50 protein-coding genes (2 of these 50 cut by a window edge) are annotated in these 57,671 nt (G+C 49.9%); 22 read left to right on the top strand and 28 right to left on the bottom strand.

Annotated features, from left to right (window positions below):
- Together ACXAG2_RS17840 and ACXAG2_RS17835 are read left to right on the top strand one after the other, a co-directional pair.
- Positions 1-1,599, top strand: the 3' portion of a protein-coding gene (locus tag ACXAG2_RS17840) for a lytic transglycosylase (protein WP_474869205.1). 81 nt of this gene lie to the left of the window's left edge; only the last 1,599 of its 1,680 coding nucleotides appear in the window; its start codon lies off the left edge, out of view; its stop codon occupies positions 1,597-1,599.
- 6 nt (positions 1,600-1,605) lie between these two features.
- Positions 1,606-2,658, top strand: a complete 1,053-nt coding sequence (locus tag ACXAG2_RS17835; protein WP_474869203.1) for an ion transporter — start codon at positions 1,606-1,608, stop codon at positions 2,656-2,658.
- Positions 2,659-2,706: 48 nt separating this feature from the next.
- Here ACXAG2_RS17835 and cysS read toward each other — a convergent pair whose 3' ends face one another.
- The gene (cysS, locus tag ACXAG2_RS17830) at positions 2,707-4,086 is read right to left on the bottom strand and encodes a cysteine--tRNA ligase (protein ID WP_474869201.1); all 1,380 of its coding nucleotides are present in this window, start codon (positions 4,084-4,086) and stop codon (positions 2,707-2,709) included.
- Between the two features lie 172 nt (positions 4,087-4,258).
- Here cysS and ACXAG2_RS17825 point away from each other — a divergent pair, with 172 nt between their 5' ends.
- A complete protein-coding gene (locus tag ACXAG2_RS17825; RefSeq protein WP_119501800.1) occupies positions 4,259-4,753 on the top strand; it encodes a peptidylprolyl isomerase in 495 nt (164 codons plus the stop codon).
- 76 nt (positions 4,754-4,829) lie between these two features.
- Positions 4,830-5,561 (top strand): UDP-2,3-diacylglucosamine diphosphatase, encoded by a 732-nt coding sequence (lpxH, locus tag ACXAG2_RS17820; RefSeq protein WP_474869199.1) that lies wholly within the window; start codon positions 4,830-4,832, stop codon positions 5,559-5,561.
- Between the two features lie 492 nt (positions 5,562-6,053).
- Here lpxH and ACXAG2_RS17815 read toward each other — a convergent pair whose 3' ends face one another.
- The 3 genes from ACXAG2_RS17815 to ACXAG2_RS17805 form a co-directional block, all read right to left on the bottom strand.
- Positions 6,054-6,275: a hypothetical protein gene (locus ACXAG2_RS17815; protein WP_474869197.1), complete on the bottom strand. Its 222-nt coding sequence runs from the start codon at positions 6,273-6,275 to the stop codon at positions 6,054-6,056.
- A gap of 129 nt (positions 6,276-6,404) precedes the next feature.
- Positions 6,405-7,802, bottom strand: coding sequence for a S8 family peptidase (locus tag ACXAG2_RS17810; RefSeq protein ID WP_474869195.1), 1,398 nt, complete (start codon positions 7,800-7,802; stop codon positions 6,405-6,407).
- A 650-nt stretch (positions 7,803-8,452) separates the two neighbouring features.
- Entirely contained in the window at positions 8,453-9,823 is a 1,371-nt protein-coding gene (locus tag ACXAG2_RS17805; RefSeq protein WP_474869193.1) for a hypothetical protein, read from the bottom strand.
- Between the two features lie 406 nt (positions 9,824-10,229).
- On the opposite strand from ACXAG2_RS17805, the gene ACXAG2_RS17800 reads away from it, so the two are divergent.
- The 10 genes from ACXAG2_RS17800 (at position 10,230) to ACXAG2_RS17755 (ending at position 22,796) form a co-directional block, all read left to right on the top strand.
- On the top strand, positions 10,230-10,712 hold the full coding sequence (locus ACXAG2_RS17800) for a hypothetical protein (protein WP_474869190.1): 483 nt from the start codon (positions 10,230-10,232) through the stop codon (positions 10,710-10,712).
- A 311-nt stretch (positions 10,713-11,023) separates the two neighbouring features.
- The gene (locus ACXAG2_RS17795; RefSeq protein WP_474869187.1) at positions 11,024-12,607 is read left to right on the top strand and encodes an alkaline phosphatase; all 1,584 of its coding nucleotides are present in this window, start codon (positions 11,024-11,026) and stop codon (positions 12,605-12,607) included.
- A gap of 12 nt (positions 12,608-12,619) precedes the next feature.
- The gene (locus ACXAG2_RS17790) at positions 12,620-14,524 is read left to right on the top strand and encodes an alkaline phosphatase (protein ID WP_474869184.1); all 1,905 of its coding nucleotides are present in this window, start codon (positions 12,620-12,622) and stop codon (positions 14,522-14,524) included.
- Positions 14,525-14,584: 60 nt separating this feature from the next.
- Complete coding sequence (locus ACXAG2_RS17785) at positions 14,585-15,343, top strand: hypothetical protein (RefSeq protein WP_474869181.1); 759 nt, start codon at positions 14,585-14,587, stop codon at positions 15,341-15,343.
- A gap of 80 nt (positions 15,344-15,423) precedes the next feature.
- Entirely contained in the window at positions 15,424-16,053 is a 630-nt protein-coding gene (locus ACXAG2_RS17780) for an OB-fold-containig protein (protein WP_119501810.1), read from the top strand.
- A gap of 27 nt (positions 16,054-16,080) precedes the next feature.
- Positions 16,081-17,832 carry a flotillin family protein gene (locus ACXAG2_RS17775; RefSeq protein ID WP_474869178.1) on the top strand — a complete coding sequence of 584 codons (1,752 nt, stop codon included), beginning with the start codon at positions 16,081-16,083 and terminating at the stop codon, positions 17,830-17,832.
- Positions 17,833-18,063: 231 nt separating this feature from the next.
- Positions 18,064-19,290 carry a sensor histidine kinase gene (locus ACXAG2_RS17770; RefSeq protein WP_474869176.1) on the top strand — a complete coding sequence of 409 codons (1,227 nt, stop codon included), beginning with the start codon at positions 18,064-18,066 and terminating at the stop codon, positions 19,288-19,290.
- Positions 19,271-19,906 (top strand): response regulator, encoded by a 636-nt coding sequence (locus ACXAG2_RS17765; protein ID WP_474846620.1) that lies wholly within the window; start codon positions 19,271-19,273, stop codon positions 19,904-19,906. The genes ACXAG2_RS17770 and ACXAG2_RS17765 overlap by 20 nt, the downstream gene beginning before the upstream one ends.
- 351 nt (positions 19,907-20,257) lie before the next feature.
- Positions 20,258-22,105 carry a methanol/ethanol family PQQ-dependent dehydrogenase gene (locus ACXAG2_RS17760; protein ID WP_474846622.1) on the top strand — a complete coding sequence of 616 codons (1,848 nt, stop codon included), beginning with the start codon at positions 20,258-20,260 and terminating at the stop codon, positions 22,103-22,105.
- A gap of 43 nt (positions 22,106-22,148) precedes the next feature.
- Positions 22,149-22,796, top strand: a complete 648-nt coding sequence (locus tag ACXAG2_RS17755) for a pentapeptide repeat-containing protein (RefSeq protein WP_474852795.1) — start codon at positions 22,149-22,151, stop codon at positions 22,794-22,796.
- A 38-nt stretch (positions 22,797-22,834) separates the two neighbouring features.
- Here ACXAG2_RS17755 and miaE read toward each other — a convergent pair whose 3' ends face one another.
- Both miaE and ACXAG2_RS17745 read right to left on the bottom strand, forming a co-directional pair.
- Positions 22,835-23,587 carry a tRNA isopentenyl-2-thiomethyl-A-37 hydroxylase MiaE gene (gene miaE, locus ACXAG2_RS17750; protein WP_474869173.1) on the bottom strand — a complete coding sequence of 251 codons (753 nt, stop codon included), beginning with the start codon at positions 23,585-23,587 and terminating at the stop codon, positions 22,835-22,837.
- Between the two features lie 107 nt (positions 23,588-23,694).
- Positions 23,695-24,264, bottom strand: a complete 570-nt coding sequence (locus ACXAG2_RS17745) for a histidine phosphatase family protein (RefSeq protein WP_474846634.1) — start codon at positions 24,262-24,264, stop codon at positions 23,695-23,697.
- A gap of 149 nt (positions 24,265-24,413) precedes the next feature.
- On the opposite strand from ACXAG2_RS17745, the gene ACXAG2_RS17740 reads away from it, so the two are divergent.
- Positions 24,414-25,091 carry a 2'-5' RNA ligase family protein gene (locus ACXAG2_RS17740; RefSeq protein ID WP_474869170.1) on the top strand — a complete coding sequence of 226 codons (678 nt, stop codon included), beginning with the start codon at positions 24,414-24,416 and terminating at the stop codon, positions 25,089-25,091.
- A 250-nt stretch (positions 25,092-25,341) separates the two neighbouring features.
- The gene (locus ACXAG2_RS17735) at positions 25,342-25,941 is read left to right on the top strand and encodes a Yip1 family protein (RefSeq protein WP_119501819.1); all 600 of its coding nucleotides are present in this window, start codon (positions 25,342-25,344) and stop codon (positions 25,939-25,941) included.
- A gap of 78 nt (positions 25,942-26,019) precedes the next feature.
- Here the strand turns inward: ACXAG2_RS17735 and purF are convergent, their stop codons facing one another.
- The 11 genes from purF to fabB form a co-directional block, all read right to left on the bottom strand.
- On the bottom strand, positions 26,020-27,543 hold the full coding sequence (purF, locus tag ACXAG2_RS17730) for an amidophosphoribosyltransferase (RefSeq protein ID WP_474846638.1): 1,524 nt from the start codon (positions 27,541-27,543) through the stop codon (positions 26,020-26,022).
- Between the two features lie 14 nt (positions 27,544-27,557).
- Complete coding sequence (locus tag ACXAG2_RS17725) at positions 27,558-28,046, bottom strand: CvpA family protein (RefSeq protein ID WP_474869167.1); 489 nt, start codon at positions 28,044-28,046, stop codon at positions 27,558-27,560.
- A 165-nt stretch (positions 28,047-28,211) separates the two neighbouring features.
- Complete coding sequence (locus ACXAG2_RS17720) at positions 28,212-28,793, bottom strand: SPOR domain-containing protein (protein WP_474869164.1); 582 nt, start codon at positions 28,791-28,793, stop codon at positions 28,212-28,214.
- Positions 28,794-28,802: 9 nt separating this feature from the next.
- Entirely contained in the window at positions 28,803-30,086 is a 1,284-nt protein-coding gene (gene folC, locus ACXAG2_RS17715) for a bifunctional tetrahydrofolate synthase/dihydrofolate synthase (protein WP_474869162.1), read from the bottom strand.
- A complete protein-coding gene (gene accD / locus ACXAG2_RS17710) occupies positions 30,087-30,932 on the bottom strand; it encodes an acetyl-CoA carboxylase, carboxyltransferase subunit beta (protein ID WP_417507931.1) in 846 nt (281 codons plus the stop codon).
- A gap of 165 nt (positions 30,933-31,097) precedes the next feature.
- Entirely contained in the window at positions 31,098-31,889 is a 792-nt protein-coding gene (gene truA / locus ACXAG2_RS17705; protein WP_119501825.1) for a tRNA pseudouridine(38-40) synthase TruA, read from the bottom strand.
- 77 nt (positions 31,890-31,966) lie between these two features.
- Positions 31,967-36,013 carry a FimV/HubP family polar landmark protein gene (locus tag ACXAG2_RS17700; protein WP_474869160.1) on the bottom strand — a complete coding sequence of 1,349 codons (4,047 nt, stop codon included), beginning with the start codon at positions 36,011-36,013 and terminating at the stop codon, positions 31,967-31,969.
- Between the two features lie 17 nt (positions 36,014-36,030).
- Complete coding sequence (locus tag ACXAG2_RS17695; RefSeq protein WP_161599157.1) at positions 36,031-36,189, bottom strand: hypothetical protein; 159 nt, start codon at positions 36,187-36,189, stop codon at positions 36,031-36,033.
- A 205-nt stretch (positions 36,190-36,394) separates the two neighbouring features.
- Complete coding sequence (locus ACXAG2_RS17690; RefSeq protein WP_474869158.1) at positions 36,395-37,411, bottom strand: aspartate-semialdehyde dehydrogenase; 1,017 nt, start codon at positions 37,409-37,411, stop codon at positions 36,395-36,397.
- A 32-nt stretch (positions 37,412-37,443) separates the two neighbouring features.
- Positions 37,444-38,595 carry a 4-phosphoerythronate dehydrogenase gene (locus ACXAG2_RS17685; protein ID WP_474869156.1) on the bottom strand — a complete coding sequence of 384 codons (1,152 nt, stop codon included), beginning with the start codon at positions 38,593-38,595 and terminating at the stop codon, positions 37,444-37,446.
- A gap of 137 nt (positions 38,596-38,732) precedes the next feature.
- Positions 38,733-39,947, bottom strand: a complete 1,215-nt coding sequence (gene fabB / locus ACXAG2_RS17680) for a beta-ketoacyl-ACP synthase I (protein ID WP_119501829.1) — start codon at positions 39,945-39,947, stop codon at positions 38,733-38,735.
- A 270-nt stretch (positions 39,948-40,217) separates the two neighbouring features.
- Here fabB and mnmC point away from each other — a divergent pair, with 270 nt between their 5' ends.
- Complete coding sequence (gene mnmC, locus ACXAG2_RS17675) at positions 40,218-42,206, top strand: bifunctional tRNA (5-methylaminomethyl-2-thiouridine)(34)-methyltransferase MnmC2/FAD-dependent 5-carboxymethylaminomethyl-2-thiouridine(34) oxidoreductase MnmC1 (protein WP_474869153.1); 1,989 nt, start codon at positions 40,218-40,220, stop codon at positions 42,204-42,206.
- Positions 42,207-42,368: 162 nt separating this feature from the next.
- On the opposite strand, the gene ACXAG2_RS17670 is transcribed toward mnmC, so the two are convergent.
- The 6 genes from ACXAG2_RS17670 to ACXAG2_RS17645 form a co-directional block, all read right to left on the bottom strand.
- Positions 42,369-43,241 (bottom strand): FlgO family outer membrane protein, encoded by an 873-nt coding sequence (locus tag ACXAG2_RS17670; protein WP_474869150.1) that lies wholly within the window; start codon positions 43,239-43,241, stop codon positions 42,369-42,371.
- A gap of 4 nt (positions 43,242-43,245) precedes the next feature.
- Positions 43,246-43,998, bottom strand: a complete 753-nt coding sequence (locus ACXAG2_RS17665) for a FlgO family outer membrane protein (RefSeq protein WP_474869147.1) — start codon at positions 43,996-43,998, stop codon at positions 43,246-43,248.
- The gene (locus tag ACXAG2_RS17660) at positions 43,998-44,621 is read right to left on the bottom strand and encodes a FlgO family outer membrane protein (protein WP_119501833.1); all 624 of its coding nucleotides are present in this window, start codon (positions 44,619-44,621) and stop codon (positions 43,998-44,000) included. The genes ACXAG2_RS17665 and ACXAG2_RS17660 overlap by 1 nt, the downstream gene beginning before the upstream one ends.
- Before the next feature lie 190 nt (positions 44,622-44,811).
- Positions 44,812-45,111 carry a YfcL family protein gene (locus ACXAG2_RS17655; RefSeq protein WP_349587696.1) on the bottom strand — a complete coding sequence of 100 codons (300 nt, stop codon included), beginning with the start codon at positions 45,109-45,111 and terminating at the stop codon, positions 44,812-44,814.
- A 9-nt stretch (positions 45,112-45,120) separates the two neighbouring features.
- Complete coding sequence (locus ACXAG2_RS17650; RefSeq protein ID WP_474869145.1) at positions 45,121-46,248, bottom strand: ATP-NAD kinase family protein; 1,128 nt, start codon at positions 46,246-46,248, stop codon at positions 45,121-45,123.
- Complete coding sequence (locus tag ACXAG2_RS17645) at positions 46,245-46,811, bottom strand: elongation factor P hydroxylase (protein WP_474869230.1); 567 nt, start codon at positions 46,809-46,811, stop codon at positions 46,245-46,247. Before ACXAG2_RS17645 ends, ACXAG2_RS17650 begins: the two co-directional genes overlap by 4 nt.
- A gap of 141 nt (positions 46,812-46,952) precedes the next feature.
- On the opposite strand from ACXAG2_RS17645, the gene ACXAG2_RS17640 reads away from it, so the two are divergent.
- Genes ACXAG2_RS17640 through ACXAG2_RS17630 form a run of 3 tightly spaced genes read left to right on the top strand, consistent with a single transcriptional unit; the run spans position 46,953 to position 49,208 of the window.
- Entirely contained in the window at positions 46,953-47,663 is a 711-nt protein-coding gene (locus ACXAG2_RS17640) for a DUF8198 family protein (protein ID WP_474846463.1), read from the top strand.
- Positions 47,647-48,105 carry an acyl-CoA thioesterase gene (locus tag ACXAG2_RS17635; protein ID WP_474846465.1) on the top strand — a complete coding sequence of 153 codons (459 nt, stop codon included), beginning with the start codon at positions 47,647-47,649 and terminating at the stop codon, positions 48,103-48,105. Before ACXAG2_RS17640 ends, ACXAG2_RS17635 begins: the two co-directional genes overlap by 17 nt.
- The gene (locus ACXAG2_RS17630; RefSeq protein WP_474869142.1) at positions 48,102-49,208 is read left to right on the top strand and encodes a retropepsin-like aspartic protease family protein; all 1,107 of its coding nucleotides are present in this window, start codon (positions 48,102-48,104) and stop codon (positions 49,206-49,208) included. The genes ACXAG2_RS17635 and ACXAG2_RS17630 overlap by 4 nt, the downstream gene beginning before the upstream one ends.
- Positions 49,209-49,248: 40 nt before the next feature.
- Here the strand turns inward: ACXAG2_RS17630 and ACXAG2_RS17625 are convergent, their stop codons facing one another.
- The gene (locus tag ACXAG2_RS17625; RefSeq protein ID WP_474869140.1) at positions 49,249-51,273 is read right to left on the bottom strand and encodes an oxidoreductase; all 2,025 of its coding nucleotides are present in this window, start codon (positions 51,271-51,273) and stop codon (positions 49,249-49,251) included.
- 143 nt (positions 51,274-51,416) lie between these two features.
- Between ACXAG2_RS17625 and ACXAG2_RS17620 the strand changes: the two genes are divergently transcribed.
- The gene (locus ACXAG2_RS17620) at positions 51,417-52,025 is read left to right on the top strand and encodes a TetR/AcrR family transcriptional regulator (RefSeq protein ID WP_474869138.1); all 609 of its coding nucleotides are present in this window, start codon (positions 51,417-51,419) and stop codon (positions 52,023-52,025) included.
- Positions 52,026-52,065: 40 nt separating this feature from the next.
- Here the strand turns inward: ACXAG2_RS17620 and ACXAG2_RS17615 are convergent, their stop codons facing one another.
- Entirely contained in the window at positions 52,066-53,682 is a 1,617-nt protein-coding gene (locus ACXAG2_RS17615; protein ID WP_474869136.1) for a GMC family oxidoreductase, read from the bottom strand.
- Positions 53,683-53,795: 113 nt separating this feature from the next.
- Between ACXAG2_RS17615 and ACXAG2_RS17610 the strand changes: the two genes are divergently transcribed.
- Complete coding sequence (locus ACXAG2_RS17610; RefSeq protein WP_474846475.1) at positions 53,796-54,524, top strand: DUF4403 family protein; 729 nt, start codon at positions 53,796-53,798, stop codon at positions 54,522-54,524.
- A 19-nt stretch (positions 54,525-54,543) separates the two neighbouring features.
- Here ACXAG2_RS17610 and ACXAG2_RS17605 read toward each other — a convergent pair whose 3' ends face one another.
- The 3 genes in view from ACXAG2_RS17605 to ACXAG2_RS17595 are tightly spaced (at most 2 nt apart) and all read right to left on the bottom strand, a layout consistent with a single transcriptional unit that may run on beyond the window.
- Positions 54,544-55,980 carry a wax ester/triacylglycerol synthase domain-containing protein gene (locus ACXAG2_RS17605; protein ID WP_474869134.1) on the bottom strand — a complete coding sequence of 479 codons (1,437 nt, stop codon included), beginning with the start codon at positions 55,978-55,980 and terminating at the stop codon, positions 54,544-54,546.
- Positions 55,980-56,645 carry a TetR/AcrR family transcriptional regulator gene (locus ACXAG2_RS17600; protein WP_474869131.1) on the bottom strand — a complete coding sequence of 222 codons (666 nt, stop codon included), beginning with the start codon at positions 56,643-56,645 and terminating at the stop codon, positions 55,980-55,982. The genes ACXAG2_RS17605 and ACXAG2_RS17600 overlap by 1 nt, the downstream gene beginning before the upstream one ends.
- Positions 56,646-56,647: 2 nt before the next feature.
- A protein-coding gene (locus ACXAG2_RS17595; protein WP_474852758.1) for a DUF445 domain-containing protein crosses the window boundary here: on the bottom strand, positions 56,648-57,671 show its 3' portion. The gene runs 185 nt beyond the window's last position; the window shows 1,024 of its 1,209 coding nt (coding positions 186-1,209); the start codon falls outside the window, past its right edge; it ends in the stop codon at positions 56,648-56,650.

The raw sequence follows: 57,671 nt of genomic DNA, 5'->3' as shown, positions 1-57,671 counted from the left end.
ATTGCCAGTGAGCAACCGCCTGAGTATACCGAACCTCAGGGCTCAGACACCTGTGAAGTAGGTCAGACGACCATTGACGACGAGCAGGACTGTCAAATCGCCAAAGAAGGTGTTATCGAAGTTGTGCATCCTGTTGAAGATGTGGACGAGGCGCTGGATGAAGCGGTTGAACCGGAAGAACCTGAAGACGTTGTCATTGATGATGTGTGGACCCGCGCGGCTGCACAGATGGCCTTTGAGATCCCCGATGACAAGCGGGTGACCAGCCAGCGTAACTGGTATCTGAAGCACCCTGAATACATGGCACGGGTGGTTAACCGTGCACGTCCTTTCCTGTACTACATCACTGAAGAAATTGAAAAGCGGGACATGCCGCTGGAAATCGCACTGCTTCCTGTCGTGGAAAGTGCTTTTGACCCCTTCGCATACAGCCATGGCCGTGCTGCCGGTATGTGGCAGTTTATTCCGGGCACAGCGAAACGTTTCGGGATCCGCCAGACCTGGTGGTACGACGGCCGCCGGGATGTGGTAGCATCCACACAGGGCGCGCTGGATTACCTTACCTACCTGAATAACATGTTCGACGGCAACTGGTTACATGCCCTTGCGGCGTATAACAGCGGTGAAGGCCGCGTACTCAGAGCCATCAAACAAAACCGTAAAGCCGGTAAACCTACAGATTTCTGGTCGCTGGATTTACCCCGCGAGACACGCGCCTACGTACCGAAACTTCTCGCTCTTGCTGACATTCTTAAAAACAAAGAGCAGTACGGCTTTGCCTGGCCTGCTGTTGATAATGTTGAAGTGGTAAAACTGGTGGATATCGGCTCACAGGTAGATTTGGCGTTTGCTGCCGATCTTGCCGATATGGAACTGGAAGACTTGCATGCCCTGAATCCCGGCTTTAACCGCTGGGCAACCGATCCTGACGGCCCTCATCAGTTGTTGCTTCCGGTTGAGAAAGCAGAACAATTTACTACAGAACTGGCGTCCGTTGACCGTCATGACCGCCTGAACTGGGTGCGTCATAAAGTGAAAAGCGGAGACAGCCTGCTGCGTCTGGCAAAGAAGTATCATACGACAGCTGACATCATCAGAAGGGTCAACAGTCTGTCGGGTAACATGATCCGCGCCGGTGACTATGTCATGGTACCGGTTGCTTTAAAAGAACTGGATTCTTATTCTTTGTCACAGGATCAGCGTCTGGCTTCGTTGCAGAACAAGCCCCGTTCGTCTATGAAAGTGACACATAAAGTCACCTCCGGCGATACCCTGTGGGATTTAGCCGTTAAATACAAAGTCAGCACCCGTGACCTGGCGAAGTGGAATGGTATGGCGCCGGCAGATCCGCTGATGCCCGGTAAAACCCTGGTGATCTGGCAAGGTGGCGATGCGCCGGAGAAGTCCTCCGCTTCCATCATCCGCTCTCTGACTTACACAGTTAAACCGGGAGACAGTCTTTCCCGTATAGCCAGTAAGTTCAATGTTAAAATCTCAGACATCACCAACTGGAATAATTTGAGCAAAAACCGCTATTTGCAGCCCGGTCAAAAACTCAAATTACACGTGGATGTGACGAGACTGAAAAATGTAGGATAAGCCACCATGCTGAGAATTAACTGGGACAACTTACGGAAAAGTCATGAAACGCCCTGGTTAATTCTTGATTTGGTTATGTTGGGTTTATTGCTGGTAAACCTGGCCTGGCTGCTCTTCGATGCCCTCTACGGCACTGCCGTCATCCACCAGCAACTGGAAATTCTGCTGCCGGGATTTACCGGCACCTACGACCCCATCCATAAAAATTTCATTCTTGTCGACCTGGTATTCATTGCCATTTTCTTTGTTGAGTTCTGCTTTCGCTGGGTTGTGTCAGTGGTGCGGAAAGAGCATTTGCGCTGGTACTTTTTCCCCTTTCTGCACTGGTACGATATTATCGGTCTGATCCCTCTCGGGGCAACCCGCATTTTCCGTTTCCTGCGTATCTTTTCGATTTTGCACCGGCTGCATAAATTCGACATCATCGACTTAAACCGCACCGCTATTTTTCGTTTCTTCCGCTTTTATTACGATGTTTTTGTGGAAGAGCTGTCTGACCGCATTGTCGTTAAAGTGCTCAGCGATGTACAAAAAGACATTTCTGCAGGGTCACCACTGGTTGACGATATCACCCGTCAGGTGCTCGCCCCCCGCCGCCCTGTTCTGACTGAATGGGTTGCCGGTGTACTGAATCATTTCGGTCAGTCCATCAGTGACGGCCATTATGGTGAAGCGATCCGCGAACACGTCAGACGGTCGGTAGGCAAAGCGGTGAAAAGTAACGAGCAGGTATCGACTCTGCACTATATTCCGGTGGTGGGAAAAACCATTGAAAGCACACTGGAGTCGGCTGTTACCGACATCGTGACCGCATCCATTATTAACTTACTTTCTGACATCGACGCCCACAAGATTGATCATTTTGTAGAAGCCGGTTTACACGATTACACACCGGTCACAGATGATTTGGATAAAGAGGTGCTGGGAGTGATTAACGAGTGTCTGGAGTTGGTGAAAGCCCATGTAGCTCAGCAGCGCTGGAAAACCGAACTGGCTGAAAAGAACCGGCCGGTGCCTGATGCCGGCATTGAAAATCAAACAAAAGGCCCGTTGGAATAATCCGACGGGCCCTTTCATTCAGCGCATATTATAAGGTGCTGTAACTTGTCAGCCTTTACGCCAGGTCGTTCCGGCCGGCCCGTCTTCAAGGATAACATTCATTGCCGCTAATGCATCACGGGCAGCGTCAGCAGCAGGCCAGTCTTTCGCAGCACGGGCATCGTTTCGTTGCTTGATAAGTGCTTCAATTTCGGCGCTCTCATCATCATTGCTGCCGCCCTGTAACCAGGTTTCCGGCGCGGTTTGCAAAATACCCAAAATCGCTCCCAGGCCTTTCAGTACCGCAGCCAGCTTACCGGCTTCTTCCGCACCGGCTTTTTGCTTATTGAGATCGCGGGCCAGGTCAAACAGGACAGACATCGCTTCAGGCACATTCAAATCGTCGTTCATTGCCGTTTCAAAGCGCTCAAGGTATCCGCCGTAAGACAAATCAGTGGCAGAGTTTATATCCACACCGCGAAGAGCCGTGTACAAACGTTCCAGCGCTGATTTTGCCTGAGTGATATTGTCCTGCGAGTAGCTCAGCTGACTGCGGTAATGGGCCGACATCAGGAAAAAGCGCAGGGATTCTGCATCGTGTTCCTGCAATACATCACGCAGGGTAAAGAAGTTGCCCAGCGACTTGGACATCTTCTCATTATCAACCTGCACCATACCGGTATGCATCCATGTGTTTACATACGGCGTATCAAAGGCGCAGCGGGATTGAGCCACTTCATTTTCGTGGTGAGGGAAGGTTAAGTCAGAGCCTCCGCCGTGAATATCAAAGTGTGCCCCCAGGTGCTTGTGATTCATGGCAGAACATTCAATGTGCCAGCCGGGACGCCCGTCGCCCCAGGGCGAAGTCCAGAAAGGCTCTCCGGCTTTGGCTTTTTTCCACAGTACAAAATCCAGCGGATCATCTTTACCCGCCGCCACTTCAACGCGGGCACCGGCCTGTAACTGTTCCAGGTTTTGCTTGCTCAGTTTACCGTAGTCACCAAACTTACTGACATCAAACAGCACATCACCGCTTTCTGCTACATAAGCAAAGCCTTTATCCAGCAGCTTTTCAATGATATCCACAATTTCAGCCATGTGCGTGGTTACACGGGGCTCGATATCCGGCTCAAGTAAATTAATGGCAGCGAAATCTTCGTGCATCATGGTGATGGTACGGGCAGTCAGTTCACCGGTGGTTTCACCATTTTCATTCGCTCTGGCAATAATCTTGTCGTCTACGTCAGTAATGTTACGCACGTAATTCACATCAAATCCAAGATGGCGCAGATAACGCACCAGCACATCAAAGCTTAAATAGGTACGGGCATGCCCCATGTGGCTGAGGTCGTACACCGTGATACCACACACATATAAACCCACGCATCCTTCTTTCAGCGGCACAAAAGGGGCTTTTTCCCGGGTCAGTGTGTTGTAAAGGTGTAGCATGGTTGTCCTCGTTTTTTAGCTCAGGATTCAAATTCGGGGCGAAAGTGTAGCACTACCCGTTGCGGTCGCACAGGTTTTGCCGCCTTTTAACAGTGATTAATTTAACTCACGGAGGAAATCAGCTACCATTACCCCACTTTAACCGCCGGGACACAAGATAAGGGGCGAATTCATGGTTACGTTAAAAACAAATTACGGTGACATCACACTGGAGCTTTTTGCAGATAAGGCACCGGCAACCGTTGAAAACTTCTTAAACTACGTAAAAGAAGGCTTTTACGACAACACGATTTTCCACCGTGTTATCGACGGTTTCATGATTCAGGGCGGTGGTTTCACACCGGATATGGATCAGAAATCGACCAACGCACCTATTGCCAATGAAGCGAACAACGGTGTTGCCAATGAAAAAGGCACTATCGCCATGGCACGTACAAATGATCCGCACTCAGCGACTGCGCAGTTCTTCATTAACGTGAACAACAACGACTTCCTGAACTTCTCCAGCGAATCAGTAAACGGCTGGGGCTACTGTGCATTCGGTAAAGTGTCTGAAGGCATGGACGTGGTTGAGAAAATCAAAGCTGTGAAAACCGGCACCAGTGGCTTCCACCAGGACGTACCTGCAGAGCCCGTTGTTATAGAAAAAGCGGTTATTGCTGAGTAATCCGGCGATACCTTTGTTCAGAGACAGTTCCTGCTGTCTCTGATCCCTCTTCTCCCATATTGTCACACTTAGCTGCATGCCATTTACTTACTTCATTGCCGATATTCACCTGAGCGAAGACCGCCCTGACATTACTCAGTGTCTGATGATTTTTTTAGAAAACGAAGCGCCACAGGCTGATGCACTCTACGTGCTGGGTGATTTGTTTGAAGTGTGGATTGGTGATGACAACAAGACACCTTTCAACGACGCGATTGCAGCCGCATTTAAACAGGTCAGTAAAACCACGCCGGTATTTTTCATTCACGGCAACCGTGACTTTGCAATCCGTCAGGAATGGGCAACGCAGGCAGGTATGACATTACTGCCCGAACAAGCTGTCATTGATTTATACGGCACCCCTACCCTCATCAGCCACGGTGATGAGTTATGTACAAAAGACATTGCCTACCAGAAATTCCGTAAGAAAAGCCGCAGCTGGTGGTGGCCACGGCTTATGCTGGCATTGCCACTTTCATACCGCCGTAAGGTCGCTGAGAACGGACGTAAGCAAAGCAAGTTAAACCAGCAGGGTTTGAAACCTGAAATCATGGATGTAACGCCACAAGAGGTAGTGAAAGCCATGGAACACTTCAACGTACAGCGAATGATCCACGGTCACACCCACCGCCCCTCCATCCACGCGCTGAAAGCCAACGGCAAACCCGCTACCCGAATTGTGCTGGGCGACTGGTACGATCAAGGATCGGTTTTAAAAATCAGTGAAACGGAAGTTACCTTGCAGCAGCGGGATTTTCTTATTTCTTGACAGTGGTAGAACCCCAGCAATCTAGACAATATTCAGTTATTAAAACAAATACTGTTTATGAAAGTTATAGGCCGGAATATGAACAAAGTGATCGTTTAGCCGAATGTCAACTTATTTGTTGTTATGATCAGCAATTCGTTCGTAATTGATATTTAGTTATCGCTACGGCAGCGACCGCACACGTAAAAAACTGTTGTACTTTTAAAGAACCTAAATCAATAGCTTTTGTCACTTAACAGCCAGATAGCCTGTTGAAAAGTCGCAGTGTTGAGAAGCACAAAAAGCAGCTCTTCAGTGCTTTTTCCGCCGAGCTTCCGAGAGACATGAGTGGCAAGATAACTTATACCGTCTCCTGCTTAGAGCCCCCCACAGAACTCGTGAGCTTTGAACAGTCAACATTAGGCTCCGTTTCAAAATGGATCCTACCCAAGTTGTATGGACCTATTAATAAACGTATTGGATGAATTCAGTCAGTTTATGCGAGGATAGTCACTAATAGCCGGTGAGATCAGAGTCGGGGTAAATATCAATAACATTGGGTAAATTTCTGATTTCGCTTTCAGCGTCACTGGGTGCCTCGATATTGACCACAACTTCATTGTCTCCTAGGGGGATGGTGATAGCGCTGGCTATCTGACCTAAGTTTGCGTCTCTCAACTGCGAAGCTAACTGGTCGATATTGCAATTAGTGTTAACGGTTAACAGCCATTTCATACGATCTGCGTCCAAAGGTATTCAGTAGTAGTATAGCCGAATATCACTGACGTAGCTTAACTGCGGATGTAAACCCGTCAGCGAGTGTTTGTTTCCAGAGCTACAGATTATAACAACTCGCAACACTGATTATAGTGCGCCACGTTGTAGTAAAAAATAACTCGCTGCTGCGTTAATTACGCCATACCCGGTATCGGTGTCCCAACCCGGTGTTCCAAGGTTGTATGCCCCCATAATCAAAACGCTTTTAAGTTCTTCCGGGGTCAAATGGGGAAAAGCGCTCATAAGCAAAGCCGCTACACCGGCCACCACCGGAGTAGCCGCTGAAGTACCGCTGTCAAATCCTGGGCGCGTGCCGCCTGGCCGCCCCGGCCCAAAATTAGCAAATAAATGCGTATAACCAGCAACATCAGGTTTGTAATGTTCAAATATGCCTGGCCCCTGCGACGAGTAGCCCACCCGCTCATGGCGACTGTTTACGGCTGCCACGGTAATTACCTCCTTGAGGCTATTCGCGGCGTGGATTGAATTGCCCCGCCCTATTCCGGAAGGATGGCAATTACCACTTGGGCACTGTTCACCACAGTTCCCAGCGGCATAAAGCGCAGGACAACCAGAGGCCACCACCTCACGAACTTTGCGATTGACCGGGTGATTAATATCCCAGATTTCGTGGCGAGGGTAACGCGTAGAACTGGGAATTCCGGTATAGCCATAACTGTTGTTGGAAAGATGCGGAGTGCCATCAATACGGCGCTGGTTAAGGATCGCCTGCAGCATACTCATTACCCCACCGGAATTAGCTATCCCCAAAAACGGATAGTCGTATAGTTTGGCTGCTGGGGCGGCAACTAAAACATCTGCTGCACACATAGAACCATGACTGGTTATTGAAGCCTCTCCAGGCTTTAACCTGGCATTTTCTGCGCTAAAGCCACCCACAACCGGATAAACCTCACCGTTAACGCCTTCATCAATGATTCCTACTACCATGTTCTGGCCTCGAAAACCACGTTGCCAAATAGCGTCAGTTCCCAATAGTTGCCTAATGTCTGCAATGGTAGCCCCTGGCCTGAACGGTCTGCAATCGACACCATTAGCCGAATTAGCCTGATCAAACAGATGAGCGGGCTTTAAGGTTTGTTCATCCGGCGCACCGCACTGGCAAGACTGTAATGGTGATACGGGTGAGTTGGGCCATACTATAACGTCATCACGACCATCCAAGTTTGCTAATTGTTTCCGGTTTACCTCGCAGGACACCACCATCGACTTCGCCCGCATATCATCGTTGGTTTCTGATACACCAAATGCAGCAAGCAAACCAACATTGCCCTCGTCGGTATCATCAAACATTGGTATAGGCGCAATATCGTCTAGAACATCAAGTCCTTGGGCAGGTAAATTGGCAATTAACGATTCGGCCTTCTCAAATGCATCAAGCGTTGAACTAGCTTGAGCTGCATGTAACGAAAATGCGTTTTGAACGGGGGTGTTTACTTCTAATAACACACTAACTTTACTCATTATAAACTCCCTTCTTATTAATAGATTTAATGATAGCAGCAGCAAATTGATGCCTTCTTCACTACATCTAAACGAGAGACGTCATTTGTTGCCAGCAGCGTAAAACCAGAAAACACGGCTATTGGCTCGTATACAGCGTAAGGACCTCAAAATATGTCGAGCGAATTTAACTGACTGGTTTGATAAAAATAAGTGCAGTTAAGCAGGTCAAACTCTCACAATTTTTCATAAAACCAATATCGATCCGATATAAACCATTCATCTCATAATAACTTGATTGTCATACAGACCACCTAATCTGTTTCGCAGTCTGGGTGGGAACCGATACTTTCAGGGACGAGAAGATACACCCACCGCCCTGCCATCTACGCGCCTAAAGCCCGCTACTCGTATCGTTCTGGGCCACTGGTACGATCGAGCATCGGTTTTAAAAATCAGTGGAACGGACGTTACGTTTCAACAACAGGATTTTATGATGCCCGAACGGGAATAAGCCTGAAACGGAATTCAGTTCGCCGGAAATAGATGGACAATCAAAAAACTAACTAATTTTTAATGTTAAAAGCAGCCGCCCCAAAATCGTAGGATGTCTCGGAATTTTATTAAAAAACCAAATATTCTCACAGCATTCTGAAGCCTGAGACATTTAGTTATTCAAAAGTAAATCCAACTGCAAAAAACCAACTTGGTTTGTAGGTAGATTCAACGAGTTGTTCGTGAGTAAGTTCCGCGTTAGTTAATACTGGGGTTTCGTCATTAAAATCGTGAGAAACTTCATACGCGCTGTATTTTCCGTTCAACTGTTGCTCTTTTGTCATTGCCAAACCCAATGTAAAAGTAATATTTTGACCCAAGGTATAACTACCACCGCCTAAAATTCCTGGACGCTCTGGATCTAGGCTTAAGCCAGCTGACACTCCCCATGAATTGCCGGTTGCTCGGTAGGTTTCTGGCTGCAAAATATATGTAAATAATCCAGCAGGTAAATAATCTGCGCCACTATTATCATACTGGCGCACAATATAACTCCCATCCTCATCACCATATGATTCAGTGTAATACTTCTTCGATGATTCGGGTGATATATACACATAACTAATATTGTACAACCAGACAACAGGCGATTCCTGCTCCCATATATATGTCCAAGTTTTGATGTCTCCAAGATAATTTCGGGTCAAGGTATACTCAAGGGTCTTACCTGCTTCAAATATTAGATTTTTTTGTGATGTGGTTTTTGCAAGTTCACTATCAACCATAGTGGCAGCTTGCACGCAGTCTTCAGATACTTCTAGCCAATTGTAATTTTCCACTTGTTGTTGAGCTAATTGTTGAGTAACATTTTGCCAATCTGGCTCTGACATATTCGGATTTTTCAAAAAGTTGTATTTAATGAACTCCACGATATCAGAATAGGTACCTTTTTTTGCAGACAGATACCGGTGTTGAGAAACTTTCACAGACTGGATAGCTGATGCAAGATTTTTTTCATCTTTTATTTCAGTAGCATAAAGTGAATCGAGCGGAATTAACATCTTTAAGTGACATTGCTTATAAATTTCTCTAAAGTATAACGTATAAAGAGCTTTTAGGATTTCATCGCTGTTATTCACAGAATCTTTTTGTGATTTAACCTCCTCTGAAAATTGGTTTAAATCATTAGAAACTCTCATACTATTTTGACTGGCAGTGGCCAGCGCCCCTTCAGTTGTCTGAGCGCTGTCACTCTTAGATTGTGCAGAGGTCAGCCCTTCAGGTTTGGTAAGCTTTTCTATTGAAGGATAATAACTTTTAACAGTTGAAGAATAATCAGCTGCCGGTAACATGTTTTTCATTTCTAACACAATATCAGTAACACCACTTTTACGCTTTATAGTACTTTTCTCCGGCGCAACAGCCAAATCAATGGGAATATTTTCAGTACTTGCGTTTACTTTTCCATTAGGCAGAAAAAGCGTTATCCCAACCAGAATTGGCAGAATGGATGAAATTATGTAAGACTTTGAAATTGAATGATCCATAGGTATTCCTAATTCTTTCCTTGAAAATTTAATGAATCGGAAAATACTGCTCAGCTCTCTCCTTAATGAGGCATTAGAAATTAATCCAACATTCTTGTAAATCAGTATACGACGAATTAAAACCTATGAATACAACCCATACAAGGTAATTTCGCGGATTAATTTCGAAAAAACTAATACTTTTAAACTAAAATTTATTCATATTTTTAAGAAATCCAATATCTCAGACTACACTTAATCGAAAGTAAAGTGGATAATCGATTAATACCTGATTATTCACATACTATCCACCGCGCGAACAAGAACAGAATATTTTCGCAAATGAATGACTGTCATCGCCGTTTTTTCCTGCTTGACCTGCCTGTTAATTTATACAAAGCTAACAATATGAAGAATCAAAAGGATTTTGATTGTAGGGAAGCGCGCTGGTTTCATTGAGTTTGTGAAAAATCACTGGGAGTTTCTGGCGGTGGGCAGTCTGATTGCGATTTACCTTTTACACGGTCAGTATCTGCAGGCTGTCGCCTCTACAATTATCTCCCAGCCGAGGAAAAGCGACTTTTTGTTTGTTGATTACTATGAACTGGATAGATCCAGTGACATTAAATATCGTTTTGTGCCCTTAAAAGTCATTGCAACAGACGAGCAAAATATTACGGTAGCGGTAGGAAATATTGGTTTCAGTGAACCCGTATCGCCTGAAACTCACATCAAATTTGATAAACCACTCCTTCTCAGAAATTATTACCGGAAAAACCATCTTCAGTTCAGTCGCAAAGAACTGAGTTCAATGTACGAAAACGGGGTTATTTATGACGCCCGCCGCCCTCAAAACATCTACATAAGCGGATGGATCGTGATTAAATTAAGCGAAGTGTACACAGACTGAAAATAAGCAGAGGTAATTGCCTGAGACCAGTCATTTCTTTACTGCGCCCCTCAAATAATCAGTTAAAACAACATGTTATGTTATAACATTTTTCATAAAAACGACATCAATCCGACATAAATCATTCATCTCAGATTAACCTGTTCGTCATACAGGCCGCCTACTCTGTTTCACCGTCCGGTCGGGGAACCGATACTTTCAGGGAAGAGAGGTTACACACATCACCTGCCTGCTTCCCGCTCCCTGCCGCAGACACACGGCTGCTTCTGTCTACAGCGCCGGTAATCAAAAACATAATTAGGAATGTCATAATGAAATTTAACTGGAAAGCTTCTGTCAGCGCTCTGGCTCTGGCGGTTTCAACTGGTTTGCAGGCGGATGTGCTCCCTGCTTACCAGTCTGAAAGTGCCTGGTTCACCGACGCACAAACCAAACTCACTGAGAAACTGGAAACCACCAATAATTTTAAAGCCAAAAACGTGATCCTGTTTGTGGGTGACGGTATGGGTATTTCAACGCTGACTGCGTCACGTATCCGTAAAGGCCAGTTGGCGGGCAACCCCGGTGAAGAAGGTTACTTAACGTGGGAACGCTTTCCCGGTACTGCACTGGTAAAAACCTATAACGTAGATGCCCAGACTCCGGATTCAGCTGGTACGATGACAGCCATGATGTCAGGACTGAAAACAGACGTGGGTGTAATCGGTGTAGATGAAGACATCGAACGTGGCGAATGTTCAACAGTTGCCGGCAATGAAGTGATTACCGCACTGGAACTGGCTGAAATTAAAGGACTGTCTACCGGTGTGGTATCAACTGCCCGCCTGACTCACGCGACGCCTGCAGCCACTTATGCCAAATCAGCAGACCGCAACTGGGAAGACGTATCTGATATGCCGGAAGCGGCAGTCACAGCCGGTTGTGCTGACATTGCCGACCAGCTGGTACATTTTGAAGATTATCTGGAAAGCCGTTACACCGGTATAGACGTTGACGGTATTGATGTTGCCATGGGCGGCGGCCGCCGTCACTTCCTGCCGAATGATGCTGCGTTTAACAGCAATGACGCGGTAAGTGAAACAGAAGGCGACCGTACTGACAGCCGTGATTTGACTGCTGAGTGGCAGGAAATGTACAGCGATGGTGTTTACGTAACCGATCAGGCCGGATTCGATGCGGTGGATGCCGCTTCCACGACCCGTCTGTTTGGTCTGTTCAACGAATCTCACATGCAGTACGAGGCAGACCGCGCCAACGATGTTGCCGGTGAGCCTTCCATTGCAGAGATGACTTCTAAAGCAATCGACATTCTCGATAACAACGACAAAGGCTTCTTCCTGATGGTGGAATCAGGTCGTATCGACCACGCTCACCATGCAGGTAATGCCTCCGGTGCACTGTCTGAAACACTGGCGTTTGAGCAGGCTATCGAAGCTGCGGTAGCGAATACCGATCCTTCAGAAACACTGATTCTGGTCACGGCTGACCACGGCCACGTGTTTACTATTGCCGGCTATCCTAAGCGCGGTAACCCGATCCTGGGCAAAGTGGTTAACGTAGGTGCTGATGAAGCGGCTACTGCTGCTGACGGCATGCCTTATACCACTGTGGGCTACATGAATGGTTTCGGCTTTAACGATTTAGGTACAGAAACCGATTCTGACGCTATCTACAGCGAAGAAATCAATGCTGGCCGTATGGATATTACCAGCGTGGATACCACTGCTGCAGGCTACCACCAGGAAGCGCTTATCCCGCTGTCTTCAGAAACTCACTCCGGTGAAGACATTGCCCTGCACGGCACAGGCCCAGGCAGCCAGTTAATTCAGGGTGTCATTGAGCAAAGCGTTGTATTCCACCTGATTAACCAGTCTCTCGGACTGATTGAAGAATAAGAAGAGGACATCATGAAAGTATTTAAATATAGCCTTTTAGCCATGGCCATGGCCGGCCTGACCGCTTGTTCTCTTGACGGTGATGATGGCGCTGACGGTACTGACGGCAGTAACGGATTAAACAGCCTGACGGTACAAACTGAACTGGCCACCGGCGATGCAAACTGCCCGAACAGTGGCGTACGTTTTGATTCAGGCCTGGATGCTGACGGAGACGGCGCTTTAAGCGACAGCGAAATTTCTGAAACCAGTTTTGTATGTGTACCGGCTAATGCAGAAGTGGCTACCAGTGAATTGCTGACCAGCCTGAACAACGAATATTTTGTTGCCGGTCAGGCGGAAGTTGAGGCGGCCAAAACCACCTGGCTGAATGCGACCGGCACAACCTCTGTGGACGGCGTTCAGACTATTACCAGCAATAGTACAGTGACCAAACATGCTTCTGTGGAAGGGGCTGTTGCATCGCTGAAAGGTAAAGCGAAAAACGTTATCCTGTTCGTCGGTGACGGTATGGGCGTGTCTACTGTGACGGCAGCCCGTATCATGGAAGGCCAGATGAACGGTGACAACGGTGAAGAGAACCAGTTGAGTTTCGACCGCTTCCCTTTCGCCGGTTTATCAAAAACCTATAACGTTGATGCACAAACGCCAGACTCAGCGGGCACCATGACCGCAATGATGAGCGGCGTGAAAACCGATGTTGGCGTAATTGGTGTAAACGAAAATATTGTTCGCGGTGACTGCAGCACCGTTGCCGGTAATGAGCTTGTAACGGCGCTGGAACTGGCGGAACTGGCCGGGAAATCTACCGGTATCGTGTCTACTGCACGTATCACTCACGCAACGCCTGCGGCGACTTACGCCAAATCAGCTGACCGTAACTGGGAAGACGATGGCGACATGTCTGCTGAAGCTATTACTGCCGGTTGTACCGATATTGCCGCGCAGCTGGTTGGTTTTGAAGCAGCTACAGAAGCACGTTTTGGTGCAGACATTGACGGTATCGAAGTCGTTATGGGTGGCGGCCGCCGCTCATTCCTGCCTAAAGATGCTGCGTTTAACAGCCCCGACGCTGTCAGCGCTGTTGAAGGTGACCGTACAGACGGACGTGATCTGACCGCAGAGTGGTCTGCGCAATATCCTAATGGTGTTTACCTGTACGATCAGGCCGGTTTTGACGGACTCGACACAGAAACCACTGAGCGTGTTTTCGGCCTGTTCAATGAGTCGCACATGCAATACGACGCAGACCGCGCTAACGATGTAGCCGGTGAACCGTCAATCAGTGAAATGACAGAAGCTGCGATTAAGATTCTGGATAACAACGATGACGGCTTCTTCCTGATGGTGGAATCCGGTCGTATTGACCATGCCCACCACGCCGGTAACGCCTACGGTGCACTGACCGATACAATTGCCCTTGCTGATGCGGTAGCTGTAGCTGATGAGTTAACGGATGATGAAGATACATTAATCATCGTCACTGCCGACCATGGCCACGTATTTACCATTGCCGGTTATCCGAAACGGGGTAATCCGATTTTGGGCAAAGTGGTTAATGTAGGCGCAGACGAAGCTGCAACTGCAGCTGACGGTATGCCATACACCACGGTTGGTTACATGAACGGTAACGGCTTCCGTGACCTGGGTACCGAAACCGATGCAGACGAAATCTACAACTATGATGTCAACGCCGGCCGTCAGGATCTGGCTGATGTTGATACCACTGCTGCCGGTTTCCACCAGGAGTCTTTAGTCCCGCTTTCATCTGAAACTCACTCAGGTGAAGACGTTGGCATTTATGCAAAAGGCCCTGGCGCATTCCTTGTCAACAGCACTAACGAGCAAAGCGTTATCTTCCATGTGATGGATTTTGCCGGAAGTCTGATTGATGACGCAGAAGCGGCTATCGAGTAACAATAAGCTCTGAATACAGGGACGTCCGTCTGGTCGTCCCTTTTTTGCTGGTAATAAATAATGAAACAATCTCACACTTTTCTCTGCGGACTGCTCTTATCCGCATCTACTTTGTTTACTTCAGTGGTAACTGCCGCAACGTCTGAAGAACCGGCTCAGTGTGATGCTGAAAAGAACTGGGTGAAAGCAGACTATACCCTTACTGAGACGACCAACGACAAAGTTCGAAGCCGTTCACTGACCTTATGGCGAAAACCTGATGTGGTAGCACACCAGTATCCTGCCAGCGACATCACGCAGGTTTGGGAACATGTGCATGAACGGGTAAAACAAACGCGCTTTTTTGATGCTCACAAACGGGGCATTGAATATCAGCCCGGCGAAAATATTCATGGTCGCGTTGATAACGACTGGGAATACCGCAATCAGCTGGTTAAGCAGGCCTTTATCGACGGGCTGGAGAAACAGGATTCACAAGGGTCAGGCTGCGATATCCGTACCCGTTATACTGCCGGCAGTGAAAACGGGTATATCGAGCTGGTATGGGCAGACAACCTGCAACTGATTGTCTCGTTCACTGTGACTAAAGGCGAACAGAAAATGCACTGGCAACAGCAATCGCTGTCTCATGAACAGGCAGGCATCAACGCATTTTTTGCAAGTCGCTACGGATATCAGACAACTGATTATGCCGATATTGGCGATGATCATACCGATCCGTTTCTCACCAACATGGTACACCAGGGCTTTATAGAAGCCGGTGCCAGTGGTTTTTACAATGCCAGCGGTGAAGCCCTTGAGGGATCTCACCTGCACTAAAGATCGTTGTAAACTCCTCGCAATTTGATAAGAATGTGTTATAAAAATAGCAATCAGGATTCATCAAGGATGGTGAAAAAATGTCCACATTCTTCTTTCATGATGCCAACTTTCTGTTCAGTGCAGCAGTTGGCATTGTCATCTTACTGTTCATTATTGAACTACTCGGCATGGCACTGGGGATCAGTTTATTAGGCATTTTCGACGATATGCCTGAACCCGACCTTGGCGGTGGTGAGTCTGTGTCAGGGCTGGCCGCCCTTACCAACTGGCTGTCGCTGGACAAATTACCGGTGATGATCTGGTTCATTCTGCTTCTTACCCTGTTCGGACTCACCGGCTACATACTGAATCTGTCTTACGCCAGCTTTCTGGGTGGACGCTTCTTACCGCCGGCGGCTGGTGTTCCAATCGCTATTTTCGTTTCCCTGCCCCTCACCGGCCGGCTTGGCAGCGCACTGGCAGGTCTGTTACCAAAAAATGAAAGCAGTGCCATCGACAATGATGAATTTGTTGGCGCTGTAGGAGAAATCACCATAGGCGTTGCCCGTAACGGCAGTCCGGCGGAAGCGAAATTTACTGATCGTTACCGCCAGGTTCACTATGTACTGGTTGAGCCTTTTGAAAGTGATGAAACCTTCACCCGCGGAGAAAAAATCATCCTCGTAAAGAAAAGCCTGCATAGTTGGCTTGCTACCCGATATAAATAACCCTGCAGCAATAAGGAAGTTGTAAATATGGAAACCTACTCTGCTAATAATCTGCCCGCCGTTCTCATCATCGGGCTTATTGTCGTTATCGCCCTGCTGGCCATTGGTCTTATTTTCGCCAAGCTTTATAAACGGGCCACTAAAGAAACTGCCTTCGTCAGAACCGGTCTGGGCGGTGAAAAAGTCATTAAAGATGGCGGTGCGATTGTGCTGCCGGTGGTGCACGAAATCATTCCCGTGAACATGAACACCCTGCGTATTGAGGTAGAAAAAACCCAGAAAGATGCGCTGATCACCAAAGATCGCATGCGGGTGGATGTGAAAGCCGACTTTTATTTACGTGTAGCGCCCAGTGCCAGCGGCATTTCCATGGCGGCACAAACTTTAGGTACCCGTACAACCCGGGCCGAAGAAGTGAAAAAGCTGATGGAGTCGAAGTTCGTTGACGTACTTCGCGCCGTGGCTGCAGAAATGACAATGACCGAAATGCATGAACAGCGTGCAGATTTCGTCCAGAAAGTGCAGCAGAGTGTTGCAAACGATCTTGAGAAAAATGGTCTGGAACTGGAATCGGTAAGTTTAACCGGCTTCGATCAGACCGACCTGGATTTCTTCAATGAGAACAATGCCTTTGATGCTGAAGGTCGTGCCCGTCTTGCAAAAATCATTGAAGAGAAGCGTAAAGAAACCAACGATATTCAGCAGGAAAACCGTATCAAGATTGAAACCCGTAATCTGGAAGCGGAAAAAGAGTCGCTGAATATTAAACGGGAAGAAGAAGAAGCCCGACTGATGCAGGAGCAGGTTTTGCAGTTTAAGCGTCAGGAGCAAAAAGCTGAAATCGCTAAACAGCGGGAGCAAAAAGAACGGGAAGAACGTGAAGCCGGCATTGCCAAAGAAAAAGCCGTTGAAGCAGCTGAAATTGACAAGTCACGTGAGCTGGAAACCCGTGAAATTGCCAAGCGCAAAGCACTGGAAGAAGCCCGTATTGCCCAGCAGCAGGACGTCGAAGTAGCCGAACAGGTTAAACAAATTGCGGTTGCTACCAAGTCAGAAGAAGAGTCTGCCGCACGAGCTAAAGCAGCAGAAGCTGAAAAGGCTAAGGTAGAGAAAGAAGAAGCGGTAACCACAGCCCGTCAGGTTGCAGAAGCTAAGCGTCGCATGGAAATTGAAGTGATTGACGCCCGTAAAGAAGCGGAACGGGAAGCAGTGGGCATTACCGTAGAAGCTCAGGCGAAAAAAGAAGCGGCGGAGAATGCGGCTGAAGCCATTTTAACTGAAGCCAAAGCCACAGCAGATGCGAAAATGCTACAGGCGCAGGCAGATGAAAAAGTACTGGCAGTAGAAGCGGCGGGTAAACAGGCGCTGTACGATGCTGAAAACACTCTGAAAAACGAACAGATTGAGCTGCAAAAAGCACTGGCAATTCTGAAAGTCCTGCCTGAAATAATCGCCAGCGCCGTGAAGCCACTGGAAAATATTGAAGGCATTAAAATTCTGCAGGGCTACGGGATCAGTAGTGCCGCTGGGGGTGCAGAAGGCACAGTAAGTACCGGTAATGGCAGTATGGCCGATCAGGTCACGCAGGCAGCGTTGAATTACCGTGCCAACGCACCGGTTGTCGATGCTCTGTTACGGGAAGTCGGTCTGGTAGATAAAGCCGGTGGTTCACTCACCGATTTATTAAAAGGCGACAATGCTATGGTTGCAGCCCTTACCTCTCAACCCGGCACGACCACTGAAACGAAATCAAATGGTGCCGGCCCTGCCCCGCAATAAATCCGGTATCCGGCGGGGTCAATCCCACTACATATGAAAGGAGCGCATCGCGCTCCTTTTTTGTTGTCTTTAATCCGGCTCTGAAGCATTTCCTACCAAAGTACTATAAATCTGTAGCTAAAGTGGCAAGGCAATTTTGACCTGATGCTGACTAAAATACATTATGGCTTCAGGTACGAAAGAACGATGAAAGCAACCAGCAGAATTACACTTACAATCACAAGTATCTATTTGATATCAGGAATAGTGCTGGCTTTCATCATGTACAGTCAGGCAACAAAAGATGTTGCCACCGAAATTAACGCATCACTGGCACTGGCTGATGCGCTGGTTGAACAAAACGTTGACTTTGCAACCATAGAAGCAGCCTTGCAGCACAGCCGCCACCTTACAGCCCTCGCAATCGATTCTCCGGCCGGTTCAACATTTAATTATCCGGATGCTTCATTTTTTCCCGTAGAACCTCTAAGTGTGTTCAGTCATCCGGTAGATCCCCGCCGGCAACTATTTCTGTTTGCTAATCCCGCTGCTGAACGGGAAGAGATCCTGACCACTGTCTATCAGGTTTTCGGTTTACTGGCGATTTCACTTTTATTCACTCTCAGCGTAATGCACATCGTGGTTCAGTCAAGAATGAAGCCTTTACAGGCACTGAGTTCAGCTCTCAGTAAAGTAGCGAAAGGCAATTATCGTGTCGACGTTGAACACAGCGATATTGAAGAAATTGACAGTGTGGTTACCCATACCCAGCTGATGGCCTCTGCACTTGAAGAAAGAGAAAACAAAGTACAGCAACTGAGAAATAAACTGGCTTCCCTGCAAGAGCACGAACGCCAGAATCTCGCCCGTGAATTACACGATAATCTGGGCCAGCTGGTAACTGGTATCCGTGTACAAAGCTACATGTTGCGCCAGCAAACACAAAGCCCGAAATTCATAGAACGCACAGCCACTTTACTTGGCGAGCAATGTGCAGAAATACAGTCCGGCATACGGCAACTGGTTAATAAACTCTACCCCGTCACACTTAATAAAGTGGGCCTTGTTTCCGCCCTGCGGGAAATGCTGGAACGCTGGTCAGAAATTCACAATATTGCTGCCACCTGCTCCCTTCCCGACCTCAGCCCGGAAAAAAATATTGAGAGGGACATGCATCTGTACCGCATCACCCAGGAAGCGCTGAGCAACGTTGCACGACATGCACATGCTTCAAAAGTGCATGTTTCGCTCACCCTGACGCAAAACGCCATGACATTAAATATCACCGACAACGGTACCGGATTTGCGGAACAATCAGAATGTTCCGACGGACTGGGACTGGCATCCATGCGTGACAGAGCCCGTCTTACCGGTGGGCATTTTGCAAAAGACAATTTCGAAGAAGGAGCACGTATTCAGGTTGTTGTTCCTTTGACGGCCGGAACGGAGAAGAGCAGTCATGCACATATTACTTGTTGATGATCACGCTGTTGTACGCCAGGGATACGGTGCCCTGCTGTCAATGATGCTGCCGGAAGCCACGATTCACGAGGCGGAAAATGCCCGCCAGGCGATGACATGTATGACGCAGAATGATGTGGACGTAATGATTCTGGACATTAACCTGGAGCAGGCTAGTGGTCTGAACCTGGCTCCACGCTTCCTCAGCCGTTGGCCGGGACTGAAAATCATATTTTTCAGTATGTTTGACGAGGCCTCTATTGTTAACCGGGCAATGCATACCGGTGCCAGTGGTTATATCAGTAAACGTTGCAGACCGGAAATAATGCTTGATGCGGTAAAAACTGTAATGGCCGGACGCACTTATATTGAACACGAACTGGCCATTAATCTTGCGTCATATGCTTACAGTGAGAAGAAAGATATTTTCGACCAGCTCACCCGCCGTGAATTCGATGTGTTCATGGGCGTAGCAAAGGGCCAGAAACGGACACGGATTGCAGAAGATTTGAATATTTCAGACAAAACGGTTTCCAATGCCATCACCCAGCTTAAAAGTAAACTTCAGGTAAAAACCAGTACTGAACTGGTTCATCTCGCCATCGACAACGGTTATGTAAAGGTGGCGTCATGAACCCGTAAATTTCGGGAATTGCTCCTGCTAAAACCGGGAAAAGTTCCGTGGTTACCAGACGCCATTTACGTCACACTTACTCTAAATCGAAGGCTGCATTGTTCGACCAACCTTTCGGTTTAGTGAGGTTCAACAGCTCACACCCTATTCCGGCTAACCCTTTGTGGTTAGCCTTTTTTTTACTTATTTCGTGGCAGATATCAGCTTCTGTAACCCTGTTTCACTGACGGGATAAATCCCGCTTCAAATCGGGAATAATTCCCGCCTTACTTCGGGCAAAAGTCTATTCTCCCTGCCCCCCTGCTGCTCGCATACTGTTAACACTTCATAAACAAATAGCAAAGGTACGCTATGACTATTACACCTAAGAACACCACTAAAAAACTGTTGTTGTCTGCTATTCTCGTGAGCAGCGCACTTGCCAGTCAATATACTCAGGCTAAAGGCGTCACCTGGGATGATATTGAGAACGATGCCAGTACCACAGAAGATGTACTGATGTACGGTATGGGTCCGGAAGCACAGCGATTCAGCTCACTGGACAAGATTAACAAAGACAACGTGCACATGCTGACACCGGCATGGACCATGAGCTTTGGTGACGAAAAGCAGCGGGGTCAGGAATCTCAGGCACTGGTTTATGACGGCGTTGTTTATGTGACCGCCAGTTATTCCCGTATTTTCGCCTTTGATGCCAGAACCGGCGAAAGAAAGTGGACTTATTCTCACCGTTTGCCTGAAGGGATCCGCCCCTGCTGTGACGTGATTAACCGTGGTGCAGCCATTTACGGCGACATGGTGTATTTCGGTACGCTGGATGCAGGTATCGTGGCACTGAACCGCCACACCGGTAAAGTGGAATGGAAAAAACGTTTTGAAGACTACCGCGCCGGTTACACCATGACAGGTGCGCCGACACTGGTAAAAGATCAGAAAACTGGCAAAGTCCTGCTGATCCACGGCTCCTCCGGTGATGAATTCGGTGTGGTAGGCAAACTGTTCGCCCGTGACCCGCTGACCGGCGAAGAAGTGTGGATGCGCCCCTTTGTTGAAGGTCACATGGGCCGGCTGAACGGTAAAGACAGTACCCCCACCGGTGATGAAAATGCGCCTACCTGGCCACGTGATGAAAACGGCGAACTGGTTGAAGCCTGGCATCACGGTGGCGGTGCGCCATGGCAGAGTGCCAGCTTCGATGTAGAAACAAACACCATTATTATCGGTGCAGGTAACCCGGCCCCCTGGAATACATGGAAGCGTACAGCAAAAGGCGATGATCCGCGCAACTGGGATAACCTGTACACCTCAGGTCAGGTTGGTGTAGACCCTACCACCGGTGAAGTGAAATGGTTCTATCAGCATACGCCAAATGATGCCTGGGATTTCTCCGGGAACAACGAGCTGGTACTGTTTGAATACGATGACAACGGCAAAACAGTTAAAGCAACTGCTCACGCCGACCGCAATGGCTTCTTCTATGTGGTAGACCGTGAGAACGGCGAATTCATCAAAGGCTTCCCGTTTGTAGACAAAATTACCTGGGCTACGCACATCGACCCCGATACAGGTCGCCCGGTTGAAGTAGAAGGACAACGTCCGCCTCTGCCGGCCCCCGGCGAAGAGAAAGGAAAATCTATTGAAGTATCCCCCCCATTCCTTGGCGGAAAGAACTGGAACCCTATGGCATACAGTCAAAACACCGGCTGGTTCTATCTGGGCGCAAACCACTGGAAAGAAGATTACTGGACAGAAGAAGTTAACTACGTAAAAGGTAATGCATACCTTGGTCAGGGCTTCAGAATTAAAACTCTGTTTGACGACCATGTAGGCGTGCTGCGTGCAGTAGACCCTGTATCCGGTGAAATAAAATGGACGCATAAAGAGAAACTGCCATTATGGGCCGGCGTTCTGGCCACGAAAGGCGGATTAATTTTCACAGGTACCGGCGATGGCTTCATCAAAGCGTTTGATGAGAAAACCGGTGAAGAACTGTGGAAGTTTCAAACAGGCTCAGGCATCGTTTCCTGCCCGATCACCTGGGAAATGGACGGTGAGCAATATATCGGTTTCGCTTCAGGTTACGGCGGTGCTGTACCACTGTGGGGTGGCGATATGGCAGAACTGACCAAGCCTGTCGCACAAGGCGGTTCATTCTGGGTATTCAAATTACCAAACTTCGACAAAGTCGCTAAACGTTAATCATACCCGGCGGGGCTGCGGCCCCGCTTCCAAGGAGTGACTTATGAAACCCTTGTATTTTCTGTTCTGCTTTGCTGCCACACTGAGCCACGCAGAGCCTTTGCCTTTTGATGATGACGTGGCCGAAATTGACGGTTGCAAACTGACTCAGGGAACACAATGCAATAATGCTGATTTGTCCGGTGCTGATTTGCGCCACATGGATTTGTCCGGCTCCGTGTTCACAAATGTCAACTTCAGCGGTGCAGATCTGCGCCATGCTGATCTCAGCTACGTAACCTTCAAAAAGAGTAAACTGGACAAAGCAAACCTGGCGATGGTGTCGTTGAATCACAGTGATCTACGTACTTCCACCTTAACTGAGGCCAATCTTGAAGGAGCCACCGGCTTTTCCCTGTTCGCTCAGGGCGTTAATTTCAACGGCGCTGACCTGACCGGCGTCAATTTCGACCAGGCGAGAATGTCGGGAGCAAAACTCAACGGAGTGACCCTGCGGAATGCCCGCATGGAAAGGGTCTGGATGAATAAGATTCAACTCGCCGGCGCCGATCTGACGAACGCAAATATTCAGGAAGCCAAGCTGAATGACGCCAATTTGTCCCGTGCTGACTTAACCGGTACACGTATTCATTACGCCACTTTTCAGGGAACATACATGGCAGACTGCACAAATTGCCCCGTAGACTGGTGAAGGTATTCTTGCTGCCGAAGCCTGCAGCCGGGGTTTCTCTATACGGGTAAACCGCTGTGGAATTTAAAATCCTCATCCGGTGAGGTTATCAGTTCACCTTCGACCTCACCGAAAAAAGCAATACGTTCTGCAATATCCTCACCGGCAATCTCTTCTGCCAGTGTCAGATAATCCTGATAATGTCGGGCTTCCGAGCGAAGTAACGAAATATAGAAATCGCCCAGACGCTTATCAACATGGGGGGCCAATTTAGCAAAACGCTCACAGGAACGGGCTTCAATGTACGCGCCGCAAATGAGTTTATCTGTGAGGGCTGCCGGCTCATGAGTACGTACGTGACGCAGCAATCCTTTTGCATAGCGGCTTGAAGCGATATTTTCATAAGGAATGTCGTACTCATTCATGATTTCCAGTACCTGGAAAAAATGATGCAGTTCCTCTTTGATAAGCAGCACCATTTTATCAATGAGATCCTGGCCGTAAGGTGTTCCGGACTTGGGAATAATCGATTTCGACAATTTGTTATGTTTAAGCAGTGACTGCCAGTCACCTTCTTTCCGGTACGCAAAGTCTTCAAAAGGCTTCAGCCATGCCAGTAAGGCATCGCCGCTTTCCTTATCCACCGCATAGCGACGGATAAGAAACATGGCGCTTTGCGCAGCTTTCAGCTCGCAAATTAAATGATCAGTCAGTACCACCGCCAGATTGTCTTTTTCCGCGGCTTTATCAACCCAGGGATCAGGGGTTTCACACTGTAAAAATGAATGGATAGGTGCGAGTAATTCGTTCATCTGCGGCCAGCACTGCTTTTTCAGGTTAATTCATATCAGTTAAATAAAAACAACGCCCTTAAGGGCGCCGCCGGGCGCGGATCCTATCACAAATCCGCCGGGTATATTTAGTCGATCCACTGCTGCCAGTGCAGTTTACCATTTTGCCAACCCAGCAACATGCCGCCACAATTATCTATAGTACGGCCTTCACCGAAACTGCGGGCGATACAGGCCATCGCATCACCATGACTGACAATAAGAATACGGGAAGCCGTTTCGCTGTTCACCAGTGAGTGAAAGGTTGTCATAAAACGTTCGGTTACCATGTTGGCACTTTCACCGCCGTTGTCAGGCATAAGATCAGGACGGGTATACCGGTGTTCTTTAAACGCCTGATAGGCTGCAAGTCCGCTGGTTTCCTTTCCCTGCCATTCACCAAAGTTACGTTCGCAGAAACCTTGGTACACTTTATGGGACTGCCCCAGCGAACTGGCACAAATTGCAGCGGTATCTTTCGCGCGGCCAAGGTGTGAGCTGACCACAAGATCAATATCCCAGTTCCCGGCCTTCGCTGCCAGCTCAGCCGCCTGTGCCCGTCCTTTTTCTGTCAGCGGACTGTCCAGCTGCCCCTGCAATTTCTTGTCACGGTTCCACTCAGTCTGACCATGACGGCACAAGAAAATGTGTTTTTCCATGTTTATCCTTAGCATTCATTGAAGTATCAGACTTGTGGGAAAGCGCTGTTTCAAGTAGCGTTGATGCCTGCCACTCCCTGCTGATCACCAACAGATTGACTGCCGGTATTTGAAAGGGTTTTCGTTATTCTACATCATGAGATAAGCCGTTGAAATTAAGTGCGTCCATTATTGCAATCTTGTCAGGTTGTTTACTGTCTTTTGCTGCGCTGGCAAAAAGTGTGTCTGTTAATGTTTTTGCTGTACCGTCTGCAGACATAGAGCAGACAGTCGCCTCGGTAAGCGATAAACTGAAGCAGAACGGTATGGAGAGCTTTTACGAACAGGGATTTCCTGTTCATATTACATTGTACCTCACCACTTACGACGAAGCCGCTATTCCCGGTTTACTGGCGAAAGTGGAAATGCTCACAACCACACAACCGGCTGTGCCCCTGAAAGCTGAGGGATTCACGGTAACCGCAGGGAACTGGGTATTTGTCGATGCGGTGAAAGAAAATGAACTGCAACACCTGGCAGATAAACTGACAAATGCCTTGTCCCCGCTGAGAGATCTTTCAGCGCCACTGCCTGCGTGGATTAATGCCTATCCGCAAAAGAAAGCGGTGTTCGAACAATATGGCAGCCCTAATGTATTTGCACAATTTGAGCCGCATATGACATTGCTGGCCGCAGAAGCATCACCCGCCCTGCCAGCAATGAAAAAGCACTTTGCTGCCTCTCCCCCCTCTGCTACCGGTTATGTAAAAGCTGTGGGCGTGGGACTGGCGGATGAAAAAGGCCAGATAACCAAAGTTCTCGGACATTTTCCGCTCAAGCAGCCGTAAACAACGTCTGTTTCTTCCCTTTTAACTAATTCGGGCCGGATATTTCCTTACTGGCCCGATTTTCCACGCTTTAATATCTTCAGCAAATTCAACCACTCACAAAACTGAACATTTTTTAAGCAAAAAATATTTGACCCTGCACCAAACATGATCAACACTCATTGTAAAATTAATGTTAATTATATTAACCATAAACAAACGTCAATATGATCAACGCTGCACGCAGCGCCGGTAACAATAAGGTGAAAATATGATATTGAATCACTTGCTCGGCATATACACTCATCCCCGCGAAGAATGGCAGGACATAGACAGACGACATGAAAGTTGTGTATATGCCCTTAGTCATATCGGGGTTATTGCGTTGATACCTTCACTGGTCACGTATTATTCCGGCGCACACCTTGGCTGGAGTATCGGTGCCGGTGATCTAATAAAACTGACCGAGCAAAGCGCAGCAATGCTGGCAGTGGGCATGTATTTTGGCCTGATAGCCGGTGTGCTTATTCTTACCTACATGATTCATGAGCTTGCTAATGCGTTTGACGCCAAGCCCAATTATACAGAGTCTTTAGATCTTGCAGCATATACGGCGACACCATTATTTATGACCGGGTTTGCTGGTCTTTATCCGGAACTCTGGTTCGTGATGACAGTAGGTCTGGTCGGACTCGCCTACTCTGTATACCTGCTTTATTCAGGTACGCCAATCATGATGCATATACCGGATGGTAAAGGTTTCATTTATGCCAGCTCTGTAGTGACGTGCGGGCTGGTACTTCTGGCTATTTTAATGGCCAGCACCGTGATCATGTGGAGTATGGGCTTCGGTCCGGTATACGTGCACTGATCATTAAATTTCATCCATATCCGAAAGCAAAAGACCGCTCTGAGAGCGGTCTTTTTATTTGGTGCGCGGATTCCCGGCTTAGTTGTCAGAATCCATATTGTGCATTTCCAGATTAGACAATTCTGCCTGCACGACAGGACCACTCTTAGACGCTTCACCACGGGCAATATCGATACGCTCAAGGTAATCCTGGTCAATATCAGCAGTAATGTAATTACCGTCGAATACTGATGTTTCAAAGCGCTGAATTTCAGGATTCTCTTCCCGTACCGCTTCAACCAGATCTTCAATGTCCTGGAAAATCAGTCCGTCAGCCTGAATAAGATCTGCAATCTGGTCAATCTCACGGCCGTAGGCAATCAGTTCATTGGCAGACGGCATATCGATACCGTAAACATTCGGGAAACGGATCTCAGGGGCAGCGGAAGCAAAGTAAACTTTCTTCGCACCGGACTCACGGGCCATTTCGATGATTTGACCGGACGTGGTGCCCCGTACAATAGAGTCATCTACCAGCAGTACGTTTTTGCCTTTAAATTCTGAAGAAATTGCGTTCAGTTTACGGCGTACAGACTGCTTACGCATGGTCTGTCCCGGCATAATGAAGGTACGGCCGATATAACGGTTTTTCACGAAGCCCTGACGGTACGGTAACTCAAGGGTATTGGCGATTTGCAGCGCCACATCCATGGAGGTTTCCGGAATAGGAATGACCACATCGATATCGAGGTCGGCCCACTCGCGGGCAATTTTCTCACCCAGCTTACGCCCCATGTTGACACGGGAAGCATAAACAGAAATACCATCGATGAATGAATCAGGACGGGCAAAGTAAACAAATTCAAAAATACACGGAGAAGTGGCCGGTACTTCAGCACACTGCCGGGTATGCAGTTCACCTTTTTCGGTGATGTATACACATTCGCCCGGTGCTACGTCACGGATGAAGGTAAAACCTACCGCATCCAGAGCCACGCTCTCAGAAGCAACCATGTATTCTTCGCCCATTTCTGTAATGCGCTTGCCCAGTGCCAGAGGACGGATACCGTTAGGGTCACGGAAAGCTACCAGGCCCTGTCCGATAATCGCAGCAACCACGGCATAGGCACCGCGGATCTTCTTATGGACGGTTGTGACCACTTTGAAAATATCTTTTGCAGTTACGGTTAAGTCGGCAACCTGCTGCAGTTCATGAGCCAGAATGTTTAATAACAGTTCAGAATCTGAAGAGGTATTAATGTGACGGCGGGCAATACGGAACACTTCGTCCTGCAGTTCGTGTGCATTGGTAAGGTTACCGTTATGCGCAAACGCGATACCGAAAGGTGAGTTCACGTAGAAAGGCTGTGCCTCAGCAGAGCTTGATGTGCCTGCGGTGGGATAACGGCAGTGACCGATACCCATATTTCCTGACAGACGCTTCATATGGCGTGTGTGGAAAACATCCCGCACCAGGCCATTTGCTTTTCTCAGATTAAATCGATTCTGTTCGATCGTAATGATACCAGCAGCGTCCTGTCCGCGATGCTGTAACACTGTCAGTCCATCATAGAGTGACTGAGCAACAGGTGTTTTACCAACAATTCCGACAATACCACACATTTGCTTTACCTATATCAAGCGGGTTTTAGAAAACTGGAGCTGCCTTTCACGAAGGTGAAAAACCACTCTATGATGACACCAAATTCCGGTATCAGCAGAGACTGGCTCCACCAAACGGCTTTTGCTGCATCGGTAAACGTATCCATAAAGAACAATAGTGCGCTTACAATCAGTACGCCACGTAAAGCGCCGAAAATTGCGCCTAACGCCCGGTCGGTGCCGGATAATCCTGAAGCTTGTACTAACTGGCCGACAACGTGGTTAAATAAACCACCCAGTACCAGCGTAACAATAAAGAGAACAACGATTGCAGCACCATTGCGCAGCACCTCGTCGTCTATTTGCGTGAAATAGACAGCAAGATCGGCATGAAATTCACTGGCAATAAAAAGTGCACCGAACCAGACAATCAGGGAAATGGCTTCTTTCACAAAGCCACGCATCAGACTTATCAGCGTTGAAACCGCGATAATACCGAGAATGGAAAAATCAACCCAATTCATGAAGCGTTATACTATCCGTCTGTCGTTAAGCACTCAGTGTGACTGCCCCGCTGCGAGATGGCGCGCATTCTAACAGAAGCCCCGGAGATTACCAATGTGTAATCTTAACGCGGACCGGGTAACTTCCCGCCTGAGTAAGAAAAACTTGCCACCTGCCGCCGGAAGCTATTCGGCGTTGAATGTAGCCACCTTCCCTTTCAGTCCGGTGATCTCCTGCAAATGCGGCACTGCTTTTTGTAATTTTGCTTTGTCGGTATCTGGTCCGACGAACACTTTCGTCAGCGGACCGGAACGGGTTTCCACAGGGCGGCTGAAGGCACGGTAGCCGGCCTGTTCAAGTTTTACGAGTAATTGCTTTACGTTTTTCTGGTGGCGGAAGCTGCCAAGCTGCACCACCCAGCTGCCTTCATCGGCTTCCGGCGCAGGCTGCTCCACCACTGTCTGACGGGCCAGGTCGTCTTCAATAGCTTGCTGTGCTTTTTCTGACGATGCAGCAACCTGTGCAGCTTCATCATCAACCGCAGGCTCATCGACCACTTCCAGCGGACGTTGGGTGACACCCGCAACGCGGTCTACAGGAAACGGTTCGGGATCCACAATAGGCTTTTTCGCCGGCGTAGCCGGCACACTGACAAATTCGTCCTGATTCGTTTCTTTTTTTCTGTCGAGAAAATCTGGCAGGAAAATGACTGCCAGCGCGACCAGAATAACGGTGCCGACCAGTCTGTTATGTAACGCCGGGGTCACTGTTTACTCCTATTGGATACTACTGTCCTTGTGAAACGTTAATACATCCGCAACGGTAAGAAAAGAACCAAATACCAGGATGCGGTCGTTCTCATTTGCTGCTTCACGGGCTGCTTTATAAGCGGCGGTTACCGAATCAAATGCATTGGCATGTGCCCGCTGATGTGGCTGTAAGTGAGACATTAAGGTACTGCCACTTAAGCCTCTTGGCCCGCTGGTATTACCAAGGTACCACTTCGCCTTTACGCCCGCCAGTTCATCCAGCGTCGCGGCCAGTGATTTATCTGCCAGCATACCGGCAACAATATGCAGTTCACCGTTTAATCCGCTGTCGGCCCAGTCGCGCATTAATGCACAGGCCTGTGGGTTATGGGCCACATCAACCAGCACTTCAGGGGATTGGGATAAGGTTTGTCTGCGTCCGGGCACATTCACGGTACTGACAAGCTGTTGCAGTGCGATATTGTCAGGAAACAACCCCAGACGTTTCAATGTTGCCAGTGCTGTTGCCACGTTTTGCAGCGGAATTTGCGGCATGGACAACCAGGCAGTCTGCTCATCTTCATGATACCAGCGCCACATGTCACCCTGCAGCTCTGTACCGAACGTCCGGCCGGCCCACCAGGTATCAACCTGATGTTCACTGACGTACTCATCCAGCGTTGACGGCGGCTCGCGCTCTCCTACTACCGCAATGCCGTTATTGCGCATGATACCGGCTTTCTCAATGGCGATGGCTTCACGGGTATCTCCCAGCCAGTCCATATGATCCAGACCGATGGTCGTGATAACAGCAACAGACGGTTCAACGATATTGGTTGCATCCAGCCGGCCACCAAGACCTACTTCAAGAATAGCAATGTCGACACCGGCATTCACCATCATCAGCATGGCGGCAAGCGTACCAAATTCAAAATAGGTCAGGCTGATATCACCTCTGGCCTGCTCAATTGCAGCGAAGGCTTCGCAGTACCGGCTTTCGGCTTCAATGTCGCCACTGATGCGTACACGCTCACGGTAATCCAGCAGATGGGGAGAGGAATACACACCTGTAGTTTTACCCTGCGCCAGGCAGGCTTGTTCGATGAAGCGGCAAGTAGTGCCTTTGCCGTTTGTACCGGCAACGGTGATGACAGTCTGGTTTGAAAAATCTAAGGCGAGTTTGTCAGCGACCTGCTTCACCCGCGTCAGCCCCATATCGATGGCTGTGGGATGAATGGACTCAAGGTAGGCCAACCACTGCGTCAGAGAGTTATCCGCTGACGCAGTAAAAGAAGGTGATTGTTTATTCACTTAATTCGGGCGATGCATCTTTTCTAACAGGCCGTGTAATTTATCACGCATTTTACGACGGTCAACAATCATATCGATGGCACCTTTTTCCAGCAGGAATTCACTGCGCTGGAAACCTTCAGGCAAGGTTTCACGAACGGTCTGTTCGATAACCCGCGGGCCTGCGAAACCGATAAGTGCTTTTGGCTCGGCAACGTTGACGTCACCCAGCATAGCTAGACTGGCCGAAACACCACCCATTGTAGGGTCGGTAAGCACAGAAATGTAAGGTAAACCCTTTTCGCTCATTTTTGCCAGTGCAGCAGAGGTTTTCGCCATCTGCATTAATGACATCAACGCTTCCTGCATACGGGCACCGCCGGAAGCAGAGAAACAAATCAGTGGCATGTTGTGTTCAAGGCAGGCATTAACAGCAGCCACGAAACGGGCACCGACAACAGAAGCCATAGAACCGCCCATGAAGGCAAATTCAAAGCTGGCAACCACAACCGGCATGCCTTTCAGTTTGCCCTGCATCACGATTAATGCGTCTTTCTCGTTGGTGCTTTTTTGTGCTGCAACGATGCGATCTTTATAGCGCTTGGAATCTTTGAATTTCAGAACGTCCTGAGGTTCTAAATCTCCGCCCAGCTCTTTACGGTCGCCGGTGTCCAGAAACGCATCAATACGCTTACGGGCGCTGATACGCATATGGTTGTCACACTTGGGACACACTTCCAGCAGCTTTTCCAGTTCCTGCTTGTACAGCACAGCCTGACAGCTTGAACATTTCGTCCACACACCTTCCGGTACGTTACCTTTAGTGGACGTTTGAGTTTTAGGCAGAATTTTTTGAATCCAGCTCATAGTAAGGAGAATCCTTGTTATCTGTAACTATGCTTCGTTGGTCTTTATTTGTGCACAGTGTTAAAAGAACGCGATTTAGCCATGTATTAGACCACATATCCGCACCCGGTAAAAAGTAAAACTGGTCTAAGAAGTCAAGCCACTCACCGACTGCTCATCAGGCTTTCAGGTTTCCGGCAGAAACAACGGCCCGGCCGGTTGGCGGGGAATGCCGAATGTGTCCGGGTAAGTCACATCGACCAGGTACAGTCCGTTCGGTTTTGCTGTTGCAGCCGCCTGTGTACGGTCTTTCGCGGCTAACAGTTCTGCAATCCAGCTTACCGGCTGTTCGCCACACCCTACTTTAATGAGTGAACCGACAATATTGCGCACCATGTGGTGCAAAAATGCATTTGCACGAATTTCGACTATTACATAGCGGCCCTGACGAAACACAGATACACCGGTAACGTTACGAAACGGCGTTTTTGACTGGCAGTGAGCAGCACGGAATGAGGTGAAATCCTGTTCGCCGATCACCGCCTGAGCAGCCTCGTGCATCAGTGATGCATCCAGTTCCTGGTATTCGTGGGTAACGCCGTTCAGCAGAATAGCCGGACGCAGCGGCGAATTATAAATCACATAGCGGTAGCGACGGTGGGTTGCAGAGAAGCGGGCGTGAAAATCATCACTGACGGTTTTTACCCAGCTCACAGCGACAGAATCAGGAAGGTTGGTGTTCACACCCATTGTCCAGGCACGGTCCGGACGTTCACCGTCAAAGTCGAAATGCACCACCTGACCGGTGGCATGTACGCCGGCATCGGTACGACCGGCACATTGCACATCAATGGGTTGATTGGCTACCACAGACAGTGCTTTTTCCAGATATCCCTGCACACTGGGTAATTCACGCTGACGCTGCCAGCCATAGTGTGCTGCGCCATCATACTCGACGCCCAGGGCGATTCTTGCCATGAAAATTCTGCTCCCCCTAAAAAACCGGCTAAGTGTAGTCAGCCACTTAGCCAGATGCAAGCGTTAGCGCGCAGACACTAACTTAAACCGGCGAGGATTGTTTTGGCTTCTTCAATCTGATCTTCGCTACCCTTTTCAAGGACTTCGTTCAACAGTTCTCTGGCAGCGGCAAAGTCATCCATTTCGACATAAACACGGGCGAGGTCAAGATTTGCACTCTGACCGGCATCCTTGTCGATGTCGATAACATCATCATCTTCGCCAATCCCGGAGAAGTCAGACAGGCTGACATCCAGGTCCAGCGGGGCATCATCATCAATGGCACTGTCGTCATCACTGTCATTGATGAGGGTTTCCACATCAAGAAAGTCATTTTCTTCGGTGTCATCGTCAATGCTTTGTTGCGGATCAGACAACAACGCTTCAAGGTCAAGATCCGGGTTGCCCAGTGACATGTCCGGCTTTTCCTGAGGTGCCGGTTCATTGTCCCCGGCTGTGTCCGGAGCGACCGGTGAAGTGCCGGTCTGTGCTTCTTCGTCATCGCCCAGTCCACCCAGCAGGTCATCAAAATCAGCCTGTTCAAGCTCATCAAGTAACTTGTGATCCTCGCTGTGATCCTGTGACAGCCAGTCATCCAGACCCGGCAAGTCAGACAATTCATTGTATTCTTCTGACACAGGTTTTTGTGGTAGTTCACCGTCCTGCTCCTGCTCGAGGCTGAAGTCATCGATACTTTCTTCTGTGTCACCGGCAGGTTCCTCCGGAGCTGAACGCTCAGAAGACGCAGGCGTGTCCATACTGGCGAAAGAAGGAATATCGTCCATCATCTGCCGGTCGAACTCTGCCAGTGCCTCATCAAGTGCACTGCCGTCATTCGACTCTTCCGGTTCTGGCTCTGGCTCTGGCTCTGGCTCTGGCTCTGGCTCTGGCTCTGGCTCTGGCTCTGGCTCTGGCTCTGGCTCTGGCTCTGGCTCTGGCTCTGGCACAAGGCTATCGTCATCGTCGATGCCGGCAAGTAATTCTTCTACATCCGCAGGCGTGGACTCTGCTTCTGCTTCTGCTTCTGCTTCTGCTTCTGCTTCTGCTTCTGCTTCTGCTTCTGCTTCTGCTTCTGCTTCTGCTTCTGCTTCTGCTTCTGCAGGCACATCGTCGTCAGTACCTTCCAGTTCGGCAAGTAATTCGTCAGCTAATGCATCAACTTCTTCAGGCTGATATTTCTCTGTCTGTGCATCTTCCTGACCTGCTTCAGTGGACTCAAAAGCAGGCTCTTCTTCAACGTCATCTTCTGAAGGTTGAGGTTCTGCCTCATCGTCGTTATCGATTTCAGCTTCCTGCTCATATTGCGCATTTTCAATTTCAGCAATAAGTGCGTCAGCATCTGACGATAAAGAATTCTCTTCTTCAGCAGGTTCCGGCTCTTCTGAGATCTCATCATCGGATAAAGTTACGTCTTCAACAGAATCTTTGTCGACTGACAACTCCTCGTCCTGTGAAGGAGCTTCTTTAGCGGCTAGTTCATCACCGGTAAATTCACCGGATGCAGAATGTTCTTCAGCATCCGGTAGATCTTCTTCCGTTGCAGACCCGTCTTCTCCGGTAACGGCTGCTTCTGCGAATTCTTCATCAACAGGCAGCTCTTCCGAATCTGCAGTCTCTTCTCCAAAAGGTTCATCCAACTCAGACAACGCATCAGAATCAAACGGATCGTTTGTTTCAACGTCTGAAGTCAGTTCGCTTTCCCGCTCAGGCTCATCAGCGACGTCGTCTTCAACTGTTGTGTCTTCGTTCTCAATGGCTTCTTCTGGAAGGTTTTGCTCTTCCGCACTTTCGTCTGTCAGGCTCTCTTCTGCCAGGTCATTTTCAGCTACGTCACCTTCTGCTGTGATGTCTTCTTCAGCACTTTCTTCTGCAGGGTCCTCTGTTTCGCCCTCAGACTCCAGTTCTGCCAGCAGGTCATTGGTCAGGTCGTCATCAATATCTGCCTCAAATTCACTGTCTTCGGAGTCTTCCTGCAATAATGTCTCATCAGCAAGCGCATCCTGCTCACCGGATAATTCTTCGGCTTCCAGTTCGGCCAGTAATTCATCTGATAAGGTATCTACTTCATCATCTTCAGCTTCAAGCTCAGCCAGCAGTTCATCGGCAAGTGCGTCGTTTGCATCGTCAACGCCGGCGTCATCCTCGTCACTGTCCTGTTCGCCCTGGAGCTCTGCGATGAGGTCATCAGAAAGCGGGTCAGTAAACTCGCCGGCATTCTCCATATCCTCAACGTCAATTTCGTCCAGGTCTTCGCTGAATGCGTCAAGATCCTGAATAGCCTGAGGTGAAGGCGCTGTTTCTGTAGTGATCTCGTCTTCTTCATCCTCATCGTCGCCCAGCATGTCCGCCATCTGGTCGAGTTGGTCCATTTCCGTAATGATGTTGTCTGTGAGACGGTCCAGTTCCTGATTCTGGTCATTGATTTCACGGTCAATTTTGCCCAGCATGTCGTCATCAACATCGCCGTTATCACTGCCCATGACAGAATCAGGCTGATGTTCGTCGAGCAAATCGTCGATATCAATTTCCGGCTTGTCTTCTTCGTCCGCTGACGGCGCTTCAAATTCAGCCAGAATGTCGTCCGGGTCGATATCCCCGTCATCTTCCTCTTCTGTTGCAGGCTCTTCAGCTGTGCCTGAATTTGCATCCAGCAATGCATCGATATCAAAATCATCAACGTCTGCTGCACTGTCAGCAGCATCTGTTTCTGCACTACTTTCTTCTGCCGCGTTATTATCAGCGGAATTTTGTGCCAGCAGCGCATCAATGTCATCGTCAGCCACCATTTCAGCAGCCGGCTCCGCAGGTGCTTCCTCTGTGGAATCGTCTGCGCTGTCATCGTCATCACCGGACAGATCAATGCCGTCCAGATCGTCCACATCAGGCACCAGTGAATCATCAGATAACGGCTCATCATCGAACAAACTGTCCAGTTCATCCTGACCTAACTCGGAATCACCGTCTTCGAAAGCAAAATCGTCATCCGGAACCAGCATGTCATCATCAAGGTCAGCGAAGCTTTCGAGATCATCGTCCAGTGATTCTTCCAGTTCGTCGGATAACACATCATCTAACAATTCATCATCGTTAAAGAGTTCGTCATCTGACAATTCCGGCGTGTCATCCAGCTCAGGCACAATCGCTGCCGGGGCGGCAGCAACAACCGGTGCGGTGTCGGCGGTAGAGACCTGCGCCACAGGCTGCATGGGATCATCTTCTTCTTTCTTACCCCGTTTGAGGAACCAGGCAACCAGTCCGCCCACCAGTAATAACGTGAGGATACCCGAGCCGATGATGAGGCTCATGGGTTGCATCAGCGTATTCATAAACGACGCGTCTTTTTCAGCCTGACGCTCCGCCTGTTCCTGCTGCATCATTTGCAATAACTGCTTTTGTAACGCAGTTTGCTCATCCATCTGATTCTGCACGTCCCCTTCCACCTGGGTACGCAGAGACGCTAAATCATCGTTAACCTGTTCAACACGGGTATATAGCTTGCGGTTTTCATCGAGGATGGCCTGCACGTTTTCCAGCGAGGCAGCAAATTGCTGTCGTAATTCATCAAATTGCTGAGTTTGCTGACTGTCCAGACGGGTAATTTTGTCTTCAATTGCGGAGCGGGTAGAACTGAGATCCTGCTGGTTTACCAGCGGTACCGGCGGTTTAAGATTATTCAGGCTGCTGCCGGGCTTGCTTTCCATACGGGCAAAGCTGTCATCATCCTGCTCGGCACGTTGTTTCGCTCTCACAGGATCAATGCGGGCAACATAACGCTCAGACGGCAGTTTCAGAACAGCGCCGTCAACCAGTAAATTAAGGTTTTGCTGCTCAAAAGAATCAGGGTTCAGTTCATAAATAGCTACCATCACCTGGTAGACAGAAAGGTTCTTATTTTGACGGTAGCGGTCGGCTATACGCCAGAGGGTATCGTTGTCGTCTATAGGACCATAAACATTGCCGGAGAACTGACTGGTGGCATCTTTCGGCCCGCGGATGGCAGTTTCCCGTTCCTGAGCCTGACCGGAATCAGGGGTTGCCGTCAGCAGCAATAAAAAAATAAGCAAGCCCGTAACATGCGATTTCATAGCGTTCCTATATGCCCTCAAGCGTCTACCATGACGGTGTCATGGTGGCCAGGCCATGTGGTGTAGCCAGTACACGGACAAGCCGGCACACCGCTGCCTGTTATTCTTATAATGCCGGAGCCTGATGCTCCGGGCGTGCCGGATTGCTTCCGGCGAGTCAGAAAACCGTCACTCACAGAATAAAACCTGTGGTTTCACGGGGTTATGCAAGCTTTAATCCATGATGACAAGCCCGCACAGGTTACTTACCAAAACTATAAACCAGTTAACGGTAACTATCTAGAAAAAGGCCGTTTTCTTCTGCCGATGACAGTCTGTAAAACAGCCTTTTCATTGTTTTATCGGCACAAAGGCGCAGAAGTTTACCTCTGCGCCGGGTGTTTACAGATAGTCTTTAATCAGGGTTTCAGCAATCTGAATGCTGTTCGTTGCCGCCCCTTTACGTACGTTATCAGACACCACCCACATATTCAGGCCGTTGGGATGAGAAATATCATCACGGATGCGGCCCACGTGTACCCAGTCATTGCCACTTGCACTGCTCACCTGGGTGGGGAACGCTTCTCTTTCTTCGTACACCTTCACGCCGGGCGCCTGCGCCAGCAACCCTTTCACTTGCAGAGCATCCACTGGCATGCGGGTTTCCAGATGGATGGCTTCACCGTGTCCGTAAAAAACCGGCACGCGCACAGCAGTAGCATTCACCAGCAAACTGTCGTCACCGAGGATTTTTTGCGTTTCCCACACCATTTTCATCTCTTCTTTGGTGTAATCGTTGTCCATGAAGGCGTCGATTTGCGGGATGGCATTAAAGGCAATCTGACGGCTGAATGCTTCCGGTGTAACCGGCCGTGTGTTCAGCAGATTGGCGGTTTGCAGTGCCAGCTCTTCCATTGCACTTTTGCCGCCACCGGAAACAGACTGATAAGTGCACACATTAATACGTTCAATGCCGGCGATTTCATGGATGGGCTTCAGGGCCACCATCATCTGAATGGTTGAGCAATTCGGATTGGCAATAATATTCCGGTTGCGGAAGTCTGCCAGCGCATGGGGGTTCACTTCAGGCACAACCAGCGGTACATCAGGCTCGTACCGGAAATGTGAGGTATTATCGATAACGATACAACCGGCGTCCGCCGCAACCGGTGCAATACGGGCAGAAATATCGCCGCCTGCAGAGAAGAAACCGAACTGTACCAGCGTCCAGTCGAAGTCATCGGCGTTCAGTACTTCAATTTCTTCGCCTTTGAAGTTAATGGTTGTACCGGCAGAACGTTCACTGGCCAGCGGATACAGGGTTCCTACCGGAAATTTACGCTCTTCGAGCAACTCAATCATGGTTTGTCCGACCAGGCCTGTTGCACCCAGTACCGCCACATCAAAAACTTGTGACATTATTCTTTTCTCCTGTCGGTACGCTGAAAGTTTCAGCGCACAAAATTAAATTGAAAACCCAGGCCACTCAGTTGCTCTGTTATGCCTTCTGAAACCGGTGCTGCAAGTCGCAGAAAACCGGCACTGCATTCCCTTCTGGCAGGATAATGCTTACGTAAATTAAGAAACCCTTCTTTACCGGTATCACGGCGAAACAGCCCGTCGTCTTTGCTGACGTCGTATACAGACAAGATCAGGTCAGACAACGTAACCCAGTCCAGCGCTTCGGCTGTGGCATCAGGCACGTCAAAATGACGGGCTTCCGGCGCAGTTAAAAAATCTTCCATAGTGAGTTCTGGCGTTACACCCATGGCTTCACACACATGTTCATATGCCATTTGCGTTCCCCGCAGCTTACCTTCAACAGAGTGACCGGCAATGTGAGGTGTGGCAAACCACAAATACGGCAACAATGCCTGATTGATCTCAGGTTCATTGCGGAACACATCAAGAACCACCAGCGGTGCCTCAGGTTGTTGTAAACGTGTCAGCAACGCAGGTTCATCAATGACTTCACCGCGACAGGCATTGATCAGCAGCTGCCCTGCCCGCAGACCGCTTATACGTTCTGCATTAAGCAAATCCACGGTGGGATGAGGTCCGTCTTTGACAAAAGGCACATGCAGGGTAATGACATCACAGGTCATGATGGTGTCCATGCCGGTAAAATGCCGGCTGTCACCGGCGGCCTCAAGAGGCGGATCGCACAGTACATGAGCAATGTTAAGTGCATGCAGTCTTTCTGCCAGTGCACTGCCTACATGTCCGGCGCCGACTACACCAACAGTAATACGGCTTAAATCCAGCTTGCCCTGACGGTGAGCGTTCATCAGTACACTCACCACATACTCAGCTACGGCTACTGCATTGCATCCACCGGCAGAACGCCATGGCACACCCGCCTGTTCCAGTGCGGTTTTATCCAGATGATTTGTGCCCGCCGTTGCCGTAGTTACCAGCTTTAACTGCCCGGCACCGGACAGCAGCGCTTCGTTCACTTTGGTGGTAGATCTGACCGCCAGATAGTCAGTACCAAAAAGCGCTTTTGCATCCAGCGAAGGACCATGAAACGGTGAAGCCTCGCCGAGCGCTGAAAAATAGGCCATTCCCTGAGGGATACTTTCTTCGAACAAAATGCGGGTCATATCAAACACTGTCAGACTTGCTAAGGCCGGTATAATACTGGAACGTAACGTAATTCACAAAACGAAACGCCCGCAGCGGATAACCGGTGCGGGCGTTTATCATTTATAGCAGTATAAACAGTCTTCTGACTGCTTACTTATCCGTTGTAACGCTGCATAACCAGCGTAGCGTTTGTACCGCCGAAACCAAAGCTGTTAGACATAATGGTATTCAGGGTTGCTTCACGGGTGGCTGTCACAATGTCCAGGCCCGCCGCTGCATCGTCCAGCGTATCAATGTTGATAGACGGCGCGATGAAGTTGTTCTTCATCATCAGCAAGCTGTAAATCGCTTCATTCACACCGGCAGCACCCAGAGCATGACCAGTCAGAGACTTGGTTGCACTGATTGGCACACCGGACTGACCGAAGACTTCCTGAATAGCAGCCAGTTCCTTCACATCACCCACCGGCGTAGATGTACCGTGAGTGTTCAGATAATCGATAGGTGCATTAACATTCTGCATCGCCATCTTCATACAACGTACCGCACCTTCACCGGAAGGCGCGACCATGTCGTAGCCGTCTGACGTGGCGCCGTAACCTACCACTTCACCGTAGATGGTTGCACCACGGGCCAGAGCATGTTCCAGCTCTTCTACAACAACCATACCGCCACCACCGGAGCTGACGAAACCATCGCGGTTAGCATCATAAGTACGGGAAGCAACAGACGGGTTGTCATTGTATTTCGACGACAACGCTCCCATTGCATCAAACTGGCTGGACAGTGACCAGTGCAGTTCTTCACCGCCACCGGCAAATACCACATCCTGTTTACCCAGCTGGATCAATTCCAGGGCATTACCAATACAGTGAGCACTGGTCGCACACGCTGAAGCAATAGAATAGTTCACACCTTTAATTTTAAACGGTGTTGCCAGACAGGCTGAAACTGTAGACGCCATACAACGGGGAACCATATAAGGACCCATGCGCTTTACGCCCTTCTCACGAAGAATGTCTGCTGAAGCGACCTGATTTAACGATGACGCACCGCCGGAGCCGGCGATAATACCAGTGCGTTCATTTGAAATATCTTTTTCTTCCAAACCGGAATCAGCGATTGCCTGTTGCATTGCTACATAAGCATAAGCAGCGGCATCACCCATAAAGCGCATAACTTTACGGTCGATGTGCTCTGATAAATCAATGTCCACGTTACCCCAGACCTGGCTGCGCAGACCCATTTCAGCGAATTGCTCTGAAAAAGTGATACCTGATTTGCCTGCTTTCAATGAAGCCAGCACTTCGTCCTGATTTACACCAATGCTGGACACGATGCCCAGACCGGTAATAACTGCTCTTCTCATAACTAACCCTTTATTTTGATGGGGCATATGGTAACGATTTTCATCCGTAAACTGGTCTGCTCTTTTTACTTAACGTTTTTCCCATACCGTTTACACGTACCCTGCCCCGTCATTTGTGTCTTATCTGCCCCTGCTATGATTACCAAAAGCCGAAAACGTTCAGCTTTTCATCAACACAGAGAAAACAGGCTTCAACCCCGCGTGTTTGCTTTGCTCAATGTATCATGCAAGGTATGATCACCCAATGTTTGTCTTGCAGAATATCAAAACGTGAAATCCCGCACTGCGCAAGTTTATTTTAATGACAGCGGCACTCCGGTTGCTGACGACTTCGATGACGTCTATTTTTCCAACGACAGTGGCATTGATGAAACCCATCATGTGTTTATTGCCGGTAACGATATTCCGGCGCGCTGGCTGGCACATACCCGCCGCGACTTTGTTATTGCGGAAACCGGTTTTGGCACCGGCCTGAATTGCCTGGTGGCAATGCAGGCCTTCGCTGCGTTCAGAGCAGAGCATCCTGAGCACCCGCTGAAACAGCTGTTTATCCTCTCAACAGAAAAATTCCCCATGGCCAGAGACGATCTGGCCAGGGCACTGACCGCATTTCCGGTATTAGAGGAGGCAGCAAAGGCGCTGTTGAATAACTATCCCCTATCCATTCAGGGTTGCCACAGACTTCACTTTGATGAATTTCACACCACGCTGGATTTATGGATTGGCGATGTACATGAATTACTGCCCCAATGGCACGTACCGCCCCGCGGGTTGATTGATGCCTGGTTTCTGGACGGTTTTGCGCCCGGTAAAAACCCGGACATGTGGACGGAAGCTTTGTTTTCACAAATGGCCAGAGTATCCAGACAAGGCGCAACCTTCGGCACGTTTACCGCAGCAGGGATTGTGAAACGGGGCCTGAGAGACGCCGGTTTTGTTGTTGAAAAACGTAAAGGTTTTGGCCGCAAGCGCGACATGCTGGGCGGATATTTTGATGGCCAGCACTCAGCTCCCGCCGCACCGCCTTACTCCCGTTTTAATAACGATGCAGTCACGGCAAACCACCGCCTGGCAATTATCGGCGGCGGACTGGCAGCAGCAACTCTGGCCCGGAGCCTGAGCCGTACAGGGATCTCTGCCACAGTCTTGTGTGCAGATGAAACCCTTGCTCAGGGCGCATCGGGTAATCCTCAGGGTGGTTTTTATCCTCAGCTTCACAGTGAGGCGAGTATTGCCAGTCAAATTCAGGCTCACGGTTTTTTATACGCCAGCCGGGTGTACCGGCAGTTACCGGAGCCTTTTACACACGACTGGTGTGGCGTACTGCAACTTAATTTCAGCGAAACGGTAGGTGAACGACAGGCTAAATTGCTGGACAGCGAAGTCTGGCCTGAAGCACTTGTATGCGCCATATCTCAGCAGGATGCCAGTGATTTTGCCGGTGTTCCGTTGCCCGCCGGCGGACTGCACATACCGTTGGGTGGCTGGGTTTGCCCGCCGGAACTGGTCAGTGCGTTAATTGCCGGCTGCGACGAAAATATCCGGGTTCAAACCGGCGCAAAGGTCACTGCTGTTACTGAACAGGAAGATGGCGTCACCCTTTGTGTTAACGGAAAAGAACAGCACTTTGATTACGCGGTCATTGCCACCGGTGCTGACAGTATCCATATTCCGCAGATGACGGCATTGCCACTTCGTCCCGTGCGGGGTCAGGTAGAGGCTATTCCCGGCCAGCCATCAGTCAGTGCATTGCGTACCGTACTTTGTCATAAAGGCTACATGACACCACAAATGGATAACCGCCATGCTCTGGGGTCTACCTATGGAAAAGATGATACCCGGTGTGATGTGCGTGAAAGCGACACACAGACAAATCTGGCGACACATAAAAAAGCAATGGGGGCAGACAGCTGGGTAGCGCAGCTTCAACACGACGAAAAAGCCAGAGCAGCAATCCGTCTGACATTGCCGGATCACCAGCCCGCAAGCGGACAACTGTTGAGTAATGACGTGTTGTACGAAGAATACCGCGCCCTGAGCACCGGAAAGCCACTCAGCAGCCAGACACAGCCGCCTGCCGGCAGACTGTTCACTTTAACCGGACTCGGCTCAAGAGGGTTAACTACGGCGCCGTTAATGGCGCAAATTTTGACAGGCCAGTTAACTCATACACCGCTACCGGCACCGGAGTCTTTACTTCAGGCAACCGCACCGCAAAGGTTTGCTATCAGAAATTCAATCAGAGGAGTGGCGCCCTGAGCCGGGCAGAGTGCTATGGAGATGGTTGAGTCATAACACCATGCCGGCGCAGAGCGGCAATTTGAATGTGGCATTCAAACGCCAGTATGAATAATAATCCAGCCTGCCCCGATAGGAAAGTATTTATCGGTGGCCGGCGGGAAATCTCATACTAAAAGATGACTATTTTCCGGTTTGGCTGCCGCTGTTCAGCGCAGTAACCATAAAAGACGGAACAAGCAGACTGGTACTGGCGACAACCTGATGCTTATCAACGGACACAATACGTGCATTGACCCGCACACCTCTGGGCTCTTCGATAAGGGTACCGGTGAGAATATGATCCATCTGCATTGAGCGGCTCTGTATTTCGCCGGTCCGTGTCATGGCCAGATCGCCAAACGGCGTGACTGTCAACGCATCAGCCATTTTAAAATCGACAATACCCACACCAAAACTCTGCAATTCTGCGATGAGCAGTTCAGCCAGCTGATTTCCCATCACTGTGGTTTCCTGCAGCGACCGGTTCAGCCTTACGAAGCTTGCCACACCGATTAAATCGTTGCTGCTAAGCTCTGTAGCAGAGTCCATCAGTTGCATTGCCAGTTGGGATGCATAGTCTGCCAGCGCTTTGTGTGTTCTGTCCGGCTGATAGCCGGTTACAAGAGGATCGTGCCACTCAACCGCTACCGGCCCTGTCTGTTCACTGGCCTCCGGGTTACGGTCACGGGAATCAGGCCGGTATTGCCATTGTGCTGTCTCAGGCACCGCTGCCATGTTCACCGGTGCGTTGCTCTCAGGTGCAATGTCCTCTGGTGCAGCATGTGTCACCACATCAGCCTGCGGATAGGAAGTCGCTTCTGACGTTGAAGATGAAGCCGCACTGTCACCCGGCGGTTGCGCAGGCTGCGTGTGAGCATCACCCTCACCATCCATGTAAGCATGGTAGTGTTCATCAATGGTGGTACAGGCGGAGAGCCCGGCTACCAGCATAACAGCCAGTAAACGGCCTGATATTACTGTGATAGCCGGAACTGAAGGTTTGGCAAACGTCATCGTCTTAACCCCGTGTCAGCTTCACACCATCCCGGATGCCACTTTTACCGTTGCTGTCGCTGGGAATAAGCGCATCCACGACATAAAACGGTATAAGTAACTGGGCGGACGCCACCACAGCGCGGCTTTCTATGCCGAGAATACGCGCGTTTACCAGTACCCCGCCCTGATGCTTCGCCATCGTGCCGGTGAGAACGTAATCAATGGGCAGGCTGCTGTTTAAGTCGAGATAGTCACGGCTCAGCAGAAAATCACCGCTGTCTGTTACTCTGATGTAATCTGTTGCTTTAAAATCCACTACCGGAATGCGATATTTATGCAGTTCGTGCATAAACGATTCAGCCATCTGATGACCCAGTAAATTGGTGTGCTGGAGATCAGAGTCCAGCATAGCGAAATTGGTTACCGCCACCGGCGTTTTATTGGTGACGTACTCCATGTTGGAAACCAGGTCCTGAGTCATGTTCTTGACATAATCGCCAACATGACGGTTCAGAGGACGGCCCTGATAGGCTCCCTGCACACTGCTGTACAGAGGCGGCTGGCCAATAGCACCGAAACTGTCAGCTTCGTCTTCAGGCTCTGCGGCGACAACTTCAGCGCGATCTTCAGCACGCACATCAATGACATTCATCACCGGCTCAGCTGCACCCGGCTGCGCTTCTGCGGTCTCTTCATCGCTGAGCAGAGAGCAACCTGAAATACTGACCAGCATTGCTGCCATGGCAATCATATTGCGTTGAAAAATCATTGGCATTACCCCTTATCCTCAGTTCTGTACAGCCGCCCGTTCCGGGTCGTGATCTTTTCTTCTTCCCAGAACAAGCCTTCAGGAAAGAAACGTGTCGCAGCAGCCACGACATCTTTTGTTCTGGCGTTTATCACTCTGGCGTTAACCATAGCACCGGCCTGCTGGCGGACAATGGTGCCGGTGATATAAAAATCGACCCGTTCGATGCCGGGAAGTTGTTCGATATCCCGGGTGAGTACGCGGTCTGCATACTCTCCCATTATTATATCGTCCGTGAGCTTAAACTCTTGAGTGGTAAAGCCCCGTTTTGCGGCTTCAGTGATCAACCCCTCTTCAAGTTGATGGCCAAGCATCATCAGCGGGTCCTGCTGTTTGCTGTTCCAGCTCATGGTATCTGCCGGCACAAAACCGGTAACGGCATATTTCGCCTGACGTGAAGGACGCAGCTGCGCAAACAGCTCATTCGCCAGTACGTAAGTGTGGTACTCCATATTGCCTAATGCAGGTAACGCCATATTTTCTTCCTGCATCACCACCGAAGGACTCTCTCCGGCACAGCCTCCGAGCATTAAACTGCCTGCTGCCAGCCATGCTGCAGGGACTGTCTTTTTCAGATATTTAGTACTCATTACTCCGGCCCGTTAACCCGCCATTTATTGTCTGCTTAGGTATTCGCAATTTTCGTACCATGTGGGAACGTCAAAGATGTGGCGGGGCAGAGGGGAATTCAGTAACCGGTAAGCGGGTTTTAAGGCGGCGGGAAAGAGGTGAAGCGGCAAGAGTCTGCCGCTTCAGGGAAAAGCTGTCATCAGGTAGTAACTATTTTGCACTGGCAAGAAGACGTTGCCAGAGCGCCATGACCAGCCGCTGATCCTCATCTTCCAGTTCTTTATTATCAAAAGCAGCTTGTAAACTGCCCTGCATTGCTTCGTCCAGGGTGGCCAGGCTCGCATCAGGCTGCATTTCCTGTTGTCTGGCAATCACCGCAAAATGACCTTGCAGGTAGCTGGCAATAAACAGTTCATCGTCACTACCATGATCAACAACACCATCCAGCGCGTCTTCGATGTGTCCGGATTGCCCGATAAATTCAGTGGGGGCGGCGGCGGGAAATTCCATAAAGTCTCCTTATTTTGCAGGATACAGCACTTTGTCCCGGTATCCGGTGATCACCGGAAAATAGCCGGCAAGTGCGGTATCTAATTCAGCGTCACCGGTATCGAGCCGCAGAGGGCGGCCATCCAGAGACTGTAATTTGGTTTTTGTAGCGGTGATCAGCACATTTTCCTTCCCTGTACGGCGGATAAATGACGGTGAGAGTTGCTGGTTCCCACGGCCAAAAATATGCCCCTGACCACCAATCACTGTAATGACCAGTTTAACCGGCTGGCCGTCAGTAAGTTCAAGCAGCTGTACCGCTGTCACATCCGACGCCACCAGTTCTCCGTCTTTCACGACATCGACGCCCAGCAGCGTATTATCCAGACCCATTGAATCCATAATTGCGGCCACGGTGGAACCCGATCCCATCACGAAAAACGTGTCCGGCTCATCTTCAATGGTTTCACGGATAAAGGCCGCGATATCTTCCAGCACCAGTTCATCACTTTCCTTGCCGCCGGCTTTGACGGCCTGAACGTAGGTCAGTGAATCCGGGACCCGCATTTCACCGAAATGCTTTGCCAGTACTTTGCCCTGACGAAATGCCTCTTCGTCAATGTCACGGACTTCCGCCGGGGCTTCACTCACCAGCTCCCCGCGAACCATCATAGCCACCACTTCACCGGCAGCTACGGGGGTTACTGCATATACACCGGAGTGGATTTTACACCCGGCCGGTACGCCCAGCACAGGCGTTTGCAGCTCTGCAATCTGACACACATTTCGTGCAGTGCCGTCACCGCCGGCAAATAACAGTAAGTCGATCCCCTCAGCAAGTATGGCTTCCACCGCAGCTTCAGTGTCTTCAGCTTCAGTCTGTGCCTGTGCGGGTGTGTATACCACCTTTGCTGTCAGACCGGCCTCACGGGCACTGTTTCCACCCATTTCAGCGGAGGCGGTTATCACAGTTATCTGACCGGCAAGCGAACTGAGTACATTCAGCGCGCGGGTCATTTTAATACCCGCAAGTTGTTCCGCTCCGGCCGCCAGCGCCTGTTCACGTACCGCAGCACCGTCGCTGCCTTTGAGTGCCACCGCACCGCCAATGCCGGCAAACGGGTTAACCACCACGCCCAGACGAAATTTATCGCTCATGCTAATGCCTCTGCCCGTTCTGTAGTAACCGGCGCCGTATTAAAATGCGCCTGCAGTACTGTCATCAACATACCGGCACGGGGTGGAAACCCAGTACGGGTATATTGCACCAGTTGCTGATGCACAGCTGCGGTGAACGCTTCACGGTCAGGCTCTGCCCCGTTCAGATTATCCGTACTGACCCGGAATTGACGCCCGGCACTGAGCGTCAGAGCCCATTCCACTGCCTGCGGTTTAATTTCCACCTGTTCAAAAGCTTTCTGCTGACTGGCGTCACGGCCGTCAGGACAATACCAGTAACCATAATCTTCCAGCAGTCGCCGTTTATCACCGGCGATACACCAGTGCGCAATTTCATGCAACGCACTGGAGAAAAAACCGTGGGCAAAAACGATGCGGTGAAAAGGTACTTCATCACCCGCAGGCAAATACACCGGCTCATCATCGCCGCGCACAAGACGGGTATTCCAGTTTTCAGCGAAAGTGGCGTCAAACAGGCGGATGAGTTCGTCCACTTGCGGATCGGTATCGTCCTGCGGGGTAAACTGCATTTGTGGTTGCATCGTATTTAAGGCTGAATTTTGTTGCTGCATTCAACTCACTGACAAGCCTGAAAAGAGGTTGCGCATAGTACCAAATGCCGGTCATTCCGCCAAATCTGAGGATGAATGTGATATGTTGATGTGAACATAAGGAGAGCAGATTTGAACACCACGTCCGGTATTGTCAGGCACATCCACCGCGTGAATGCGTTGAAAAACATGGCAGAAAAAATGGGCCAGTTGCCGGCTATCCATGCCCTGCAAGAATGGCAGTGTGAACGTTTGCTGGTGACTCACGCAGATCTGGCGGCTCAGCCACAGTACCGCCAGGCTATGGCCTTTTTTACAGAAGAGCTCTACGGACCGAAAGATTTTTCACAGCGGGATGCTGATATCGTGCGGGTGATCCCGAAACTGGCAAAAGTATTGCCGGACAAAGCCATGCAGGCGCTGGATGACGCCCTTGCACTGAATGCCCTCTCTTTTGAACTGGATCAAAAGGTTGTTGAGGCACTACAGTGCCAGCCGCTTAACAACAATACCTATGCTCTGGCCTACCGTGAAGCGGGTGATAAAGCAGCAAGAACACAGCAAATTGACATCATCCGGCACCTGGGACAACAACTGGCCGCAATCATTAAAATACGGGGTATTGGTATGCTTATCTCGGTATCCCGCCGTCCGGCAAAACTGGCGGGACTTCTTTCTCTGCACGAATTTTTGCAGCGGGGATACGATACCTTCAGACAACTTGGCGATGTTGAGCGCTTTACCGGACCGGTTATTGCCCGTGAGCAACAATTAATGTTACAACTGTTTTCCGACGATTTTAGCCTTGAAAACAATCCTGTACCCCATGTACCCGAACGATGACTACCAGCCGGAATGGGCACTGCCTGCCCCTTTCGTTAAACCATGGCAAATAAACGACTCCCACATAGATCACTATCAGCACGTTAACAATGTGGCCTATCTGTCACAGCTGGAGTCGCTGGCCTGGTCACATTCAAATCATCTGGGACTGACATTCAATGATTACCGGGCATGCGGTAAAGGTATGGTGATCCACCGTCACGAACTGGACTATCTGTTACCCTGTCACGAAGGTGATACATTATTGTGTGCCACCTGGATTGTGGAATGCGACGGTAAGCTGAACCTTGAGCGACGCTTCCAGTTTGTTTGTCCCGTGCGCCGGAAAACGGTGTTTGCCGCCAGAACCCGTTTTGTTTGCGTCAATTTAAAAACCGGTGCCCCTGCGCGTATGCCTGCACCGTTTAAAAATACGTATACTGAAGCGGTGACAACGTCGTGAACAAATGGTTGCTGGCTGCCCTTGTGTTGTCTCTCACCCTTAACGGCATATTGCTGGTAACCCGCCGGGAAACCGTTACACAGCAGGTTGTGCCGCTGGCAGACAGTACTGAAGAAAGTATTCGCCCTGCTGTGCAAGCCCCCGCACCGACAAGCTTCCCCCTTTCAGCCTCAGATCCCATGCAGGAGGAAAGGCCTTCAGCGGCTACACTGCAAGCCTGGTTTAATAATGGCGATCCACGCTTTTTTCCTGCCCTCACTGCCGCCCTCAGAGACCAGCCCTATAACTGGGAATTGTTACTGCTGGAAGCAATGTGGGTAAAACGTGAGGAACCGTTAAGTGAAGCTATCATCCAGTACTACAAAATTCTTGAGCGAAACCCTCCGCCGCAGGTCGAACAGGACATCTCCGTATTGATTACCCAAATGGCAGATACCGCAGCAGAAAAGCTCCGGCTCGCCGGCGACTGGGACACCCTTGCGGCGTTTGTGGAGCCACTTTACCAGTACCGGCCGGAAGATCGTTTTTATACCCTGCAACTGGCAGAGGCGTATGGCAGACAGCAAAAATTTACGCTGATGGAAAATGTACTGGCTTCACTGCCATCTGAAGACCCGCAGGCTGAAGCGTTACGGCGTGTGCTGTATCCTCAGGCCGCAGACGCACAAAGTGAAGATACCCCGCCCACGGAGGAAGAACGTGAGGTATCCGGTAACGCATTCAGGATGCCGCTGGAACAAACCGGCGATCATTATCTCGCGCCACTGACACTTAACGGCCGCCACTCAAGATTGCTGGTAGATACCGGTGCATCGGTTACAACGGTGACGACGGAGGTATTCAGACAAGTAGCCAGACGGGGAAATTACCGGAACCTGGGAAATTTTGCAGTCAATACCGCAGGCGGCCGGGTAGACGCCCGAATGGTAACATTAAAAGAAGTAGAGTTTGGTCCGTGGCGACTGGCGGATGTATCGGTGCTGGTGCTGCCACCGGGTACGCTTGATGGCACTGAGGGGCTGTTAGGCATGAATATTCTCAAGCGGTTTCACTTCCGCATTGACCAGGCCGGGAATGCGCTGCTGCTGGATCCCATTCACTAAGCCCGGTTTTATAAAACCGGGCTTAGTCTGCTTCGAACCGTTACAAAGCCGCTGCGACTTTTGTTCCTTGCTCAATGGCCCGTTTGGCATCGAGTTCACGGGCTTCATCTGCACCGCCGATAAGATGACACGGTTTCGTCAGGCCTTCCTGCAATGCCCGCAGCGGCTCCTGTCCGGCACAAATGATCACATTATCTACCGGTAGTACCATTGACTTGCCCTCTACTGTGCAGTGAAAACCTTCATCATCAATGCGGTCATAGGTAACGCCCGCGATCATTTTCACTCCTTTCATCATAAGATTGGCGCGGTGAGACCATCCGGTAGTTTTACCCAGACCCGCGCCCACTTTGGAAGTTTTCCGCTGGAGCAGGAAGATTTCTCTGGATGACGGCTCTGGTGCAGGTTTAACCCCTTCCACACCAGCCCTTGCTGTCAGTGTCATATCCACGCCCCACTCTTTCATGAAAACGGGAATATCCAGGCTTGGCGCATTCTTCCCGTGTGACAGATACTCAGACACATCAAAACCGATCCCACCGGCACCGACTACCGCGACCCGTTTACCCACCGGTTTTTTATCTCTGATCACGTCCAGATAGGTGAGAACTTTACTGTGTTCAATCCCCTCAATATCGGGCACTCTCGGGGTAATACCGGTAGCCAGAATAACGTCATCAAAGTTGCCATTATTCAGTGTATCTGCGGTCACTCTGGTATTCAGCTGAACATCTACGCCGGTAAGCTCAAGCTGACGGGCAAAATAGCGCAGGGTTTCATTAAACTCTTCTTTGCCCGGGATCTGTCTGGCGATATTAAACTGACCGCCAATCTCAGATGCACTGTCAAACAGCGTGACTTTATGCCCCCGCCGTGCAGCGGTAGTCGCCGCCGCCAGCCCTGCAGGACCGGCCCCGACCACAGCAATATGCTTCACTGACTGCGCCGGCGAAATTTGCAGTTGCAGCTCATGACAGGCCCGCGGGTTCACCAGACAACTGGTGAGTTTGCCGTTAAAAATATGGTCCAGACACGCCTGATTGCAGCCAATACAAGTATTTATTTCATCACTGCGGTTTTGTTCAGCTTTAATAACGAACTCAGCGTCTGCCAGAAATGGCCGCGCCATGGAAACCATGTCCGCATCTCCCCGCGCCAGCACGGCCTCTGCGACCTCCGGTGTATTGATGCGGTTACAGGTTATCAGCGGTACATTGAGCGCCGCTTTAAACTTCGCAGTCACCCAGGTGAAAGCAGCCCGCGGCACCCGTGTTGAAATGGTAGGAATTCGCGCTTCATGCCAGCCGATCCCGGTATTGATAAGATTCGCGCCGGCTTCCTCAATAGCCAGCCCCAGCTTCACCACTTCATCGTATGTGGAGCCGCCTTCGACTAAGTCCAGCATGGAAAGCCGGTAAATAATGATGAAGTTATCGCCGGTGGCTTCGCGGACACGGCGCACCACTTCAACCGGCAGACGCATTCTGTTCTCATAACTGCCTCCCCAGTCATCATCACGCTGATTCGTGCGGGCTGCAATAAACTGATTCAGGAAATACCCTTCAGAACCCATGATTTCCACACCGTCATAACCGGCTTTCTGCGCCTGAGTGGCAGCAAAAATAAAGTCACTGATCTGTTGTTCGATTTCTTCTTCTGTCAGCGCTTTAGGTTTATACGGATTAATCGGCGCCTGAATAGCCGATGGCGCCACCAGTTTCTCTGAGTAGGCATAACGACCGGTATGCAGGATTTGCATACAAATTTTCCCGCCTTCTGCATGCACCGCATCCGTCACTTCACGATGATGGGCAACGGCCTTATCGGAATCCAGGCGCCGTGTGGCAGGATGGGTAGAGCCTTCTTCATTCGGTCCGATCCCACCGGTCACAATCAACGCCACACCGCCCCGGGCTCGTTCGGCATAGAATGCGGCCATGTGTTTGTGCCCGCCCGGCATTTCTTCAAGCCCGGTGTGCATAGAACCCATGATGACGCGGTTCTTTAACTGAGTGAATCCCAAATCAAGGGGGCGAAACAGATGCGGATACGTGGTGGTGCTCATGTTTAGTCCTGATGGTTGCCTGTCATTGAATTTGTAGCCAGGTTTGATGAACAACGCAAACTTGACACTGTCAAGATAACACCAATGTTGACAGTGTCAAGATTAAACGGGACACTCCGCTTACCGACTTATCAGGAAACGCTATGACTTCCGGTTCTTCTTACCATCACGGTGACTTACGCAGTGCGCTCATTGAAGCGGCCACCACTATCATTGAAGACAATGGCATAGACGCTTTGTCGCTGAGAAAGCTGGCAGAGGTAACGGGCGTATCGAGAACCGCCCCGTATCACCATTTTAAAGATAAAAATGCATTACTCAGTGCTATTGCTGCTAAAGGGTTTGACGACTGGCACGCCTCCGCCAGAGCTATTTTTGAACAGGAAGATCTGACTCCGGCTACCCGTTTCCGCCGCTTTATCCACCAGTATGTCAATTATGCCGCGAACCACCCGCAGGTCTATGAACTGATGTTCGGGCGGACGTTATGGCACAACGATCAGGCAACAGCACAATTGAAAGACATTGCTTATCCCTGCTTCCAATACCAGCTCACTATGACCCGTACCTGGCAGTCCTGTGGCCTGCTCCCTGAGGATCAGGATGCACTGAGACTGGCGCAGGTGACGTGGAGTACCCTGCACGGTATCGCAAGACTATTAATTGATGGTATTTACGCCGACGAGTCGCATATCAGCGAAATGTGCGACTGTGCCGCAGACGTGTTTATCCGCTCTGCCGGATTAAAGTAAGTCCTGAAGGCGAAGTACCTTTTGCAGAAAACCCGGCGGCTCAGGGATGGCCGGCACTGCGGATGATCAGGTCCGCCACCCGCTCGGCAATCATCACCACCGGCGCGTTGGTATTGCCCCCGGGCAACACAGGCATGACCGACGCATCTGCTACCCGCAGGCCATTAACCCCTTTTACGCGACACTGATTGTCAGTCACCGCCATTTCATCGTCTGCCGCTCCCATTTTGCAAGTGCCCACAGGATGATAGATACTTTCCGCATGCTCACGGATAAATTCGTCCAGCATTGCTTCATCGTCATTCCCTTGTGGCGGTGATAGTCGATTCCCCCGTACGTCATCGAAAGCCGCGCTGTTTACCAGCTTGTCTGCCAGAGCAACCCCCTCGAGCAGCACTTTTTTATCGTCGGGATGGGTGAGATAAGCAGGCTCGATTAGCGGATGGTCAGCAGGATGACTGCTTTGCAAAGAGATACTGCCACGGCTTTTCGGATACAAGGCACAAACGTGAACCCCGAAACCGTATCCGTAAACCGAGCGGCGGCCATGTTCAGCCAGAATGGCCGGCAGGAAATGAAATTGCAGATCCGGCTGACCGGACTGCGCCAGAGAAGAAGAAGCGAAACCGCCGGCTTCAGCAATGTTAGAAGAAAGCAGGCCACCTGATGTGAACAAATACCGGAAACCGGCTGCTATGTATGAGGGTATAGCAGAAAGGGCGACAGCATAGCCCTGACGGGACGTGCAACGGTATTGCACAATAGCGTCCAGATGATCTTGCAAGTTACGGCCTGTTCCCGGGGAGTCCGCGACCACATGCACGCCTTTTTCCATCAGCATGTCACGGGGTCCTACCCCGGAGAGCATCAGCAAATGCGGTGAATTAATTGCCCCCCCGCACAGAATGACTTCTTTACGTGCGCCGATCCGGCGACCTTTGCCTTTATACCGCACCTGCACGCCGCTGGCGGTTTTACCGGTGAAAAGTACTTTTTCAGTGAGCGTCCGGGTATGTACCGTCAGATTGGGCCGGTTCAACGCCGGTTTAAGATACGCCTGCGCCGTGGACCAGCGCCGGCCGTGCTTTTGGGTGACATCATAAAAGCCAAGCCCTTCCCGCTGTTCACGGTTGAAGTCGGTTCTGACAGGCAAACCGGCAGCATCTGCAGAATTCACAAAACACCGGGAAAGCGGATCGGTATGACGAAGCTTTTCAACTCTGAGGGGACCGCCGGTGCCATGATAAGCATCTGCGCCGCCGTGATAATCTTCTGCCTTTTTAAACCATGGCAGCACTTCGTTGTAACTCCAGCCGGCAGCGCCGGATTCAGCCCAGCGATCATAGTCTTCCCGCTGGCCGCGAATGTAGCACATGGCATTGACTGAACTGCTGCCCCCCAGGGTTTTCCCTCTGGGCCAGAAAAGTTCGCGGTCATTCAGCTCACTTTGCGGTGCAGTGAAATATCCCCAGCCAATGCTGTCAAAACGACTGAGCAAAGACAATCCGAACGGCACATGGATGAACGGATTGTTGTCTTTACCACCGGCTTCCAGCAGACACACAGTAACAGACGGATTTTCTGACAAACGGGCTGCCAGCACTGCGCCGGCAGATCCCGCTCCGGTGATCACATAATCATACTGTTCTTCAACCATACGCCACCCGCAATGTGCTTATTCAACTGCTCTTACCAGTTTAACAAATTGTCGGCTATTGTCTGTGTTTTTTATGTTACTGTAGTGACAGACTGAACCACAGGGACAGAGGATTGACACTCAGCTGGCGGGAAAAATGGAAAGTCGCCGTTTGCGGCCTGATGATAAAAACAGGCAGACTGACGTATGATGACTACACCACACAAGAACTACAGGCGTTACTGACTCCCCTGTTCCCCCGCTCTTTTCCGTTTGATGTACCGGGAGGAAAGGCCCGCCTGACTATCACGGAAGCACAGGTTCACGGTCAGGAAGAATCAAACAGGCTGGCACTGCAATGTTTTGCAGAACTCAACATTACGGTCCTCGATACCCCGCTTTACCGTGCCCATGTCATTGTCGTGATAAGCGGAACGCCGGTTTACGATATTCAAAACCATGTGATCAGTATTGAGGATCTCAAATCCGACGCTATCCAACTGGTTAATGACAACTATGCGCTGCTCAATGACACCCGCTCACTGATCCGTCAGATTGTGCCCGGGTTACAACTGGGTAAGTCACTGACTGAGTTTATCAGTGCACCTCTTCTGAATATTGCCAGTATCGCCACCACCGGCAAAACTGACCGTTTGCTGTCGTATCTGCGCCTGTATCTTGATCATAACAAACAGCGTATTCTGGACTATCACAAACCGGAAATTGATGCGGTGTTGCAGCGCCATGCTGAAACGCAGGATCTCAGCTATGCATTAGGCGGCCACTGGCGGGAAGTTGTTTTTCACCGCTGGGGAAAACAGGTATTCGTGGTCAACGGCGGGTTGAGATTCAGTTTCCGCTGAGGTTAATGAAACCTTCACACTATTCAGCAATGACCGAACGGGGATAACTTTCAATCTGCTCGCCGATATCTTCAATACCCACTCCGGGTTCATCCAGCGAACGGGCCAGAATGGCTAAAGCTTCATGGACATAACCGGCCAGAGGGCTGATGTCTTTGACATGCCGGTTGCAGCACACCATCCCCACGTTTGCCGTCCCGTTGTAGGTCATCAGTGTGATATTCACGCCGCCGCCCGGCGTCATGGTGGACACCGGATAACAGGCCAGTAATTTGCTGTCCTTCAGATAACGGGCTTCTTTTGGTCCGGGCAGGTTTGAGATTAAGATATTCGCAATGGGCTTGACGAAGTCTGACAAGTGCAACCATTCAAACACCAGTGATACCGCCTGAATAGTGATGGTGTACGCTTTAAATGCCCCCGGTGTCGCTTTTTGTGCAGCATGTTTGACGATGCGGTGATTCACAATGATTTGCCTTAACCGCACATACGGGTCCCGCTCGCCGTGGGCCAGTTCAACAGGCACGATGGCAATTTTATTTCCGGTGGTCTTCTCGCCCGGTTTACGCAAATTAACCGGCATATTGGTATACAGTGGACGGGTAAACCGCTGTCCGTGATCTTTCAGAAAACGGTGAACCGCAATATCAAATACGCACAGCAATATTTCGTTAGCAGATGCCCGCGTGCGTCTTGCCAGCGCTTTAATCTCTGCAAAATCGATGTCTGTTGTAGTTACCGCCCTGCCCGCTCTCACCTGACCGGTAAGAGGCGTTTGCGTACCACTGAAGGGCAACGGCATGTAATGGGTGTTAATACGCACCAGCTTCATCAGCAGCCGCAACATAATGATGAAAAACTGCCAGCTGGTTTTGAGTCCCTGCCAGACAGCGAACAACCTGTCGCGCCAGCGCACCAGATGCTTTCTTTTGTGGCGCAGCCGTTTCAGTGCCCAGACCGGAGTAAACTCCTCCTCTGCAGGTCCGGCGGTATATCCGGCCTGAAACCAGCGAACCAGCGTTGCGCCGTCACCGTAGAGATGATGCACCCGCGCATAAATCACAAACTGACGGCTGGTGTTGTCATGCAAAAAAATGAACTGCCAGAGTGGCTTTTCCGGGTCGAGCCGCGAAGCATGCAGCGTTTCGGTGAGTTTATCGAGCTGTCTGCGATCCTGAATGTTTTCAGTAATATGAAATTGCACGTGATAATCCATATCCATGTGCTTAACAGGCTGCAAACCCAGGGGGTAACCCAGCAGCGTTTTAACCTTACAATTAAATGGCGGGGTAATTTTTGTGTGCGATTTTACTTCTTCGTAAAGCGCCCTGACGTACTCTGAAGCACATGCCTGCTCAGGCATTTCAAGGATCTGCACACAACCCACATGCTTGGGACTGGCGTCAGACTCCGCCAGCCAGAAAGACTTGTCCAGAAAAGACAGTGAGCGGCCCATCAGTCTTCCCCGTCCGTCCAGTCAGTATGTTTCAGGTTTGCCAGAGTGTGACGGGCAATCCCCTGATTCAGTTCAGCCAGGGTGCCCTCCGGTAAGGTTAACCGCGGCAATAAACTCATCATTAATAAAGACAGGCAGTGATATCGCTGAGATTCACCGTCAAGGCTGCGACCAAGCTGGTCATATTGAAACGACTGGGTCAACACCAGGGTTAACAGTTCAGTAAGCAGAGGTAACTCCGCTTTTTCCAGGGTCAGAGAACCGGAGGATTTAAGCGCATGCAATACATTGCTTATCTGTTTTTCCAGCGCACTCACCACCTGATTTCTCACCTTGTGGGCGTGAGGATACTTTTCGGCAAGATCTGCCGGACTCCGGTAAAGAAATTCAAACAGATGCAGTTTCTCAATGATCATGTAGAAATAATAGAACACATCTTCCGCACTGATGCGGGCGGCAATATCACTTCGCAGTACATGCAGCATCTGATTTTTGTGAATGCTGATAAGGCGTTCAACAATCACTTCTTTGCCCTTGTAATGGTAGTACAGGTTACCCGGACTGATATCCAGTTCCATGGCAATATCTACACTGGTTACGCTGTTTTCGCCATGCTCATTGAACAGTGACAGCGCCGTGTAGAGTATTTTGTCTGCGGTTTTCATGTTCAGATAAACACCAGATAAAGCTGGGCAAACCCGGCTGCCAGGCCCAGTAATGCGCCTGTCAGAATAAGCTTCCATTCATCCTGCCGGTAAGCAGGACGCAATACGCCTTCAAATTCTTCCGGCGGGAGAGCCTGCATGCGGACCCGTAAATCATCTCCTACCCGTAAAGCAGAATGGGCGTAATCGTAAGCATAAAACAGGGCTTTATCTGAGTTTTCAAAAATACGCTGTACGGCCAGCGCTTTCATCTTGAAATAATTTTCAGAGCCGACACCCAGCCCGAAATACGGCTGGGCAACGGCCACATAGCGCTCAATAGCATCATTGACGTGCAGCTCGATAAGCTCCAGTAACGATGCTGACCCGGAGCCGTGCAGGATCACATGGGTAATATTTTGCGGAGTGATAAGCTTGTTTTCGATGATTTCAGCATACACTCGTGACACTTCCGCCTGCCGTTTCAGAAACATGCCCTGAACAGTCACAGGACCAAACTTGCGGGGACGTTTAGGCTCGAAGATGATTTTAATAGCAATCCAGTTAGTGGCGTAGCCCACCAGCAATCCGCCCAGCGGCAATAACCACCAGGCCTGAAAATAGTGCCACAGAAACATGGTGGGTAAGCCGAAAAGAAAACCGAAATAAAAACCGGAACGGACGATGAACGGAAACTCTTTGGCCCCGGCAGTAAGAAAAATTTCATTGATGAGTGAAGGCGAACCGACCAGTTGCTCGACTACCAGCTCTTTGATGTTCAGAATTTCATTTATATTTAACTGAAAATCTGTGACCAGCTTTTTTACAACCCGGGGCATGTCATTTTCAATCCGGCGGTAAACCAGATTCTTTCCCTGCACCGGCACTGCGGCCCATAAATCCGGTGCTGAAGCTTCCATCACCTCGTTGACCACACTTTTCAGCACCTGCTTTAAGCGCCGTTCGATGGCACAGGCCAGCTGTTCGCCGTCCAGGCGTTGGGCGAGTTCTTCAACACTGAGCAGTTTGCCCAGAACCAGCTCTACT

Source organism: Alteromonas sp. ABH4_456, from assembly GCF_056160645.1.
The sequence above is the reverse complement of the archived record's forward strand: the minus strand, read 5'-3'. Positions and strand labels throughout refer to the sequence as shown.

What these genes read in the sequence shown, in the direction of transcription:
- ACXAG2_RS17825 (WP_119501800.1), top strand. Translation starts at nt 4,259, where the DNA reads ATGGTTACGTTAAAAACAAATTACGGTGACATCACACTGGAGCTTTTT.
- ACXAG2_RS17665 (WP_474869147.1), bottom strand. Translation starts at nt 43,998, where the DNA reads ATGCCAATGATTTTTCAACGCAATATGATTGCCATGGCAGCAATGCTG.
- lpxH (WP_474869199.1), top strand. Translation starts at nt 4,830, where the DNA reads ATGCCATTTACTTACTTCATTGCCGATATTCACCTGAGCGAAGACCGC.
- ACXAG2_RS17605 (WP_474869134.1), bottom strand. Translation starts at nt 55,980, where the DNA reads ATGGGCCGCTCACTGTCTTTTCTGGACAAGTCTTTCTGGCTGGCGGAG.
- ACXAG2_RS17660 (WP_119501833.1), bottom strand. Translation starts at nt 44,621, where the DNA reads ATGAGTACTAAATATCTGAAAAAGACAGTCCCTGCAGCATGGCTGGCA.
- ACXAG2_RS17735 (WP_119501819.1), top strand. Translation starts at nt 25,342, where the DNA reads ATGATATTGAATCACTTGCTCGGCATATACACTCATCCCCGCGAAGAA.
- ACXAG2_RS17760 (WP_474846622.1), top strand. Translation starts at nt 20,258, where the DNA reads ATGACTATTACACCTAAGAACACCACTAAAAAACTGTTGTTGTCTGCT.
- ACXAG2_RS17835 (WP_474869203.1), top strand. Translation starts at nt 1,606, where the DNA reads ATGCTGAGAATTAACTGGGACAACTTACGGAAAAGTCATGAAACGCCC.
- purF (WP_474846638.1), bottom strand. Translation starts at nt 27,543, where the DNA reads ATGTGTGGTATTGTCGGAATTGTTGGTAAAACACCTGTTGCTCAGTCA.
- ACXAG2_RS17645 (WP_474869230.1), bottom strand. Translation starts at nt 46,811, where the DNA reads ATGCAACCACAAATGCAGTTTACCCCGCAGGACGATACCGATCCGCAA.
- cysS (WP_474869201.1), bottom strand. Translation starts at nt 4,086, where the DNA reads ATGCTACACCTTTACAACACACTGACCCGGGAAAAAGCCCCTTTTGTG.
- ACXAG2_RS17785 (WP_474869181.1), top strand. Translation starts at nt 14,585, where the DNA reads ATGAAACAATCTCACACTTTTCTCTGCGGACTGCTCTTATCCGCATCT.
- ACXAG2_RS17655 (WP_349587696.1), bottom strand. Translation starts at nt 45,111, where the DNA reads ATGGAATTTCCCGCCGCCGCCCCCACTGAATTTATCGGGCAATCCGGA.
- ACXAG2_RS17615 (WP_474869136.1), bottom strand. Translation starts at nt 53,682, where the DNA reads ATGGTTGAAGAACAGTATGATTATGTGATCACCGGAGCGGGATCTGCC.
- ACXAG2_RS17780 (WP_119501810.1), top strand. Translation starts at nt 15,424, where the DNA reads ATGTCCACATTCTTCTTTCATGATGCCAACTTTCTGTTCAGTGCAGCA.
- ACXAG2_RS17815 (WP_474869197.1), bottom strand. Translation starts at nt 6,275, where the DNA reads ATGAAATGGCTGTTAACCGTTAACACTAATTGCAATATCGACCAGTTA.
- ACXAG2_RS17765 (WP_474846620.1), top strand. Translation starts at nt 19,271, where the DNA reads ATGCACATATTACTTGTTGATGATCACGCTGTTGTACGCCAGGGATAC.
- ACXAG2_RS17725 (WP_474869167.1), bottom strand. Translation starts at nt 28,046, where the DNA reads ATGAATTGGGTTGATTTTTCCATTCTCGGTATTATCGCGGTTTCAACG.
- ACXAG2_RS17775 (WP_474869178.1), top strand. Translation starts at nt 16,081, where the DNA reads ATGGAAACCTACTCTGCTAATAATCTGCCCGCCGTTCTCATCATCGGG.
- ACXAG2_RS17700 (WP_474869160.1), bottom strand. Translation starts at nt 36,013, where the DNA reads ATGAAATCGCATGTTACGGGCTTGCTTATTTTTTTATTGCTGCTGACG.
- ACXAG2_RS17745 (WP_474846634.1), bottom strand. Translation starts at nt 24,264, where the DNA reads ATGGAAAAACACATTTTCTTGTGCCGTCATGGTCAGACTGAGTGGAAC.
- ACXAG2_RS17790 (WP_474869184.1), top strand. Translation starts at nt 12,620, where the DNA reads ATGAAAGTATTTAAATATAGCCTTTTAGCCATGGCCATGGCCGGCCTG.
- truA (WP_119501825.1), bottom strand. Translation starts at nt 31,889, where the DNA reads ATGGCAAGAATCGCCCTGGGCGTCGAGTATGATGGCGCAGCACACTAT.
- ACXAG2_RS17625 (WP_474869140.1), bottom strand. Translation starts at nt 51,273, where the DNA reads ATGAGCACCACCACGTATCCGCATCTGTTTCGCCCCCTTGATTTGGGA.
- ACXAG2_RS17650 (WP_474869145.1), bottom strand. Translation starts at nt 46,248, where the DNA reads ATGAGCGATAAATTTCGTCTGGGCGTGGTGGTTAACCCGTTTGCCGGC.
- ACXAG2_RS17600 (WP_474869131.1), bottom strand. Translation starts at nt 56,645, where the DNA reads ATGAAAACCGCAGACAAAATACTCTACACGGCGCTGTCACTGTTCAAT.
- ACXAG2_RS17795 (WP_474869187.1), top strand. Translation starts at nt 11,024, where the DNA reads ATGAAATTTAACTGGAAAGCTTCTGTCAGCGCTCTGGCTCTGGCGGTT.
- ACXAG2_RS17810 (WP_474869195.1), bottom strand. Translation starts at nt 7,802, where the DNA reads ATGAGTAAAGTTAGTGTGTTATTAGAAGTAAACACCCCCGTTCAAAAC.
- ACXAG2_RS17670 (WP_474869150.1), bottom strand. Translation starts at nt 43,241, where the DNA reads ATGACGTTTGCCAAACCTTCAGTTCCGGCTATCACAGTAATATCAGGC.
- ACXAG2_RS17635 (WP_474846465.1), top strand. Translation starts at nt 47,647, where the DNA reads ATGTACCCGAACGATGACTACCAGCCGGAATGGGCACTGCCTGCCCCT.
- ACXAG2_RS17620 (WP_474869138.1), top strand. Translation starts at nt 51,417, where the DNA reads ATGACTTCCGGTTCTTCTTACCATCACGGTGACTTACGCAGTGCGCTC.
- accD (WP_417507931.1), bottom strand. Translation starts at nt 30,932, where the DNA reads ATGAGCTGGATTCAAAAAATTCTGCCTAAAACTCAAACGTCCACTAAA.
- ACXAG2_RS17805 (WP_474869193.1), bottom strand. Translation starts at nt 9,823, where the DNA reads ATGGATCATTCAATTTCAAAGTCTTACATAATTTCATCCATTCTGCCA.
- ACXAG2_RS17685 (WP_474869156.1), bottom strand. Translation starts at nt 38,595, where the DNA reads ATGACCCGCATTTTGTTCGAAGAAAGTATCCCTCAGGGAATGGCCTAT.
- fabB (WP_119501829.1), bottom strand. Translation starts at nt 39,947, where the DNA reads ATGAGAAGAGCAGTTATTACCGGTCTGGGCATCGTGTCCAGCATTGGT.
- miaE (WP_474869173.1), bottom strand. Translation starts at nt 23,587, where the DNA reads ATGAACGAATTACTCGCACCTATCCATTCATTTTTACAGTGTGAAACC.
- ACXAG2_RS17755 (WP_474852795.1), top strand. Translation starts at nt 22,149, where the DNA reads ATGAAACCCTTGTATTTTCTGTTCTGCTTTGCTGCCACACTGAGCCAC.
- ACXAG2_RS17690 (WP_474869158.1), bottom strand. Translation starts at nt 37,411, where the DNA reads ATGTCACAAGTTTTTGATGTGGCGGTACTGGGTGCAACAGGCCTGGTC.